Genomic DNA, 57,671 nt, shown 5'->3' with positions numbered 1-57,671 from the left:
CCATCCAGCGATCGTTGAAAAACTAAAGACACAAAAAAGTACCATGACTCCGATCAGGGTATACACCATGTGAGTTGCCAACCAATCGATAAAATGATCGAAACTATCGTCAGTTAGGACCAGACTCTTTTTGATGCTGGTTGAACCACTTTGCCGCTGTCGGCGTGAGCGTTCTCCTCGTACCTGTTCACGAACCGGTTCAGATGCAGCTGGTTGTTGTGACTGCTCACGACCAAAGTCCGTCTCGCCAGCAACCCGAGCATTGAAGATTGTCAAATCTGCGCCGCAATTCGGACAGAATTTGGTCCCAGCCGGTATTTTGAAACCGCAATTTGGACAATAACGCATCGTCTCTGCCAAGCTAGTTCCCTCCATTTTCATGCTATTAGATTCATCTTGCATGGTTCGCGGCTAATAGTAAAGTTTCGGCGAAGTTTTTTAACGAAAACTCACTTAGTTGTCAGTATTGGCCAACTTTTTAGCAAAGATGCGCGATTGGATCATGGAAAAAGCTGCAGACTAAAAGTTCTTTGTCGTCCCAAATGTCACAACCTCTGGTCAGAGAGGGCTGACGACGCGGGGCTAGCACGGTGCCGGTGCTTCGAGCCGCCTCATCTAGTCGTCGACTACTCTGCCTTGGCATTGTGATCTTTAAATCTCTCCAAAATATCCGCGAGAAAACAAAAGACGACTGATTTCCCTATGAATTGCGGAAAATCAGCCGTCCATATTGACAGCTGTCAATTAAATCGCAGCCTGTCCATTCAAGTCACTATTTAGAATCGATGGTCAAAGCCTCGTGGGCCGCCGCCGAAGCCACCTGGGTAGCCGCGACGTGGGCCATGCTCGTGATGACCGTGATGGAACCGTGCGGCCCATTCGCGCATGTCATCGAACTGTTTGCCTTCTGGCCAGCTAAGGTCATCCCTAGTTGCCAAATCGGCAGACAATTTTTCAATCAACGTCAGTAATTGCGCCTGCTCTTCTTCGGACAAACCACTGAAAATTTGATCAGGTAAATCCGTCTTCAGTTTACCCGTCGTTTCAATAAATTTTTTGCCGTCATCAGTGAGCGCAATTAGCTGAACGCGCTTATCGGTTTCGGACTCGCGGCGGCTGATCAACCCTAAATCCTCTAGTTTCTGAACTAAAGCGGAAACCGAACTTGGCCGAATGTCCAACGCCTCAACCAAATCTGAATTCGTCAGTTCACCTTTATTATCAAGCAGCCGCAAGAGTCTTAATTGATTGGGCTGGCGCTGTCGATCACCAAAACGCAAGCTGCTAGCCACGGCACCCATGAATGGACGCTTTTGAATTAAGCCGCCAAAGGCCTTCAATAAATCTTCTGATGTTTTTGTCATCGCTATTCTCCTTGTCTTTTAGTTAGTCTACTATCCCATGAACTAATAGCATGAGTATAATCCGTTAGTTAGTTTTTGCCAAGACTACCTACTTTTAACGTTTACGCGGCCTTTCCGAACTGATCTTTAACATACTCGCGATAAATTGGATGCGACTTGATCAGGTCCTCATGTGTGCCGCTTCCGCTCACCGTGCCATTTTCAATGAAGTAGATCCGATTAGCATTCATAATCGTGCTGAGTCGATGGGCAATCACAATCGTTGTACGACCATGCATTAATTTAGCTAATGCTTTTTGAACCATCATTTCTGATTCGGCATCAAGACTAGCAGTTGCTTCATCGAGCATTAAAATCTTGGGATCGCGAAGAAAGGCGCGGGCAATGGCGAGTCGCTGTCGCTGACCGCCGGAAACCTTGACACCACGTTCGCCGACTTCAGTATCGAGTCCCTGCGGCATGGCCTCAACAAAGGTTTTTGCGTACGCCATATCAAGCACATGCCATAACTCTTCATCTGTATAGTTGCGCGTTGCCCCATACGTCAAGTTATAACGAATGGTACCTGCCATAATTGTTGCATCTTGCCCAACCAGCCCAATCTGTTCACGCCAATCTTCAACATTCAGATTTGCGATGTCCTGATCCCCGATCAAAATGTGGCCGCTATCAGGCGAGTAGAAGCGTTCTAAAAGACTGATAATCGTTGACTTGCCACCACCAGACGGACCGGCAAAGGCAATGACCTGATTAGGTGCCGCTGTCACCGTGACATCTTTTAGCACCGGCGTTTCCTGATCATAACTAAAGCTGACATGCGACATTGTCAAAGCTTGACCACTGGCATCTTTTAGCGGGCGACCTGTACGACTTTCCTCAGGTTGTTGCAGTAACTCATCAATCCGCGCCGTTGACCCGCTCGCTTTTGCTGTCTCAGCAAAAAACTGTCCAAGCGTTGAAAAAGGCCCAATCAACTGGGTGAGATACATTAAGAAAGCAAACAAGGTCCCCATATTCATTGACCCACTTGCAACCCGACTGGCACCATATGCGAGCACGCCCACAATCATACCCATCATTAACGTCGTCATTACTGGCTGGGCAACCGCGTCATAAACTGCTTCCTTCAAGCCCAAGCGATACAAACGATCAATGCGGGCATCACCGGTTTTCTTTTCGACTGCTTCAGCATTGGAACTTTTGACCAAGCGCACAGCGCCCAACACATCCCCAGCCTCGCCACTAAAAGCTGCCAGATTCTCTTGTCGTGAAAAAGCAATCTTACGCGACTGAGTGGCAACTGGCAGGAAGATCAGAATAACAAGCGGCACAACGGCAAACATAATCGCCGTCATTTTCCAATCCATCATCAACATCAAAATCAGCGCACCGATCAGTTGCATCAAGGCTGTGACCATGCGCGGTACCGAGTTGGCGAGTAAATCCTTGACTTGAGTAGAATCATTCACCAGTCGCGACGTGATTTCGCCAGACTTGGTGGTGTCGAAATAACTGACTGGTAATACCAAAAGCTTGGCCCACAGCTTATTGCGTAATTTAGCAACGACATCTTCGCCAAAAAAGCCTAAAACGGCGCCTGAACCCGCGCTGATCAACGCTGAACCAATAAACAGCCCGACAACGCCAATCACCAAATTCATGTTGACCGCATGCCCCAACGCATTAATCAGCGACTTGGCAATGGTTGGCACAATTAATTGGCCGGCCGTCGCCACTAATCCCAAAAGCAGTCCAAGACCAAGCTGCCAATAATGTGGGTGAATGGTACTGATTAGTTTCATGAAACTACGGAAATCGAACTTTTTTGGTGTTGACTGCCTTTTTTCGGCTGCCAGCATCGTGGTTGAACGTTGCATATGCATGTGCCTCCAGTTATCAGCTATTTAAAATAGTTAGCTGCTTATATATCTAACTAACATTGTGCTAGCCTAATCCTTTTGTTAGTCTATGTCAACAACAACTAACAAAAAGAACTGAACAAATTTTGTCCAGTTCTTAAATCACCTTGAATTTCCATGTCCTCGGCTAGTGTGCTTGCTGCGTTTGCAGATATGCCTGAACGAAACTAATCATGTCGCGCGACTGTTGATTAAACAATGGCGGCAGTTGATCAAAGTCAAAGTATTGCAATGCCAACGTTTCTTTGGGATCCGCTTCAGCCAAACTGCCGCCGACTGGTTTGACGAGATAAAAACGGCAGATGATTTGGGCCTGATCACCATTGGGATAAGTTGTAAATCCTTGGTCGAAAGTATGCAGTGCCTTGACTGGTTCCACCAGTAAACCGGCATCCTCTTTCATCTCTCGTTGCAAGGTTTCGACAAAGGTCTCACCGTACTCCATCATCCCACCTGGCAAGCTCCAGTTACCGGCATCTGTCCGCTTTTGCAATAATATCTGCCCTTGCTCGTTCACCACCGCACCGGCAACGGCGTTTAAGAAAATCGGCATGTGTCCGACTTTGCTGCGAATCTCTTGAATATAATTTGCCACTTGACTACCTCTTTTCTCGAATCGGTTAATCTGATTATCAAGCAGTCAGTCAATTGGCGCAACTAGCTGCAAGACAATTCGAACACTTTGTCTAGACGCTGGTATGCTTAAAACAATAAGCTCACGGTAAATGGTCCAGTCAAACAACCCCAACCAAATTTGACCGCAAACAAATAGACGACCATCCTCGCAACTAAAAGTCGCAATGACAGCCGTCTTTTTCAATCACTTAAGCAATTGATTTTTGGATTAGTCCAGCTTGTTCTTGCTGTTGACGTTCAACTTTTCGTCGAAGTCATAAACAACAGGTTCGCCAGTCGCCATTTCCAAGTTCATGATGTCTGCATCGGAAATGTTTTCGATGTACTTGGTCAAGGCGCGCAGTGAGTTACCGTGGGCAGCGATGATAACATTCTTGCCAGCCAACAGATCCGGTGCAATATGATCTTCCCAGAATGGGATAACCCGTTCGAGGGTCACTTTCAGGTTTTCGCCGCCAGGAATGATCCGTGGGTCAAGATCAGCGTAACGACGATCCTTAGCAGCTGAACCTTCGTCAGTTGCCTTCAACAATGGTGGCAAAACGTCATACGAACGACGCCAGATGTGAACTTGATCGGCACCGTATTTATCAGCGGTTTCCTTCTTGTTCAAGCCTTGCAAAGCGCCATAGTGACGTTCGTTCAGGCGCCATGTCTTCATTTCTGGAATCCAAAGTTGATCGGATTCTTCCAAGACGTAATGCAGGGTCTTGATCGCGCGGGTCAAAACTGAGGTGTAAGCCTGATCGAATTCAAGACCAGCTTGCTTAACCAATTGGCCAGCATGCTTTGCTTCTTCGACACCCTTTTCACTCAGATCAACATCCACCCAGCCGGTAAATTGGTTGGACAAATTCCATTCACTTTGCCCGTGACGGATCAATACTAATTTCGCCATATCAGAGAATACCTCGCTTTTATGATTTGACAGTCTTCTGCCTGTTTACAGAATCTCATGTTACACCATTTTCAGTAAGTTCGCACCCGCTTTCTCTGGTATATTGGAAAGGGATTGTTGCCAAAAGAACATACGACGCAAATTAACTGCGGCTTGATTTGCTTTTGGCAACTTTTAGCACGCATCACAATCATAATTGTCACCTTTTACTGAAAATATTTCTGGAGGTTCATGTGAAAAAAATTTGGCTATCAATTGCTGGCGTTTGGCTCATCAGCGTCATTTACTTTATCGTCTATCTGACAGTTCCCGCCATGCAGGTTGCGGTTAATGCAAGCGGCCTGTTGTCATTGGTTCATGGTGTCATGGATCTAATCTTACTTGGCGGTGCGTTTGCCTTAATCGCAGGCGCGTTATATCGAATATTTCATCGTCGTTAATGATAAAGACAGTTTTTTGTTATACTCTTTTTGTACAACTTTAATTTCATTCTTTATATTCAGCACTCATACATATCTTTGGAGGGAACACTATGTTTAAGATTTGTCCAAATTGTGGTGCGCATAATACTGCCACCGCTAAATTTTGTACCCGATGCGGCACCAGTTTAGCCGGTGTCGTTGCAACAGCCGAAACGGCGGTTCAAAGTGCACAACCGACTTCTGAGAATGAAGCCTCAACCGCCAACACAGCAGCTGTTAGCGAACAATCTTCAGTGCCAAGCAGTCTAACTTCATCGTCAGCTCAGAATCAACCCGTAACGCCGCAACAAGCGCAAAGTCAGGTCACCCCGCCTGACAACAGTCAGCAGCAAGTGCCACCACAACCAGCTAGCACACAGACACAAAGTCAGCAAACGGCTCAAGGACCAGCACCGACAGCGCAGCCTTACCAGCAGGCTGATCAAACGCAGCAACAAGCACAAACACCGCCAGAGGAGCCGAATCCCACGGTGGAGGCTACCAAAAAGTATGCTGGCAGTTACTGGCGCTATCTGGTCGACAGCATTAAACATCCTGCGACTGTGACGCGACCATATCACCAGTATTTTGGACTAACCAGTTTAGCCATCACGATTGTTAGTTTGGCATTAACCATTGCCTTGATGACTGGTTCCGCAGTGTCGTCATTGCCAGGCGCAATTGCTAGTAATGTGTTGATAACCTTCCTAAAATTAGTCTTTCTAGTGGCGGTCCTGATGATTGCAGTGGTCGCCGTCTATTACTTAGTCGTCAACGGCATGCTTGGCGATCGGCGCCGATCTTTTCTGACATTTACCACCGAGTATGCCTTTCACTGCAACTGGATGGTCTTTTTCTCAGTGTTCACGCTGCTCATGCAAATGCTTGGTATGATTAACATCGGTTCAATCTTCCTGATTTGGTTGCTGCTATCGCTGGGCAGCGGGTTATTCGTCATCTCTGGCACGTATATGTTGTTCACCGCTCAGTCAACCAACCGTTTTGATAAAATCTACGCCTATCTAATCGTTGGTATTTTACTAGTCATCGTGTTCTTGATCATCATGACGTTCGGCCTTTCAAGTATTCTCGGCGGCATTGGTCAAGGTATCAATGATTTTGGCCGCAGCTTTAACTTTTAGACAAGTATCTACTGCTTAATCCAGCGGCTTTTTAGACAAAAATAGGCCTTAAGACCTGACACATGGGTAGTGTCGTGATCTTAAGGCCTATTTTTTTGGTCGTCACTCAATTGACCAATGCCTCTAGGTTCTGCGCAAGACTCACGGTATCAGTTGACATTGTATGATTGCCAAACAAGACCACACCGCTTTTCGCATCGGCTCGAAAATAGGCTAAGGTGCTGAAACTTTCCGGATTGTCGTTGTACATTCCCTGTAATAACCGCTGGTCGTCTAACCACATCACGCCACTGGCATATGGATTACCATCCCCATAATTGGCGTTAATCAGCTGATGATAGACTTTTAACGGCATGATTTTCCCAGTCTCTGCCGCAATGATGACTTTAGCCAAGTCCGTTGCGCTCATATACACACTGCCGCTGCCCAACAAAGTCGACAACAGGGCGTTGCTCAGCTCATCTGGTTGATAATCGTTATCACCGGCTGTTAAGTAGCCCTGCGCAACAGGCATCTGCGCCGTCAACGCCGTAAAGTTATGGGTGTGCGTCAGTTGTAGCGGGGTGATGATCGTTTGTTGTAAGACATTCGCAAAACTTTTACCCGTAACTTGACGCACAATCCCCGCTAGCACTGCATAGTTAGCATTAGCATAAATGAAGCTGTGGTCGCCAGTTGATCCCATCTGCTTGAATGTCCAGTCCAAAATAGCCTGCTCCGAGGTTAAGGTTTGATCAGGCGTTAGTTCGTCCATTTGAATACCAGAACGGTGATCTAATAACTGACGAATCGAGATGTCCTTACTATGATCAATTTTCGGGAAAAACTTGGCCAGTTTGGTATTAAATGACAGTTTGTGCTCGGCAATCAAATGACCGATCACCAGTGCCGTTAAGTATTTTTCAACCGACGCCAAAGGAAACATTGTCTCGCCGTTATTGGCTTCATGTTGACCATGATCCGCGTCACCGACGCCGCCAGTATAAACAATCTGACCGTTTTTAATCAAAGCCACACTACCCGTGAACGCCGTTTTCTTAATCAAGGCTTGGGCATGTTTGCCGACTTGCGCTTGCGGCACCGGACGCGCCACAATTTTACTAGCTTGGCGTTGATGATACACCCACGCCATCGTTAAGCCCGTTGCAGCCACCAACGCTACCGCCAATACAATCACAATCAGCCAACGGTGTTTATGCATCGTCATCGTGCTCCTTGGGCTGCGGCACACTCGCGTATGTTGATTGCTTGTGCGCCGTACCAGCAATTTTCTTGACGCCCAATACATCTAGGAAAAAGGTAAAGATCGGAATGCCGACAATCAATCCCCAAGTGCCAAATAACCGCTCTGCCACTAACAAAACGACAAAGGTAAAGAAAACTGGCAGCTGTGTCCGGCTGCTCATGAACTTCGGATTCAAGACATAAGCTTCTAGCACATGAATAGCTGCAATCATGATCAAAATGGTGAGAACATCTTGCCAACCGCCGACTGTATAACCAATAATCGTGAGCGGAATCAAGGAAATAATCGCTCCGGCAACTGGGATCAAGGAAAGTAAAAAGACCATAATCGCGAGACTAGGGGTGTTCGGCATTTTTAAGAATAGTAGCGTAATCGTTGTGATCACGGTATTCACAACTGCAATAAAAATTTGTGCTTCCATCACAACGCCAAAAGTATTGATAAACTTCATCGCGAAATATTGCAGATCTTTGAAATACCAGCCGAACGGTGAATCCAGAAACAGTTGGCCAAACGCAGGCAAGCTGTCAAGCTCAATCGTGAAAAAGAAACTAAGAATGAAAGAGACAAACAGCGTCAATCCCATGGCGCCGATATTGCCGGCGTATTGTAGCACCGTGGTCACGCCAGTCTTAAGTTGTTCCGTCAAGTTGAGACTCTTCGTGCTTTGCAGCACCCATTGCATGACCTGATTGTTGGCGAACGCCTCACTGTTATAAAAGTTTTGCACAGAATTAAACAAGCCAATCGTCTGATGAATAATCGCTGGCACGTAATGCACTGCAGCGTAGACTAGGCCTAGGATCACAAGTATGTAAACTGGCACCACAATCACAAATGGGCGAATATGAACATGCCGCTGAACAGCGTGGACTAAGCGGCTGACTAGGAACGCGAAAATGAAGGTCAACAAAATATCGCTCATAATGCTGCGAGCAAACCACAACAAGAGAAAGACTGAAAACAACACCACTGTGCGCCTAACCGGAAGATTATTGATGAACTTTTCGTAACCTGACATACTTTTCCCCACATTCTTAACGAGATACACTAAGCCTGCCGCAAAATCAAAAAAAGCGCAAGCATTCGCTCGCGCTTGCCGAAATTATAAGAAAACCTTCAAGTGTTGCTTCGTTGCCTTTTTAACTGACTGAAGCTGGCCTTGAATAATAATGCGATCCACTTCGCCTTCAGTTGGCGATGCACACGTCACCATTGTAATCAGTTTCTTACCGGCAACATCATCAATCCACTGAACTTGGGTTTCATTAACAACCTGTTTACTGGTCACTTTATACGAGTAAACTTTCTTCATATCGGTGATATAAATGATGTCGTCTTGCTTCACATTTTTGAGCGGTGAAAACAAAATACCTTGATTGGTCATGTAGTGACCAGCTAAAGCGTAATTACCTTCGCCCATTTTTTGATCGGCTTTCATCGTGCCTGCCCCTGCACTGAGATTCTCGTTTGATAACCCTTTAAAAATAGGCAATTTCAAACCGACACTGCGAATGGCAACTTTGCCAATAGGATGCAGGTCACGGTTAAGCGCGGCATTGCCAACTGTATTGATATCAAGCGCTTTGACCCCTTTGAAATCAAAGGTTGCTTTGCGTTTTTCATTTTTGTTGACATTGTCACGGTCAACTTGTGCCATCGTCCACTGGCTAAGATGATCGACCACAAATAATTTAATGGGTTCATTGAAGATCAGCGCTAATCCCAGAAGGATACCGAGCGTAAAAATGGTTCGCCAAAGCCAACGATGTTTACGCGGTGGCTGTTTTTTATTAGATTGTGTCATCGTCATCCTCCTCGGGGAAATCATACCTTGAAACGTTGTGAGATTCAAGCAAGGGTGCTTGGGTGAACGGATCAATTGCGGTTTGTTGTTTTGATAAATAAGTTGTTTTTCTGTTCTGCTGTCGTTGGGATGTTCGCTGTAGTCCGAGCTGGCTACGCGGCGATTCGGGGTGGCGACCGCGAAGCTAGAGTGGTGGGCACGACTTCGAGCCCACGCGCAAAACCCGCGCGCAGTCTCGAAGCTCGGCCTCCTTGTAGGCGGTAAACCGCCAACAAGGATTTCACCACTGAGCCCATCGCCGCTCCGCCAGCTCTCCAGATTCTATTTTAATTTTAAAACGGTATTCTGATCTACTCATGCAAGAACGACCCACAATGGCCCCACAATTGAAGTTCTACATGCCCCACCTGCCATGGTATACTATTGAAAGTTTGCATAGGAGGCGCCTGTTTTGAAGAAGCTTTTTCAACTCTATAAGCGTTATGAAATGATCATCAATTACCTGTTTATCGGCGGTTTGACCACGTTGATTAACTTTGTCACGTTCTTCGCCATGCGGTATTTTGGTATTGGCTTAGTTTTGACCAATACAACGGCGAATATCGTCAGTGTCATTTTTGCTTTTTTTGCCAACAAAAGTGTCGTTTTCCACAGTGACTACTCAAGTAAGAAAAAGTTCTGGTTCGAGTTAATCAGCTTTCTTGTGTTGCGTGGGGTCTCCTTGTTGCTGGATAACTTGATCATGATCATCGGGGTCGATTGGCTGCATGGTAATGAGATTCTCGTCAAAATTTTAGATCAGGTCATCATCGTGATCGCCAATTATCTCTTCTCAAAATTGATTTTCTTACGCAAAAAATAACTTCATGAAGTGTGCTGACCCTTGTCTTTGTTGCAGGCGGCTAGCACGCTTTTTTAAGTTGGCAGCAAAAATAGTTGCTTGGTTTGATGCAGTGTCACCTGAATCGGGGTTGAATATTCTTCGCCGTCAATTTGAATCGGTACAGTCGCTGACGTGGCGAATTCAAATGTCTGACCTTGTGCGTGGTGCATGGCGCGGTGAACGGAACGGCCGCTGAGAATGGCGAACAGCACCTGAAGCAAAATGCCCAATTTTTCGCGATGCACCTGGACAAAAGACAAGGTGCTGCGATTATCTGCTTTATTTGGGAACAGTCGCAACCCGCCACCCAAGAATGGATGATTGGTAAAAACATTGAGATAAGCGTTGTCGATCGCCATGCCTTGACCGTCTACCTGCCAAGTCGCGGGAAATCTTTTCTGTTGCCGAAGTGCTTTCAGAATGCTGGCGGCATACGAAAGATGACCAAGCTTTAGGGCATTTAATGCCGCCTTGTGATCGGAATGGTTTGTTTGATACACGATTTGTGCATCCATGCCAATACCAAAGTTATTAATAAAATACTGAGTCCCGTACTTGGCCGAGTCTGCCACCCCGATTTTCAAGGCATGCGGCATTGCCGTTGTCAAAGCCGCCGCAGCTTTTTTCGGGTCCAGAGGAATATGGTTGGCGCGGGCAAAATCATCACCTGTTCCGGTTGGCACATAGCCAATGGCGACTTCTGGATGACCTTGTCGCTGCAACCCATTCACAACATCGTGTAGCGTCCCATCACCACCAATCACGATCAGTTGAAGATCGTCCATCTTGTGTTGATAAGCCTTGATGAGTCGTTCGGTCACCAACCTGGCATCACCAGCCTTGCGCGTCTGACTAATATGCAGTGGCGCAAAGTGGGACTCAATGATTGCAACTAACTCAGGTAATTGCTTTTTCCAGCGGGCATTCCCCGCACTGGGATTCATAATCACTTCAGCAAAAGGCATTTTTCTTACTCCGTCTCATTAGATAATTGGTCAAAAAGCGATGATATTCTTTATCGGCGATGACCACTTTTATCATATGATACCTTTTTCAAGGCGGCTAAACACGTATTGCGCTTGCCAAACTGACTCACTTAGCTTACTAGTAGCATGGTGATTAAAAACAGCACGGCCAGCGCCGTACTGTTGTTTAATCCATTTTTTAATCACTAGTTAAGCCACAGGCACCTTGTGTGTCTTCAAGAATTCACTCAGCGGTACCAATCTTTCCGCGTAGTAACGCTTCTTGAACGCAGCAATCGTGTCTGCGTCAAACTGGTTAGGATCCAATTGCAGATGCTCAACTGGAATTGGCCGTTCGTTGGTGATTTTGGCATCAATCAAGGTTGGTTTGCCGGCAGCCCGGTTGGCTTCAGCTGTTTCAAAAGCCGCTGGCAATTCGTCAACTTGGGTGACAGTAATGCCGGTCATACCCATGCCTTTCGCAACCGTCGCAAAATCAATCGCTGGCATGTCGATCCCGAACCACTCGTGACCATCGTCCTCCTGCTCATCTTCAATGTACCCTAGTGCATTATTTGAAAAGACCACATTGATGATTGGCAAATGATAACGGACTTCGGTATCCAAGTCCTGCATCACCATCGCCGCGGCACCATCCCCAGCCAGGTTAAAGACCTGTCGCTTTGGGAAGCTCAATTGACCGGCTAATGCGGCCGGCAATCCAGCGCCCATCGTGGCAAACAACCCACTGGTGGTCCACGCTTGGCGCCCATTGACTTTCAGTAACCGGACAGCATTTTGGGTAACATCCCCGACATCAATCGCAAAAATGGCATCATCAGTAGCAATGCGGTTAATTTGGCCGAAAACTGGTTCGAAGCGCATTTTCCCGGTTGTCCGGGTCATCATATCGTCATTATACTGATGCCAATTTTTCACGTTGTCGACATTGGCTTGATACCAGCCGCTGCGTGGTGCATCGTCACTACGATCAATCATTTTCTTCAAGGTTGCCGGAGCATCCGCCAAAATGGCAACATCTGTGTGATGGCGCTTGCCCAATGTCTTCGAATCTGCCTCGACCTGAATAAACTTGGCGTTCGGTGAGAACATGACTTCAGCAAACGGGTAATTTGAACCGACAAACATGATCAAGTCAGCAACTCGCAACGCTTCATTCGCTGGTTTTGAAGCCACCCGAGCTGCAGAACCAAGCAGTGATTCAAATTCGTAAGGGATAATCGGCTTGCCAAGTGCTGTCGTAATGACTGGCATCTGTAGCTTTCTGGCCAGCGTCATCACCGTATCAGCAGCCCCACGGACGCCTTGGCCAACGTACATCACGGGCCGTTGCGCTGCGCCAATTAAGCGCAACGCCGCATCTACTTGCTCGTCGCTGCCAGCTGGTAAAACTGGGGTGGCGTGGGTAGCTGCTGCACTGTAGTAGCCATCGGCTGGAATTTCTTCGGCTGCCAAATCATTGGGAATCACAACAATCGCAGCTCCACGGCCGGCATAAGCACGGCGAATAGCCTCGTCAATAATATGCGGCAGACTAGCCGCCGTGGTAACCGTCCGCGCATACAAAGCGGCATCTTGAAACATCGGATCTTCATCCAGCTCTTGGAAGAAATCGTAATTCATGAAGCGTTGTTCAACTTGACCCACAAGAAATAACGTCGGCACCTTATCCATTTTAGCGTCATACGCCCCTTGAAATAGATGGGTTGCACCGGGTCCCGCTGATCCAAATGCCACGCCAATATGCCCAGTCAATTTACCATCCGCCACTGCAGCTAGCGCACCGACCTCTTCATGTCGGACGTGAATATACTTTAAATTGTCTTTCTCTTCATCCAGCGCATACATCATATTGTTAAAAGTACCGCCGGGGATTCCGTAAACATGTGTCACACCCCAGCTCTCAAGTGTCTTCAACGCGGCGACACCAGCCTTAATGGTCTTTACCATAAGAATCCCTCCCAAAAAGTGATCGCGAACAGGCACGCTTAGAAGTCGGCACATATGTGGGCTTCTGCGACGACGAGCGCGTTATTCAGTATCTCTCGCGGTTATACTAGATTTGTTTTAGGCATAAAGCAATTATTTTGTTCAGAGCACGAGGTGAGGTTGGGACATCATTCACAGCCAACAACAAGGCGACAATTTCCATACAAAGCTGAAATAGTTGGCCTTATTCTCATGGATCATTTTTATTGAGATTTAAAGATACCAGTGCCAAGGCGGAGCAATCGTAGGCCAGATGGGGCTCAGCCGTGCAAACAACACAGCGACCGGGTTTCGTCACTGATGTTGTTAGGCGACTTCGAGACCGGGCTTTGGGCTCGAAGCGCCGTCACGCTCTAGCTCCGCGTCGCAAGCCACATCTGGCCGGAGATTGCGGAGTTTGGCACGGCAAAGAATGTTAGTCTTAAGCTTCCGCTCGATTAGCCGTCATCATCTAAACCGCCCAATCGCATAACAAAAAAACGGCGAACCCCCCATATCAAGGAAAGCATTCGCCGTCATCAAACTTATTTCAAATCTTCAATACTATTAATATTCTTCATATACTTCGGCACTGCCAAGCCGACCTTTGCACCATCTAAGTTCACGCCAAGATCAACAACTTGATTCTTATAATCAGAATAAAGTTTTGCTGACGTATTCGGTAACCAAGCAGAAACCTGAGCATCGGCAGCTTTAGTTGCAACTGAAGCCCAAACTGGTTGTGGTTCCATTGCCCGAATCGTCACGTTATACCCTATTTGCCGCAAAACAGTTGCAACAACATTGGTGGATGCGATTTCCGAATCCCACGCAATATAGGTCATCGTCAGTTTAGGCTTGCCGCTAACATGCGTCACACCCTTGGTCCACTGTGCGATTTGTTCTGGGTGCTTCTTAACGAAAGCTTTGGCTGCCTCGGCAGGATCTTTGCCGCCGTTGACCGCCAGCATCACACTGGACATTTCTTCAGGCGTCCAGTGGAACTGATCTAATACCTGATAAGCTTGCGGTGCATCCTGCTTAAGGCCCTTCCGCACGATTGTATGAATCTGTTCGGTTTTGCCGTAAACATTTTTAGGATCCTTGAGAAACTTTAGTGGAAACTTGGTGAACATCCAGTGCGGCGTCCAGCCAGTGACCACAATCGGACGTTTGTCGGCAATCGCCTTTTGCAACGTACTGGTCATAGCGGCGGTGGAACTTGGTTGCAACTGCCACTTTTTATCCACAAGACCATAAGCTTTCAGCGCTTTGTCTGTACTGGTCATGACCCCAGCGCCAGCATCAATCCCAGTAATGGTGTAATTGATTTGCGGTCCCAGCGGCTCTTTAGCGTCATACTTAGGCTGCGTGCTGCTGCAGGCGGCAAGGGCACCGACAGTGATCAACACCGCTAGCGCCGCGGCAATCTTTTTCAAAAAAGTCAAACGGCCACCTCCTAACGACTTCGATTGAGACTTTGCGTGATCCGGTCAAGAATGATGGCCAAAATCACGATGGCAAGCCCGGCGACAAAACCGCCGCCAGCATCATTACGGCCGACTGCAAAGTAAACCTTCGTACCTAAGCCCATCGCACCAATCATCGAAGCAATAACAACCATTGACAGGGCCAACATCATACTTTGGTTGATCCCGGCCATAATGGTTCCGCGGGCAAACGGTAACTGCACCTTCAACAATTGTTGCCAACCAGTTGCCCCAAATGCGACCGCTGCTTCATTTAAATCAGCTGGTACTTGCGTAATGCCAAGCTGCGTCATACGAACTGTCGGTGGCATCGCGAAGATAACCGAAGCTACAACCCCGGGTACCATCCCGATACCAAAGAAAGCAACGGCTGGAATCAGGTAAACAAAGGCCGGCATCGTCTGCATGAAGTCCATCAATGGTTTCACCACTGCGGAAACTGACTTGCTTTCGGCCGCCCAAATTCCCAGCGGTACCCCGATGACAATCGCTAACAAACTTGCGGTCAACACTAAGGTTAACGTTTGGGTCATGTCACGCCAGAAACCAAGGTTCCAAATCAACAGTAAACCAAGCAATTCAAAAATCAGTAAGCTGCGATATTTCTGGTCGCGTTTTAGATACCAAGTTAACGCGAGTACCAGGATGATGAATAACCAGATGGGAATAAAATCAAAGACAGCTTGGAAAGCATTCACAATGCCGCCGATGAAGTTCGTTAAAACCCCGAAGAAGCCGGAAAACTGGGTTAACCACGCAACAAATGAATCGACCCAGTGGGCCAATGGTAATGTGGGAATGCTGATTAAAATGTTAGACATTGACATTGACCTCCTGTCCAGATAATGCACCTAAGACGGCACCGCGAATGATGATCCCGCGTAAGCGATCATGATCGTCTACCACTGCAAATGGTACCGGTGTGGTGGAAACGGCGTCTAGTAAGTCTGCCAACGGCGTATCCATTTTAGTCGTTGGCACATCGGACTTAACAATTGAGCGCAGATCCTTTTGACCGGCATCAATAGCTGACCGCACGTCGTCGGCGTCCAAAATGCCGACGAGTTTACGTTTAGTATCCACAACATACAAACTTGAAATTTCATTGTCCCGCATCCGCCGGGCAGCCAAACGAGGACCATCTCTATCAATATTGACTGTGTTGGCCCGAATCATCACATTGGCAGCCGTATAAACCTGGCTGCGATCAACACCTTCAATGAATTTCTCAACATAATCGTCAGCAGGCTGGCTCAAAATTTCTTCAGGCGTACCAATCTGAACGATTTCGCCATCTTTCATAATCATAATGTGATCGCCAATTCGGAGCGCTTCGTTGAGGTCATGCGAAATGAAGACAATGGTTTTTTGCATATCTTCTTGCAAGTCCAATAATTCATCTTGCATATCGCGACGATTCAGCGGATCAAGTGCTGAAAAAGCTTCGTCCATCAGCAGAATTTCGGCATCGCTAGCCAGCGCGCGGGCTAAACCAACACGTTGTTGCATGCCACCAGACAACTGATCTGGATATTGATCGGCAAAACCATTTAAGCCAACCAAATCGAGTGCTTTGTTGGCTTTCATCTCGCGTTCATCTTTCTCCATCCCTTGAATCTCAAGTCCAAAGGCAGCATTTTGCAGAACGGTCCGATTCGGCAGTAAGGCAAAGCCTTGGAAAACCATGCTGAGCTTTTGCCGTCTAACTTCACGCAATGCCTGCTTATCAAGTTTGGCAATGTCATCACCGTCAATCAGTACTTGCCCGTCTGTCGGTTCAATCAACCGGTTCAGCATCCGTAAGGTCGTTGATTTACCAGAACCGGAAAGTCCCATAATCACAAAAATCTCACCGGTTTTAATCGAAAAATCAGCACGATCAACACCAACCGTTGCGCCGGTTGCTTTTAAAATTTCAGGCTTGGTCTTGCCGGCCTTCAACATTTCTTTCGCGCGATTCACGCGCTTACCGAAAATCTTGGTTAGCCCGCGAACCTCAATTTTTGTCTCGGCATTACTTTCAACTTTGTGTTGCATCTACTCACTCCTTGTTTTGAAAAACGTTTGTCATCGAATTGAAACAATGCTATCCATTCTAGAGATAGTTTGTGTGTGATTCAAATCACGGAATCTCATTTTCATTTTCGCCGCCATTAAGCGCCACATGACGTTCTGCAATTGATGCGCACAAAAAAAGCCCGTATCCGCATGAGGTTATGGGCTAGGGACAATCAGCGACTCGAATTTTGAGAGCTTCTCTGAAAGTCAAGGATAGATGAAATTTAGATGGGATCTTTTTCATTATTCACAAGCTGTTAAGATTAATCTCTGAAAAAGGCAAGTGTTCGTCGAATGGTATTTCGTTGCCTAATGTGATTTGATCTGGGCCAGTCATGGTGTCATAAGCCAGCACGCGAACGCCATTTTGTTTAGCAGTCGTGATGGCAGTCACTAGTTCAGGAAAACGGTCCCGATAAATGGTCATTTGGCGAATATCCGGTAATTGCACGATGAACAATAAAAATGCCTGATACCCTTCTGCCTGCGCCATCGTCAGCGTATGAACATGCTTGACGGCGCGAGTTGTTGGCGCATCTGGGAAAGCTGCTAGGGTGCCATTAGCCAACGTGACGCCCTTCGTTTCAACAAACCACGACTGGCCATCAGCGGCTTTTCCAGCAAAGTCCAGTCGCGAATCGCGCCAAGTCGATTCTGGATGAACGGCGTATGGCAAAGCGAGTCCCGGCAATTTTAAGGTGCCAGCTTCTAAACATTCCTTGGCAACATGATTGGGTGCCAGACTGTCGATGTTGATCCAGCGATCTTGCCGTTGAACAGCCAGCAAGTCATAATGCGTTTTGCGATTTGGGTTATCAACATAGCGGACACTGGCTAATGATCCCGGAATCAAAATTTCTTTATTGCGTCCGGTATTATTCATGTGGACAGGTTCGACGGTGCCATTCAGGTCAATTTCAACGGTAAAGCGACTCACCCGTTTGATGAGCTGCCCGACGCTGACATTTTGGTAGTACATGCGTTACTTCCTCCCCTTGTTGGGTGTTGGCCGCCATGAAAATAGCAGTCGCAACGATCCATGAAGAATCGGTACGACTGCTCATTTTTGCTGCACTTGACCGAAATCAGCGAACGATAATCACCGAGACCGATGCATCGCGAGCAACTTCGCTCGCAACATGACCAAGACGTAACCGACCGCGGCGAACATGAGAACCCATAATCACCAAATCCGGTTTGAAGGCTGGGATCACTTCGTCAAGAATGGCAGCTGCTGGCCGCCCTTCTGCAACGATCGGTTGTGCGTTTTGAACGCCAAATGCCGTTGCTTTTTCGACGTAAGTGTTCAGATCCTTAGCCAGTGTTTCCCGGGCCGCATCAACATCATCAGGTGTCAATGATTGGAAAATATTGAGGTCGCCGGTTTCAAGTACCGACACGATCCCCAACGGAATGTCATAAATCTTGGCAACCGTGCAGGCGTAGTTCAATGCCTTGCGCGAGGAGTCGTCATCATCATCATCAACCGCCAATAACAACCGGTTATAATGCATGGATTCAATCGTCAAATCATCTTCAGTAACCAAAAGAAATGCCCCCTTGCAAGTTTAGGTATCCCTAACAATGCCATTTTATCACATGTCGCCCTTATTTTCCGCAAAATACTGCTTAAACCGACCAACATAATTATGGAACATATATTTCATCAATAACCAGCGCTTGAATGTCATGTCCGGTTTATAAAAGACCGTCGTACCATAGCGTTTCTCTTTAAGTAACTGCAAGGCTTCCTTTTTAGCTTCGTTATCTGCAGAATACTGCTTGAAAACACGCTCTGGAACCCCTAGCCACAATTTATACTTGCTGTGGTCATCATTACCATAAACCGTTGGCGCGTCCTTCAAATCTCCCACGATGTAATCGCGAACAGGCCAGCTGGCAAGATTATACCCATTTAAAGTGACGAAAAAGCTACTCCGGCCTTGACGAATATTAATTTCAAACAGCTTGAACGTCTTGTCACGATGATCATACTTCATATCAAAGTTAGCAAAACCGGTGAACTTAATTGCTTCGAGGAATGTTTTGATCTGATCGTACAAATCCTGATCGAAAGCTGGCATGATCGCGACATAGTTACCGATTGAAGAAGGCGTAGGATCCTCAAGTAGCGGATGACCTAAGCACATCATTTTAACGTGATGATATTGATCAACATAACAGTTCAAAGTCCGCATGTTACTGTCATCACCTGGTACAAAGTCCTGCAAGATGAGATCAGACGTATAGCCGTTATCATAGATTTTGGCAATCGTATTCGTCAGTTCAACTTGCGAGTGAATCGTAAACGCCTTTTTGCGGCCTTCAAAGCGAATGTTCAACCATTCAACGGAATCAGTCGGCTTGAGTGCTACTGGAAATTCAAACGGTGCCGTGATGGTTGCGTTGCTTTCATACATCGACTTGGTGACGATTTTGGTTGCCGGATATGGCAAATGATACTCTTCGCAAACTTGATAGAAGCTCTCCTTACTATTCAGGCGCTTCAACAATTCATAATCAACATATGGGCAGATGAACCACTGGCTCAACTCATCCTTATGCTTGGAAACAAGTTGGGCATAGGTGTCCCCGCAAGCGATTAACAACAGTTTGCCTGGAGCATCTGCATGTACCTTGGCTACCTGCCGCATATTTTCAATAAAAGTCGGATCGGAATCAAAATGCTCGATCAGATGGACATTCACGATCCGCGAAAAACGCGTTGGAGCAAGTTGTTCGCGCGCATAAACATCAATCGCCCCACCGATCATCTCGTGGAACGAACGCGCCATACCATACACATTCATGTCACTGCCAAGCAGGATGGGGGTAAAACTGGGTGCATCTTTCATCTGAATGATAATCTCCTCGTTCAATAAGACGCGAATTCGGTCAACTGTGCGTCTTGAAATTTTCATTTTAAAACCTTGTCTGCCGATTCAATTATTGACAGCAGTCATCGTTAGACTCGTTTTGTAAGACGCGAAGTTGATTTTATCAATCAGCTTCCGTCCTTTGCCCCCGAATTATACCATAATGCCCCACCACGTTCACTTGCGTCAGGATACCATAACACTTTTTCAATAATCATGAATCAAAAAATACTAGGTCATGGCTACCTAGTATTTTCTGAAACTCACTCAAACTGTTCAACTTGTACGCCTTGTTGACTTGGCGCCACCACCTGTACTTGCCACTTTTTCCAACTTTCTTGAGCTTGCGCTTGTATCTGTGCGGCTGCCGCAGATGAGGCTGTGATCGCTAGCATGGTCGAACCAGAACCAGAAATCAAAAGAACACCACCGGCCGTCTGCACCACTTGATGAGCCGCTGAATAGTCTGGTATTAATTCCGCGCGGTAAGGCTCCTGCATCCGATCAGTCGCAACTTGGCGTAATAACAACATGTCGCCATCAGCCAGTGCCCGGGTCATCAAGGTACAACGGCCCATTTGATAGGTAGCATCTGCATAAGTCATGGTTCGCGGTAAAATTCGGCGGGCATCAGCGGTACTGACAGCATAGTCAGGGATCAAGGTCACAAAATGCAACTTTGAGCTGACGGTATACTGCCGAACGACTGGTTCATTTTGCGCCATGATCGTGGCACATAGCTGCCCGTAAATCGCTGGTGCCGCATTATCTGGATGGCCTTCCATCTCAGTAGCAAATCGCAACAGCGCCGTATCATCCCAACCGGCTTGATACCACGCATTAGCTGCGGCGATACCACCAACCACACATATTGCTGAACTGCCCAAACCGCGGGCACTCGGCACCGCTGAATCAACCACAATCCGCAGATTAGGAACAGGCTGATCAATCGCCTCGGCAAATTTGCTAAACGCCTGATAAATCAAGTTCTCATTGTTGGCGAAAGCTGGGTCATCGCCAATGATCTCAAGCTTTTGGGTGCTCATTTCAAACGTAAAATGAGCTTTGAGATCTAAGGCAAGTCCCAGCACATCAAAGCCAACCGCTAAGTTAGCGCTCGTTGCCGGAACGGACACGCTGATCATCGTTGAATACCTCCTTCGCCGCCCCAATAATAGCTTGGCCCATATCGGTTGGTGCCACAACAACCTTTTCCTGCGGTCTTAGCTGTTGAAGGTGAGCAAGATTCGGCGGAATCGGCACACCGCTAACCTGTTGCAACATTTGCATCGCAGCAAAGTCATCATCCGGTACGTGCGATTGTAGTGCCTTTGCCACCACGCGTGGAAATTTATAAGGGCTTGCGGTGGCTAAAAGCACATTCGGGGTGTTATCCCCAGACGCCGCCCGGTACTGCTGTTGAACCGCATAACCAACAGCAGTGTGCGGATCCAGCAAATACCCATCCCGATGCCAAACCTCGCGAATGGCATCTGCCACCTCTTCATCAACAGCAAAACCGCCAGCAAAGTCCGCTTGAATCGCGGTCAACACATCCGGCCGAACTTGATAGCGACCAGTCGTCTCAAGTTCCTGCATTAAATGCGCAACATACGCGCTATCTTCGCCACTCTTATAATACAACAGGCGTTCCAGATTACTGGAAATTTGAATATCCATGCTAGGTGCCACTGTTTTCAAAAACGGTCGGTTGCGATCATACACACCGGTTGCCAGAAAATCAGCCAATTCGTTGTTGGCATTGGCGGCCGCGATTAGTTTATGAACAGGCAAGCCTAGACTCTTAGCATAGTAGCCCGCCAACACATCGCCAAAATTCCCGGTTGGAACAGTGAAATTAACCTCATCTCCCATTGAAATGGCCTGTGTTTTAACCAGTTGGCTATACGCTGCAAAATAATACACAACTTGCGGAATCAGTCGGCCAATGTTGATGGAATTGGCTGCTGACAGGGTTACTTGCTCTGCCTGCAACCGAGCAGCAAAGCTAGTGTCAGTGAACAGGGTTTTCACTGCGCTTTGGGCCTGATCAAAATTGCCAGCGATTGGGAAAACTCGTGTATTGTCACTGCCCACGGTCAACATTTGGCGCTCCTGAATTGGACTGACACCATGATTAGGATAGAAAACCGTGATCCCAGTCTGCGCGACATCTTTAAACCCTTGCAGAGCCGCCGTTCCCGTATCACCGCTGGTTGCCGCTAAAATCATGACCCGATCATCAGGATCAAGTGCCAACTGCATCAAGCGCGGAAGCAACTGCAAGCCGACATCCTTAAAGGCACTGGTTGGTCCATGAAATAACTCTAAGACATGAAAATCCCCGACAGAACGAACTGGCGTGATGCGATCATCGGAAAAATGCTGATGATAGGCAAAATGAATCGCTTTTTTTAGTGAGTCGGTGTTAAAATCAGGCAACAGGATCATGAGAACTCGCTGAGCAATCGTTTCATAATCTAAATCTAACAGTTCATGAATGTTCAGCGTCTGATCGGCCAAATGCGGCAGGACAAACAAACCGCCTTCTTCAGAAATACCTTGTTTGATTGCCTCTTTGCTGGTTTTGCTAACCTGATGATCCCGTGTGCTCGTATATCGCATTTGAAGAACTCCTATCTCATTCGGCTTGAATTAACGATATGGATATGATAATCTGTTCGCATTAGAAAAACAAGTGTCTATATTTTATAAACAAGGAGCTGAGAATTTATGAAAATTGCCATCTTAGGTTTTGGGACTGTCGGCAGCGGCGTTTACGATATTATTGCAAATGGTGATACCCGAATGCGCGTCACCGCTATTTTCATTCGGCCAACGCACCCTGCGACCATGCCTGAGATGACAACAGACCTTGACGCCATCTTAAACGATCCTACTATTGATGTGATCGTTGAAACAATGGGCGGTCTTCATCCAGCACATGATTATATTTTACAGGCTTTGCAGCACGGTAAGCACGTGGTTACCGCTAATAAAGCCGTTGTCGCTAAATATTTGCCGGAGTTTATCGCTGTTGCTGCCCAGCATCACGTGCAATTTTACTTCGAAGCCACTACTGGCGGCGGCATCCCGTGGATTCGCAACCTTGAACGCGCCGCACGCATTGATCAGATCGATACCATCGAAGGCATTTTTAATGGCACTAGCAATTATATTCTCGATCAGATGCAACGCGCCCACCTCGATTTTGACCCCGTGCTCCTAGCCGCTAAAGATATGGGCTATGCCGAAGCCGATCCCAGTGCTGATATTGATGGCGAGGATGTGGTCAACAAGCTGAAAATTTCGGCAGCACTTGCCTACAACATGGCCCCACCACGTGATGTCCCAACTTTTGGTATTCGCAACGTCAGCAAAGCCGACATTGACTTTTTCGCAAGTCAACATCAGGTTTTACGGTTGATTGGTAAAAGTAAACGTGACGGTGACCACTATAGTATGGTCGTGGAACCGCGCTTGTATTCAGAAACCGCCTTGGCGGCCAATACATTTGAAAACTTCAATCTAATTCGCCTGCATGGACAAACGATTGGCGACCTGCAATTTTATGGCCAAGGCGCCGGAAAATACCCGACAGCCAACGCTATCGTGCAAGATCTGTACGATATCCTTGAAAATGCCCCGCATCTGGACCGTAGCTTCGATCAGCCGCTGCATTTTGACGCCAACCTGAATGTCACCGATTACGTTTTGCGCGCCGATCCCATGACCTTCGCGATGTTCAATGATCGCGAAACCGAGATCGTCAATGACCGGCTGGTGATCAAGCAAATACCAACTGGCGACATGCACAAACTCATGCGCGGCGTTTTGGCCATTGATGCCGATGCTTTTATGGCAGCAATCGGAGACAGTGAGTTGGCTGCTAAGGACGTCCTTCACCAGCAAGATCAGGAGGTGATCGGATGAAGGTCGTCAAATTTGGCGGTAGTTCCGTGGCCGATGCCGGTCAATTCCAGAAAGTTAAAGCCATAATCGATCAGGATGTGAATCGGCAAATCGTCGTGATTAGCGCAGCTGGAAAATATGGTAATGCTACCCGAAAATTAACTGATACGCTCTATTTAATTGCTGACGGCATGGAAGCCGGTCGAGATGTCGAACCGCTGTTTAATCAGGTCTTGGCTCGGCTAGAGGCCATCAACATTGCGCTGCAGCTCAATGTGCCGCTCATCAAACTGTTGCATACAATTCGCCATCATCTGGCCATTCGCTATTCTCGAGACTATCTGGTCTCTCGCGGTGAGTTCTTGACAGCCCACTTAATGGCAGCCTACTTAGGCTATACTTTTGTGGACGCCGCCAATCTTTTGTTTTTCAATAAAGCAGGCGCCATTGATGAAGCCAAAACTCAGACTGCTTATCAACAACTAGCCAGCCATCATGGTATCGTCGTTCCCGGTTTTTATGGTCGCGACGCAGATGGACATGTCAAGCTGATGCCGCGCGGCGGTTCTGACATTTCTGGTGCATGGCTAGCACGCTTGGCCCACGCTGATCTCTATGAAAATTGGACCGATGTTTCAGGCATTAAAATGGCCGATCCGCGTATCATTAAAGATGCCGACAGTATTGATGTGATGAGTTACGACGAATTACGCGAACTCACCTACATGGGATTTAGTGTTTTCCAAGAAGAAGCGGTGCAACCGGTCCGTGAATGTGGCATCCCGACGCGTATTTTGAACACCAATGCGCCAGAAGACCCAGGCACGCTGATCATTCATGATGATGACCCCGCCAATGATCTCAAAACAATCACTGGTATTGCTGGCCGTAAACATTATTTGGTCATCACGGTCCGCAAGTACCAGCTGGCCTTGCACTTAGAAGTCATTCAACATGCGCTCGGGGTAGTTGCAGCGCACCATCTCGTTGTCGATTATCTGCCCACGGGCATTGACAGTTTCAGTCTGCTCATTCGTGAACCGCGTCGTCAAGTCTCGGTACAGGAGCTGACCGCTGAAATCGCCGCTGCCTGTCAACCAGACAAAATGGAAGTCACCGAAAATGTTGCGTTAATCGCCATGGTTTCTCGTAAACTTCGACAACGACCAGCCATTGCCGGAAAAGTCCTCGCTTATCTGGATGATAACCTGCTCAACGTACAACTCGTTAGTCAGACCAATGACGATATCAATTTGCTAATCGGCGTACATGATCTTGATTACGACAAAGCTGTTCGGGTCATTTATAGCAGTATTCATCAAAACTTTCAGCGTCCGGCGCCTTATATTGAGGGGATTGCCTAGCACGTTACAAGCCTTGAATCGCATTTAATAAAAAAGCATCCTTTCCGCAAAAATTTACCGGAAAGGATGCTTTTTTGTTAATCCAACCTTTTGTCACTAGCAAGTTAACAACTTATAGGTTACTTATTCTTTTCTGCCATCCGCGATGGTGTCGGTTTTGGGTCATCATCAGTGGTTCCCTTTTTAGGGGCCATTGTTGCTTCTGCTGGCGGCTTCGGTGCAGCTGCATGTTGATCCTTGATGGCATCGACAACGGGTTGATTTCCAGCTTGATGCATCAAGGCGCCGTTCAGCATCCCGCGAATATCAATTCCGGCAACTTCTTGCAACATGTCCAATTGTTTGACCAGACTGCCGCTGGTTTGACCGGTCAGATCACCGTCACCATAAAGCTTGATCGAATCGACATTGGCATATGGACTCATCGCGGCTTCGATAATCTTTGGCATTGCCTCAATGGTCATCTTAAACCGACCGGATTCGTCTAACTGACGGGCTGCTTCTGCTTGCTTGGCAATGGCTTCCGCTTGCGCCAGCCCAATTGCCCGCGTTTTGCCAGCTTCTGCTTCCCCGATGGCCTTAGTGGCATTAGCGTTGGCTTCAGCGGCTAATTCTACCTGCTTGGCTGATGCCTCAGCTGCCGCAATCTGCGTAGCTTTTTGCGCTTCAGCTGCGCGCTGCGCCTTATACAGATCGGCGTCGGCTTGCTTACGCACGCTGGCATTCAATTCTTGCTCTTGTAATTCAGCGTCTTTTTGGGCAAGTTCAATATCTTTTTCTTTTTGAACTTGCTTGGCCTTCATTTGCTCAACAATAGCAGCCTGATCTGCCTGCGCTTGGGCGATTTCTTGCTGTTTCTTGAAATCAGCCATTTTGACTTGCTGTTCGCGTTCGGCATCAGCCACCTGTGTCTGCCGCTCAATTTCTTGTTGCTTAGCTTCTTGATCCGCCTGCGCTTGCTGAATCCGGGTGTCACGACTGGCCGCCGCTTCAGCCACTGCTGCATTTTTCTTAACTTCAGCGATTTGCTTTTTACCCAGCGAATCCAGATAACCGTTTTTATCGGCAATATCCTTGATCGTGAATGAGATGATCTGCAAACCCATTTTTGCCAAGTCTGAACTAGCTACATCCTGAACCTTCTCCGCAAAGGCATCACGATTCTGGTACGTGTCTTCCACGGTTAAGGTGCCCAAAATAGCGCGCAGATGGCCTTCAAGGATTTCGGTTGCTTCCGAATTGATTTGTTCGTCATTCTTGCCCAGAAATTGTTCTGCCGCCGTCGCGACCTCTTCTTGACTGGAACCAATTTTCAAAATAACGGTTCCGTTGACGATGATTGGCACCCCTTGTTGTGTATACACTTCTGGGGTTGCGACTTCAATCGTGCGTGTATTCAGACTCAAAACATCCCAGCGCTGCAAGATTGGCAGAATGAACGAACCGCCATTCGTAATCAGCTTAACTCGATTGCCGTTAACATCTCTAAAACTGTGCTTGCCCGAAATCATGGCTCCAGAGATAATTAACACTTCGTTGGGCAGTGCGGTTTTGCGATGGGTCGCCAAGAAAATAAAAATCAAAATCAAGACGATGGCCGCAATGATCCACGGCATATAATCAGTGAGAATTTCCATAAGTCCCCTCCTCTAAATGTGATGGCTAACTACGCTAGTTCACGCTCTCCTAAATGCATCAACATATGCGATGCCTTGCTTGAGTTCGATGATGACGACCTTGGTGCCTTGAGCCAGTGTTTGATGCGTGCCGGACCACAATTTGGCGGGATAGGTTTGCCGCGCCAAACCACCGCCAGTCACCATCACTTCACCAGTGTGACCATCAGAAACGGCTAATGTAACAGTCCCCAACAAATAATCGCGATCACTGACGGATGTCGTGTTCTCAACGGGTGCCAGTAATCGTTGCAAGAACGCGATCAGCGGCAGTAAGACTAAAGAAAAAAGCATCCACAATAAGCCAATCGCCAAAAGCATGGCACCAATGATCACAAGAATTTGTAACCAAAAAACTTGTTGGGTCAGCCATGACACCATCGTCATCACCTCACTTTTTAATCACATTAAATCCCTTTCATTTTATCATGCAAGCCGTCCATAACCTATACCATTATCGACACAACGTGCGTTTTTTATTTTAACTTGGCGAATTCTTCATCCCGAACCAATTTAGTTATCAAAAAATAAATTTTCGCAAAAAATGTGCTTTTAGACGTTACAAATTTTACTGATAGCATTGAGCCGTTAAACCTACAGAACTTCTTTTGTTGATCCAAGATTATGTGCATTCACAACCAGGCTTTAGGCGGGATTGATAGAAACCTATCAGTTGTAATTCAAAGCATAGTCTTCAGGGTCTTGATAATGCAGCGTCTTGGTGAACAAGACATGACTCGCATAGGCCAACGCAATCGGCAAGATAAAGAATAACAAGGTCAATTCAAGGACATTGCCAACTGTGACACTGCCCATAGCATCAAGCGCTGCCAAGGGGCCGACTAAGCCAGAAAATCCAAAACCGGCACTGGCCGGGGTGCCTTGAATGTTCAACGCCGCCCCAATACCGCCTAGAATGCCAGCATTAATCGCCATCGGCAAAAAGAGCTTTGGCCGAGAAAGAATGTTAGCCATCTGCATTTTTGGCGAACCGAGGAAGTGAGCCAGCGACGTGCCAAAAGAGTTTGCCTTCCAGCCATAGGTCGCCAAGGCAAAACCTGCCCCCACAATCCCGAGGTTAGCAGAACCCGCACCGATACCGGTCAACGAGATTGCCGTGGCAATACCGACCGTACTGATCGGGCTCACAATCAACACGGCGAAAATGATCCCCATGAGCACACCCATCACGATTGGCTGCAAGGCCGTCACATCATGGACAACGACACCAATATACTTCGTGATGCTTGAAACCGGCCCAAGCGTTAACATGCCAATCCCGCCGGCAATGACCAGCACCAGTGATGGAATGAGCAAAATCGTATAAGCTTTCAAGGCGTCACCAAGCAGCACTATCAACAAATAACCAATGGCTAAGGTGATCGCAAGGTTAATGACATCGCCAGTACCAGCAACCGTCAATCCTGTTTTAGTCAGATGGTAGTTGCCCGCCCCAACGATCGCGGCCAAAGCTAACGAACTGGTTTGAATCGGCGTAAATTTGGCCAACATGCCGACACAGACAGCCGACAGTGCCGGCAACAAAGTCATTGCAGCCCCTGTCATGTAGGTAACCACCGCCAATTGCGGAAAGCTTGGCAGCAACAGTTTGACAATTGCGTTCAAAATAGCGCCGGGTACCAAGGCGACAATAATTCCCACGGATAATCCGTTCAAAATGTTCATAGTAATGGTTTTAGCATCTTGTTTCATTGACTTGTCCTCCAAGTTAGTTGACTTGATGCGCTGACTTGCCGCCTTCAAGAATGGTTTTAACATCGTCCAGTGAAATATCAATCATATTTTTGACCGCCGCATCCGTATAAAAACCGATATGTGGTGAAATTTCAACATTCGGCATAGCCTTCAAAGTTTCAAGTGCCTGATTATCAACGAACGTTTGACTGCGGTCTTCTCCGAAAATACCGGCTTCGCCTTCAATCGTATCCAAGGCTGCTCCGGCAATCGTGTGATCATTAAGTGCTTTTATCAGCGCTTCCGTATCCACAATTGGCCCGCGGGCCGCATTGATCAGATATGCGGTCGATTTCATTTTACGTAACGCATCCGCATCAATGAGATGGGTGGTCAAGCCGTCCAACGGTGTATGGACCGTCACGACATCAGATGTGGTGAGTAAGGTGTTTAGATCCACATAACTGACCGTATCCGCCAATTCAGGCCGCTTCACTGGATCACTGACGATCACAGTCGCTCCCAATGCCCGAAAAATACGGGTCACAGCACTGCCGATTTTACCAGCACCAATAATACCAACCGTCAAGTTATGAATTTCAGATGCTTCAAGGCCGGCCCAACTATAATCATCCTTCGCTTCGCGGGCGCTTGCTTCCCCTAAATGCCGAATCAACCGCATGACTTGGGCTAAAACCAGTTCGGAAACCGATCGTGGCGAATAGGCCGGTACATTGGTCACAACTAATCCGTTTGCAGTGGCGGCAGCAAGGTTCACAATATCGTAGCCGGTAATGCGCAATGTCAGCTGTTTGATGCCAAATGCCTTCAGTTTTTGGTAAACCATTTCGTCAGGAATCGCACCATGCTGTTGAATCACGACACCGTCATACCCCTTGGCTAAATCAACGGTGTCCGGTCCAAATTCAACCGTGTTGGTATCAACTTGAATATCATTAGCAGCGACCCAAGCATCAATCGCAGCCCGCTCATCAGGTCGGACGGTATACATTAGAATTTTTGTCATATTTGCCTCCAGATTGTTAGCCCAGCATTTTTCAATCGGCTCATTAATGCGTTGCCATATACTTGGCGATGCGCTCGGCCGCCAACTTGAGATCCGCCATTGAAGCTGCATAAGAAATCCGCACGTACCCTTCACCGCCGGGGCCAAAACTAGCGCCAGGAATTACCGCGACCTTCGCCTCTCGCGCCAAGGCATAGACGAACTTCCAACTATCATGCATTCGCTCCGGCAGCTTGGCAAAAATGTAGAAAGCCCCATCTGGGTTCGGCACAGTCAACCCTGCGGCAGTTAAGGCTTTGATCAAGAAGTCACGGCGTTTCATATAAGCTTCCTTCATTGGCTGCGTATCATCCATGCCGTTTTTCAAGGCTTCTTCAGCGGCGCGCTGCGCATTGGTGGTGACACTCGTGATCGTGAATTCACTTACTTTGCCAATCTGCTGAATCACATCAGCTGGTCCTGCGGTGATTCCGACCCGCCAACCGGTCATGGCATGGGACTTTGAGACCCCATTCAATACAACCGCTTGATCAGGTAAAATTTCACCCATCGACACATGTTTGCCTGTATACGTCAGCTCGGAGTATATTTCATCACTCAATACGAAGATTTCGTATTGCTTGATCACCGCTGCCAAGGCTTCCAAATCCGCGCGATCGTATGTCACACCTGTCGGATTCGTCGGATAGTTCAAAACAACGGCTTTTACCGTGTCTTTGTTTGCCTCAATTGCCTTCTGCAACTTCTCCGGTTTCAAAATGAAACCATCTTCTGACGTATCAATAAAAATCGGCTTGGCACCATTCAACAACACAATTGGAATATACAACGGAAAAATTGGCGTCGGGATAATGACGGTATCGCCTTTATTCAGCATTGCCGTCAAACTCGAATAGATGCCGCCTGTCGCGCCGGCAGTGATCAAAATTTGGCTTTCCGGGTCATATTTGGTGTTGTATTTCGTCGCCAGATAATGGCTGGCAGCAGCCCGCAATCCTGGAAGTCCTTTGCTTTGCGTGTAATGACTCTCATTGTTTTCAATCGATGCAATACCGGCCGCCTTCACATGTTCAGGTGTCGGAAAATCCGGCTCGCCAAGTGTCAGCTTGACAATACCTTCAATCCCGCTGATCGCAGCATTAAATTGCAAAATATCGCTGGGCTTGAGCTGCTTAACTTCCTGATTCATCCGATCAACTAATGCCATATTATTTTCCTCCAATATTTTTCCTTATAGTTCTATCATAACGTGTTTCATGGGGAAGACCTAGGCGTCCGAACTTTGCCGCCACGGTCAATTGTCCCCTTCTCGAGACCATTTTGATTAGCGAGTCACTCGTTCTGCTGCTTGAAATCAAACAAAACCCCACAGTCACAAGCCGACTGTGGGGTAAGATAATGGGAATGATTCTCCTGATCTCAGCCACACAGTCAATTGCTTGATCTGTGTGACCGCTCACTCAAAGGTAACTGGTCTCACAGATCGTGTCTGAAAAACCAGAAATAAAAGGACTGTTCGCTTTGAGTCAGCTTGTTGGTCATTATGAGAACCTCCTAAGAATTAGATTAGTTACAGGTTACTGGGTTGTGAAGCATTTGTCAAATGATTTATGAGGTATCATTAGCAATTCAGTTTTTTTTAACGACTTTTTGAGATCACTTTAAAAAAGGTTTATCCCAGAAAGTGCTAAGCCAGGCTGGAAATTTCGTTCAATGTCTAGTGCCTGACCTTCCATATCAAGAAGAACAGTTTGTTGCTCTGCCGTGAGTTGATAGTGATGTTCACGCATCTCATCTCTAATAAAGTAGCCGATCGACCGCACTTGCAGACCAATGTTCATCCCTTGTGTTCGTTTACTTGCTAGTTTATCAATTGCCTGTTTTATTTTTAAGACAATCGTTTGGGCGGTGACATCTGTTTGTTTTCCGAAAAGATGTTGTAGTTCTAACATCTTAACCATGATTGCTTGCTTTTCATCCATTCAGAATCGCTCCTTCATTCGGGCAACGAGTTGTTAAATCTTAACGATATACAAAATTTGCCTTTTAATTGCTTGCCGTCTTATTATCGCAGTATCCCTTCCAACATCTGCAAACTGCCAATTTTGGTTATCTTATCCAAAATATACGCCTGAGGAACAGTTCGGGATTCATTTAAATTTAAACGTCGGTATTTTCAGGTTTTTCGTCGTTCTTTCCTTTAATTCGTATAAGGACACCACGGAAAATGCAGTTTTGCCAAACGACAACAACCAACACTGACCCTTCAGAATAGGCTACAATGACCTTAATTAAGAGAGGAGCATTTAGTCATGAATTATTCAATCACACCCAACAGCACCTTCCCTGTTGTCAACATTACGATGGGCCAAGATGAAACGATTCAAATTGAATCCGGGTCCATGATTTATCACAATGGCATGGTCGAACTCAGCGGTCATATGAATAGTAATGGTAAGAAGGGCCTTGGCGGTATCATGAGTGCTATCGGCCGCTCAGTCACCAGCGGCGAACGTTTTTTCATCACAACCGCCACTGGCACTGCCCCGGATGCTGAATTGGCCATCGCCCCCGGTAATCCTGGCGTTATCAAAGAGTTAACTCTTGACGACACCCATCAGTATCGTTTGAATACGGGTGCTTTTCTGGCCATGGACACCAGCGCCAGCTATCACATGGTGAGTCAAAAAGTCAGCGGTGCTTTGTTTGGCGGGACTGGCGGGTTCTTCATTATGGAAACTGCCGGAACTGGGACAATGCTCGTATCTGCTTATGGCGACATCATTCCGATCACCTTGGATGGCAGTCATGAATATGTGATTGATAACAGTCACGTTGTTGCATGGGACAGCCAACTAAATTACAACATTCAACCTGCCAGCGGTATCATTGGCTTCACAACTGGCGAAGGTTTGGTCAACCGCTTTAGTGGCTCTGGTACTGTGTATATTCAAACGCGGAACATTGAAGCTTTGGCAAATCTGGTTCAGCCATTTTTGCCAAGTAGCAAAGACTGATTGCATTGCCCTGATTTAAGGCAAGCCAATGCACATCAAAAACCCGTCAATTTTTGGCGGGTTTTTGATGTATGCAAGGAATATCAAGCAAAAATTGACGCCACTCGTGTCTTATTTGCCGAAAATACATGATTTGACTGTCTACATCTAAATTAGGCAAATTCTTGGCCATTCGGTAGCATTTTCCGAATACCGCCAGCAGGATTAGGATCATCCCCACGGTATCGCGGGATCAAATGCAGGTGGCAATGCATCACTGTTTGACCGCCATACAGGCCGACATTAGCGCCAACATTATAACCATCAGGATGATATTGCTGGTCAATCAACGTTTTGCCTGCATGAATGAGACGATTGATGGCTAACAGCTCCTCCTCGCTTAGGTCGAAGAAGTTGCTTCGATGCGTCCGCGGAATCACAAGCAAGTGACCCTGGCTCACAGGATGAATATCCCAAAAGGCCACTGCGAGATCATTTTCAAGAATGATACTGGCTTGAGGAAGATGGCAAAAGATACAGTCGGCTTGTGACATCATGGTGTCCTTTCTGATTAAGTCTCAAATCAAAAATAAGCACAAGGCGCTTGCAGCTCTGAACTGCTGCATTTGCCTTGTGCTTATTATTCAATACGATGGATTATGCTTCAAGTTTCTCTTTACTTGAATCTGCAATATAATGCGGCACTTCATCATCGATGAAATAGACCTTGTACCAAACAAGGAAGGTGTAAATCGTCCAAACTTTCCGACGATCATCGCTTTCCTGCCGATACGTACGATCCAAGATATCGAGAATGGCATCCTGATCGAAGAATTCCTTGACCCAGTCTTGTTCAAACATTTTGCGGACCGTCTTGTAGAACGGTTCGTCTTCCAACCACTGCTTGACCGGCACTGGGAAACCGAGCTTTTCACGACTCGCCCATTCTTCCGGTAAGTGACGGTTAGCAGCTTCACGCAATGCATACTTCGAGTTGTGCGAATTGATCAGATACTTGGTTGGGATACCAGCCGCGACCTTAGCCACTTCCTTATCAAGGAACGGTACCCGCAATTCCATCGAGTTGGCCATCGACAACTTGTCAGCTTTCAAAAGAATATCTTTTGGCATGAACTGGTGGATGTCGAGATACTGCATCTTCTTAACTTCATCATCGTAATGACGTACCTTTTTGTACGAAGCGGTCACGATGTCACGAACACTCTCACTTTGCCGAAATTCCGGTTGTAAGATCTTGTCAGCCTGGCCCTCATGAAAAACCAGTGCTTCGCCGATGAAGAATTCTTCGGCAGGGGCTGTTGATTCATAAAGATGCAAGCGGCCATGGAAATTCGGCATCTTTTTCAGGCCATGGGCGATCGTATACTTAACACCTTTTGGCAACTTGCGTAAACCGTCCGCAAAGACTCGAATGGCGTGGCTGCGCGTATGGAAGCCATAGTTCGCATAACCAGCAAAGAGTTCATCAGCACCTTCCCCAGACAAAATAACGGTCACGTCTTTGTGTGCCAGTTTCGTTAGGAAGTATAGCGGTACACAGGAAGGATTGGAATCTGGTTCATCCAAATGATATTGAATCAATGGGAAGTTATCTAACGCTTCTTTTTCAGTAACAATATCACTAGTGTTATCCAAACCGAGTTTGTCACTGAGTTCCTTAGCGGCAACGCCTTCGTGATACTTTTTGTTGTCAAAACCAATTGAGAAGGTATGCTCTGGCCGCAACAAGGCGGTGATATAAGAGGAATCGACCCCTGATGAAAGTAAAGACCCGACTTCGACATCGGAAATCCGGTGAGCATCAACTGACTCAGAAACACTCTTGTCAATAGCTGCAACAGTATCTTCAAAGCTCAAATTGTTCGCCTTGAAATCCATGTCCCAATACTTCTTAATGGTTAACTTGTTATCCTTCAAGGTAAAATAGTGCCCTTCAGGAATCCGGTAAACCCCTTTAAAGAAAGTCTCATCCAAAGCCGAATATTGGAAAGTCAAATAAGGCTTCAGTGCTTCCTTGTTCAATTGTTTCTTAAACTTAGGATGTTTCAAAAATGCTTTGATTTCACTACCCACAATAAAGGTATCGCCATCGTGATAGTAATACATCGGCTTGATCCCAAAGAAATCACGCGCGCCAAACATTTCCTTCTTATTATCATCCCAGATAAGGAAGGCGAACATCCCGCGAATCTTCTTGAGAAGTTCGTCCATCCCATATTCCTCATAACCGTGAAGCAGAACCTCGGTATCGGAATGGGTCTTGAACACATGCCCAGCAGCAATCAAATCCTTGCGAATGCTCTGGAAGTTATAAATTTCCCCATTAAAGATGATCGCAACTGTGCCATCCTCATTCAGGATCGGCTGCGAACCACCTTTTAAGTCAATGATCGACAACCGGCGGAATCCGAGGGCAACGTTATCATTGATATATTCGCCGCTGGAATTGGGACCCCGGTGTTTGATCATGTCCATCATGTTATTAATAACTGGCTTTTTATTTAAAATTGTCTTGTCCGCAAACGCGATGATTCCGCACATACAGTTAACCCCTTTTCGCGTGAATGACGATCATTACTTGTTTCAGTATAAAGATTTAGCGTCGCAAGTCAATTCAAGAGCGTGAGCCACCCCGGTTAGAAACCGGAGTGTAAGTGGCCTTGGCCGTGATGGCCTGGGTTTGGCTATTGCGGTCAAGGTCCTTACACGCAGGTTTCTGGGGTGGCGATCGCGTTTAAATCAGAGCGTGAGCAGGCCCGGTTAGAAACCGGAGCATAAGTGGCCTCGGGCATAAATGGCTGGGCTTTGGCCATTTATGTCCGAGGTCCTTATGTGCAGGTTTCTGGGCCTGCGAGCGCGTTTCGGAAAACAGCCGGAATCAGTGGTTCAGTTTGGCTGTATCACAGCCGCGATGATCATTCACCCTCCTACTTTCCAAAAAAACGCAAAAAAACAGAGATCCAAGTTCCTACAGGTGAACTTGGATCTCCTAAGTTAAGGATTTGACCGATGCAATAATCTCAAAACTTTTCTTGGTACTAATTGTAAAACCTTCTTCGATAACCTTAATACTGCGACACCTTCTAAAAAATACTTATTCACTTGTACGGAACGACGAGTGTTGAAATGATGTTGCCCTATAACTAGGCGTTGTTTGGTGGTCCTATTGACACACCCTATTGAACATCTATGGGAAGCTCATTGCCCCGCTTGGATTACTGAGTCTTTTTATTAGCCTCGTACCTCCATGTGTGTTCATCTTTGGTCAGTTGGAACATGAATCGTACGACTGGTGGCGCAGATACTTACTGCACCAACGCTCTATTTGTCTATTCGTGCTTTGCGACACACACATCACTTTCGAGCTGGTTCGTCTTGGTAATGCTAGACAAGGATCGTAATGCTCGGTTCCTGCATCGACCTTTTGGTTCTTCCTTAACTTCAATTAAAGTGTATCATGTAAGCGCTAACTTTGCAAGCTAATCACGTCATTTATTTAAAAAAATCGTTCCATCCGCGCTCAATACTGAAAACGCCGAACACGGCTCGCAGCACCATAGCCATATAAGCTAAGCAGCCGCTGTTGCGTATCCACACTCACCACATAACCGGCATATTCGCTCGGCAAACCAAAACGTCGATCATACCGGCGATTAAACTTGGTTGTTAGACCGTGATGACGGCCCATCAACGCGCTTGTATTCTGCAGGCTGTAATGAATGCCATTAACAATGTAATCTGCTTCTAAATGATAGTGCCCAGCTAAATAACCAACCACTCGGCCGCTTGACTGCCTAAAGTCAAACCGCAGACGACCGCCAAACGCTGGTGCCTCGCCAGTATGCAACACCCCGCTCGCGTGGAAGTTAAAGGCTCGCAATAACTCATGGACAGCGCGGCCATTAAATTTCAGTGCCGGCTGGCCATTTTCCTTCAGGGCTGGGGCATGGCTCAACAACAAGACATCTCGCTTACCAGCACCTTTTAATGCCAATGCAAAATTCCGGAGCTGAGCGAATGAGACCGCAAGTGTTTTCTTGACATCAAAAGCCTTGTGACCATCAATCAAAGGGACATCTGCCGTATTCAAAACAATGATCCGCAAGTTAGGAAAGTCTTGAACCATTAGCCCTTCTTGCGAAACAGCCACCCCTATCTGCTCAGCATTTGGTCTAAAAATCATCGTCTGGTTCACTTCTGGCAAAAAGCTGCCGCGATGCCCTGCCCGCTTTTCGGCAAACTTGTCATTATCGTCATGATTGCCTTTTGTCACCAGAAACGGGACAGAACCGCTTTGATAATCAGCCATGATGTTCCGTAATCGCAGTCGAGTCAGCCATGGTGCCTCGGACCCATCCACCAAGTCGCCAAGATGGACCCGGAGTGCCAGTGGTAATTGGTCACTTAACCATTGCTGTTCGCGTACATGCCAGTATCCAGTAGGTCCATAATAAGTGGTGGCAAATTTTGCCTTATCGTGGGTATCCGTGATCAACGCAAAGTTTACGGCTGAAGGCGACAGCAATGGCGAGATTGCGGAAACAAATCTGGTCAGATCTTTTTTGACAAATGGTCGGATTGCAATGCTCATGAAAACCTCCATCGTGATATTCGGGTCAGATATTCAAGAAGACGCCTAATGCGAGAAAGACAACCTGGGCCAACGTCGTGATAAAAAGATTCTTGATGGCATTCGGAAAAGTCAGTTTTTTAACCGGATTGGCGGCAAAACCGCGCGCGTTCTTCACCACAATGGGCACGGTAATCAGCGTTAGCAAGGTTAATTTTGGCAGTAACCCCAGCACAACCGCGGCAATCAGCATCAAAAAGCCAACCGTATATAATCCATAGAAGAAGATGATGCTACGCGACCGACCCAGATAATGCACAATCGTTCGGCGCTTGAGTGTTTCGTCCTCTTCTTGATCGGCAATATTATTGGCCAGCAACAAGGCCGCAATCGTACATTGTGCCAATCCGCTGGCAAGATAAACCGCTCCGATCAACGGCCATGAAAAGGCGGTAACATTGAAGACGTTGACATAAACGGCAATTAGGAAAATCACGAAACCCATCGTAAATCCTGAGAAAAATTCCCCATACGGCGTGGCCGAAATTGGTCGCGGACCGCCAGCATAACCATAGCCGACTGCAAAGCTAAACAATCCCATCACCAGCAAGGGCCACCCCGTGCGGCTCACCATCCAGAGGCCCAACACACCGCTGGTTACCATCATACCAACAACCATCCACCCAATCATGCTCGGGTTGAGATGATGAACCCCAATAATGTTAGTCTTCTCGCGAAAACGCAACGCTTCTGTGCGCTCTGATCGTTTGTAATCTTGATAATTATCGTTCGCGTCCACCGCCATGTTAAACAGCAACATGGCCACAAAGAAAACCAGTAATTCAGCGATATGTAACGTATGATAATGATACCAGGCAAACAATGTGCCTAATAAAAACGGAAAAACTGAAGCCGTTTTGGCCTTGATCTCAACCAACTCAAGAAAAACAGATAAAGACATGACAACCTCCAACAATTGACTTTTAAGAATCACATACAGTAGAGTGAATATGTCTATAGGAAAGAGAGAAAATGCATGATTCATCCACTGTGGCACCGATTCCCCATGGTCTATCAACAACTCGAACAGATTCAGCAACGGCTTGAACACGTCGCTGTTTTGCGTGAGCCGCAAGTCCACGCATTGATCCAGCAACAGATCAACGCTGGCGGCAAAATGCTGCGCAGCGGGCTAATGCTTATGCTAGCGCGTTTAGGCAACCCTGACAACGACGATCTCATAACCGCCGGCGCTGCGATTGAGGCCTTACATCTCGCGACCTTGGTTCACGATGATGTACTTGACCACGCCGACCTGCGCCGCGGTTCCGATACCGTCTCAGCTAAATCAGGCAATCGTGAGGCAATCTATGCTGGCGATTTCCTCTTTGCCATCTATTTTCAATTATTAAGCGAACAAAATCCAGCAACAACCGATTTAGCGACCAATGCGCGCGTCATGAAGCACATCTTTATGGGAGAAGTTGACCAAAATGGTCCCAGCGCGCCACTCATTCCAAGTGTTTCCGAATACTTGAAAGCCATCGCCGGCAAAACGGCAGCACTTTTTGCTTTGGCAACTTACACTGGTGCGACAATCGGTCAACTAGACTTTACCGAAAAAAAAGCCGCGTATCGTTTTGGCCGCCAACTAGGCATGGCCTTTCAGATGATTGATGACTTGTTGGATTACACCCAAACAACTGATACGCTGAATAAACCGGTGCTCGAAGATTTACATAATGGCATTGTCACACTTCCGTTAATTTATGCCTATCAAAACGTCCCCGAACAACTCGCCCCACTGGTCGGGACCGCAGCAAAAATCGCTGCCAATAGCGACCGAATTGCGGCAATTGTCAGTGAACACGGCTTGCCCCAAGCCCGTCAACTCGCCACTCGCTACACTGATAAGGCTATCAACGCCCTCGCGCCATTGCCTGATGCGCGCATTAAGCAAGAGCTACGCAAGCTCACTCAGCAATTATTGCGACGAGATCATTGATCGTCTGGACTTCATATATGCCTATCCTTTTTGATAGAAAAGTAAGTACCGGCGGATAAAGTTCAGCTAACAATAGAACCAGCAAATCTAGACTCAGTCGGCTTTCTTTGTGATCTTCCTAACGAAAAATTAAGTATTAAATAGCCCGCCACACTTGTTACATCCGGATTCTGCATCATACCAACTTTTTAAAAATTGAAATTGTAATATTTCAGCCCGACGTTTTCACAAACATTGGGCTTTTTCAGTGGTATGATGTATGTAAAGCAAAAGTGAAAGAGTGATCAAACATGGCAAAAGTTCTCTCCATCAACGCTGGCAGCTCCTCACTCAAATGGAAGCTGTTCGAGATGCCAAGTGAGCGCCAGCTTGCAGAAGGCGCGACTGACATCCTGAAACAATCAACCGTCAAGATCAAGTATGGTACTGATCAAGCTTACGAAAGCGCTACCCCAATTTGCAATTATCGTGACGCTGTTGCCAACCTGCTCTCTAACCTGCAAACACTCGGACTCGTACAAAATTTGGATGAAATTACCGGCATTGGCCATCGCGTGGTAGCTGGCGGGGAATTATTTTCCGCCCCAATTGTCATTGATGATCGTGTTCTGGCGCAGATTCGTGCTCTGCGTGATTATGCTCCGCTCCACAATCCGGTTGAAGCCGACTGTATCGCCATCTTTCGCAAAATGATGCCTTGGGCACTTGAAGTCGCAGTATTTGATACCGCATTTCATCAAACCATGAAACCAGTCAATTATCTTTACAGTATTCCGTATGAGTATTATCAAAAGTATGGTGTCCGTAAATACGGTGCGCATGGAACCAGCGTTCGCTATGTGAGTGCTCACGCCGCCAAAATGCTTCGCAAACCATTGGCACAAATGCGAATGATTGTGATGCATCTTGGGGCGGGGTCAAGCATCACGGCCATCCAAAACGGGCAATCGGTTGACACATCGATGGGCTTTACCCCTTTGTCCGGTGTCACGATGGGCACGCGTTCAGGCGATGTTGATGTGTCACTCATCGGCTATCTGATGAAGAAACTTGCCATCACCGATGTCGATCAAATGATTGATATCTTAAACACAGAGTCAGGCTTACGCGGGATCTCCGGCATTAGTCATGATGTTCGCGACCTTGAAGCCGCTGCGCCGACTAACCCGCGAGCCAAACTGGCGCTTGATATCTTTGTGAACCGCATTGTTAAATATGTCGGTGCTTATGCCGCCTTGATGGACGGTGTCGATGTCCTAGTCTTCACAGCTGGCATCGGCGAACACAGCAGTGACATTCGGGCACGCGTCATGCAATCTTTAGATTATCTCGGCGCGCGGATTGATGCGAGCTTAAACACTCAAATCCACGATAACGCAGGTGACATTACTGCAGCTGATTCAAAGGTCAAAACACTGGTCATCCCCACAAATGAAGAATTGATGATCGTCCGCGACGTCATGTCCTTAAGCCAAGCAGTGGCGCAAGCGGAATAGTGGTAGGCGTTCGCTAGCCCAGAAACAGAACTGGCGAACGCGCTACGATCGAGCATGAGCAAGCCCGGTTAGAAATCGACGCGTTATAGGCTTCCCTGCTGGCGCCAACAGCAGGAACAGGTGAGAACATCATTCACAGTCGTCAAATAAAGCGAACAGTTTTCCTGCACAAGGGAAACTGTTCGTTTTTTTATCATGGATAATTTTTATTGGGATTTAAAGATCCTAGTGCCAAGGCGGAGCAATCATAGGCCAGATGGGGCTCAGCCGTGCAAACAACACAGCGACCGGGCTTTGTCGCTGATGTTGTTAGGCGACTTCGAGACCGCGGGCTTTGCGGTCTCGAAGCGCCGTCTCCGCTCTAGCTCCGCGTCGCCACCCCATCTGGCCGGAGATTGCGGAGTTTGGCATGGCAAGAAAGTTTTAGCCTGAATTCATTCCTACGATTATTTGGCACTAAACAAATCATAAGTCCCAGGAGGAAATTGGGTTTTTTCCTCAAAAATAACCGACATCAACTACTTGCCTTTTCTTCATCCGCTGTCTATACTGTGTATATATTACATATACAGTATAGACACATCAAAGGAGATGTTCGCCATGCTCACTGTCACAGGCTTAACGAAACGATTTGGTTCAGCAACTGCTGTTCACGATGTTTCCTTCACGATCCAACCCGGTGAAATTCTTGGCTTGATCGGTCAAAACGGCGCTGGTAAAACGACCACTTTTCGCATGCTACTCAATTTGCTTCAAGCTGATCACGGTAATATGACTTGGAACGATCAACCGCTATCTTTGCTCAGCCGTGAGACGATTGGTTATCTCCCCGAAGAACGTGGTCTTTATCCCAAAATGACCGTTGTTGATCAGATTTGTTTTTTCGGAGAATTACATGGCATGAAACGCGCTGCGGTGATGGCTGTTCTGGATCAATGGCTAGATCAATTTCAGGTCAAAGGTAAGCCAACCGATTTGGTCAAAGATCTCTCTAAAGGTAATCAGCAAAAAGTTCAACTCATTGCGGCCATGATTCACAACCCGCAGTTCATCATTTTAGATGAGCCCTTTTCCGGCTTAGATCCGGTGAATGCTGGCTTGCTTGAAGCTGGTATTCGGCGGTTGCGGGATGCTGGAAGTGCCATTATTTATTCTAGCCACGACATGGGCAATGTTGAGGCCATTTCCGATAAATTGGTGATGTTGAAAAATGGCGAAGTCGTTTTATCAGGTGCTCTCAATGATATTCGCGATCAATTCGGCCAAACTCGCCTCTACATTCAATCTCCTCTCACCCAAGAACAATTGCTATCCTTCCCCGGCGTGGTCGGTGTCGCCCAACGCTCCCGAGGGTTTCTCGTTAAATTGGCTGAGCCACAAGCCGGTCATGACATTTTCACAGCGGCCACCCAACAAGGTTATATTCCTGAATTCAGTCAGCAAGCACCTTCCCTAGATGAAATCTTCCGAATGAAAGTTGAGGCCTAGTCATGAAAAAAATGGATGTGATTTTCCGCCAAGTCTTCTTCAAGAATCTTAAAAGTAAAACCTGGTTGTGGATCGTGATCGGTCCGTTGGTGCTGGCCGCTGTTTTCGGCGGGGTTTTTTGGCTGATGAATCAAACTAATCAAACTAGCAAAATCGGTGTCGTGACGTCCAGCCCAGCATTGACCAGCACGCTGAAAGCAAGCAGTGATGATGATCAACGCTACATCAGCTATTCGTCAACGGCAGCGGCCAAGCGCGCGATGGCTGACGAAGATCTTGATGGGGTCTTGACCATCAGTACGCAACCAACCACCCATGCCAGCCTCATTGAACGAACTGATGGCAATGGTATCAACCAAACCCAGCTGCAAAGCGTCTTAGCACAGGCACATACTAAAGAAGTTGCGGCTCAGTTGAAATTATCGACCACGCAACTGCAAAGTCTTTTCGCGACACCCCAGCTGGCCACCAGCAGTGTCTCCGTTGATAAAGGAAAACTTGTCAGCCGGTCTGCCAAGACTCAAAAATCAGGCGCTATGGTCGGGTTTATTCTCGGCATGCTGATATATACCTTTGTCATTAGCTACGCTTCCATGATGGCACAGGAAATCGGCACTGAAAAAGGCTCCCGCATTGAGGAATCCATCCTCACTGCCATCACGCCGCAAGCACAGTTTTTTGGTAAACTGCTGGGTATTTTAGCCTTGATGGCCGTCCAAATGGCGATCTACGGCGTTGTGACGCTTGCCGGTGGTCTCTTACTGCAACGTTTACCGAAGAATCCGCTATCCAGTTTGATGACGAACATTGATCTCAGCGGTATCAGCTTAAATATGCTGATTTTCAGTCTCGCTTTCTTTTTTGTCGGCACGCTCACTTACACCGTTTTAGCTGCTTTAACTGGCTCACTGGTTGCTAATCAAGAACAAATCGGCCAAGCCACGACCCCAATCGTTATGCTGGGAATGCTAGGCTATTTCGGCGCTTTGATTGTTGCTGGCGGAACCTCACCGATCCTTAACATCGCCAGCTACATCCCCTTCCTATCGACCATGATGATGCCGGTTCGCCTAGGCGCAGGACAGGTCACTGCTGTTGCCGGGTGGTCAGCATTAGGCATCAATCTCGTTTTCCTAATCTTATTCACTTGGCTCACCGTCAAATTTTACCAGACCAATGTGTTAAGCTATTCAGATGGCGGCATGTTGAAAGCTTTCAAACGCTCATGGCAACTACAACGCGCCGCCCGCAAACCTAAACCTGTTAAATCATGAAACGAGGTTAACCATGCGGATCGTTATTTCGAATCAATCCGGCAAACCGATTTATGAGCAAATTGAAGACCAGATCAAGACTGCAATTCTTTCTGGTCAATTAAAGGTGAATGAACAACTGCCATCAATTCGCAGTCTGGCAAAAGATTTACGGATCAGTGTGATCACCACCACCCGCGCTTATCACGAACTCGAAGCAGCTGGATTCATTACGAATGTGCAAGGCAAAGGCGCCTATGTTTTGGGTCAAGACAGTGCACTTGTGAAGGAAAACGCTTTGCGTGAAATTGAGACCTATCTGAATCAAGCCATCGATACTGCCAAAATGGCGCGCATTGCACCTGAAGAACTACACACGATGTTGGATACATTGATGCACACGGAGGGAGACACTGACAATGACAACTGATCTGCTAACCGTTACGAACTTGACCAAACGCTATGCCGATTATCAACTTGCTAATGTCAGTTTTAGTTTACCCGCTGGCTACATCATGGGCTTCATTGGTCCCAATGGTGCAGGCAAAACGACCACAATCAAAGCCATTTTGGATATGATCAAACCAGACTCAGGTAACATTTCGGTACTTGGTCAAACGACGCCACAAGCCCGCGAAGCGATTCGCGATCAACTTGGGATTGTTTTAGATGGCGCGGTTTATCCTGACTCATGGCCAGCAGAAGCTGTCAATCGTTATGTTGGACCGTTTTTTCCTAATTGGGACACGGCTTATTTCCAGCAACTGCTGCGTGACTTTGATATTCCAACCAAGCCTAAGTATCACGATTTGTCGATGGGCACCAAAATCAAGTTACAGTTAGCGGCCGCTTTGGCACATCATCCTAAGCTCTTGATCCTAGATGAACCCACTTCTGGCTTAGATCCGATTGCGCGTGATGAATTGATTGCCATTCTGCAAGATTTTATTCGCGATGAGCAACACAGCGTTCTTATTTCGACACACAGCATCATGGAGCTCGCTAAAGTGGCGGATTATGTCACTTATCTGTTGGCTGGTAAAATCACGTTCACTGGTCCACTCAGCGATCTCCTTGACCGCTATCTTTTGATTAAAGGCGGACCGAACGATTTGACTGCTGCAATCAAAGCCACCTTAATTGGGTTGCAGGAAAGTCCGGTCGGTTTCTCCGGTGTATGGCCAGCTGACCAAGCAGCAATGTTGCCCGACAACATGATTCAGGAACCTGTCGATTTAGAAACATTGATGATCGCGTTTGGTAAAGGAGGGCATCCCCATGCGTAATGTTACCAAACTTGTCGCCTTAGACATGGGTGCGCTTTACTCCGGCACGCATAAATACCGCTGGTGGTCATATCTGGTTGCTTTTCTGATCGTGCTCATTGCCTTCTTGAATGGTGATGCCGCCACACCACTTGCTGGCGCTATCACCGGTACTAGCGTTGGTATCTTGATGATGCCGTTTGCCAGTGTTGATCGACATGGCTTGGAACAGTTGTACACGATGCTGCCTATCCGCCGCCGAGAGATTGTCGCCAGTCACTACCTATTTGGCTTGCTCGTCATGCTGATGATTGATCTTTATGCCGCATTCATCGTTGCAGTCGGCATGATCGCTCGTTTCAACCCGATACATGACTACCATGCCATTATCTGGATGCTATTTTTCGCAACCGGCCTTGTCTTATTACAAATGACATTGTCGTTTCCTCTAATGATTGGGCTTGGCTTCCAACGTGCCCCGTTAGCTGCTTATTTACCGATTGGCATTGTGTTACTCGCCGTTTTTATTGAAGCCGGCTTAGACCTTGACTTAGCAGTCTTGCGGCCCTGGCTCACGGCGTTCTCCATACTTTTGATCGTCGCCTTTGCGTTTTCTTGGTGGCTGAGTACCTATCTATATAAAAGGCGAGAATTTTAACCTTTAAAAACCAAAAAGCCGTCACCTTGCTGCTTAGAGCAAGATGACGGCTTTTTGGTTGCTTTATTCAGTTGGCAAACAAGCAAGGCTCGTGCATGAATCACGCCTCAACCTTGACCATCTTTAAATGCCGGATATAAAGTCATCCCGCCATCAATGAATAAGGTAATGCCAGTCACATAACTGGATTCGCTGGATGCCAGCCATGCTGCACCAGCTGACACATCTTCAGGTTTGCCAATTCGATTCATCGGTACCATTGAAACTGTCTGGTCATACTGCGCCTTGTCAGCAAATTTCTCGGCGTTAATCGGCGTTTCAATCGCACCAGGGCCAATTGCATTGACCCGAATCCCTTGCTTAGCATATTCCATCGCAATCGTCTGGGTAAAAAGTTTGACTGCACCTTTGGCCGCCGCATAACTCGCGAAGGTTGGCCACGGAATTTGTTCATGCACCGAAGTGATATTAATAATGTTGCCTGCCTGATGGTGTTCAAGAAAATAGTTCAGTGCGGCCCGCGCTCCTAAAAAGACGCCGGTTTGATTAATGGCAATGACTTTGTTCCAGTCCTCCAAAGAGACTTGATGCGTTGGTTCCTTGATTTCCATGCCAGCGTTATTCACCCAGACATCAAGTCCGCCAAAATGCGCCGTTGCTGTTTCAACTAAGCTAGCAATGCCATCTTCTGTAGAAACATCAGCATGGATGCTCACCGCCTGCCCGCCGTTTTTGATCACGGTGTCGGCGACTTGCTTTGCACCTTCATGATCACCTAAATAATTGATCACGACTGACATGTGCTCTTTGCCAAATCGTTCTGCAATGGCAGCGCCGATGCCTTTTGAACCACCCGTCACAATTGCAATCTTTCCGTTCAAGTCTTGATACATGCTCGCTCTTCCTCTCATGCGTGTGGTCACGCAGCGGTCACCTAGAAGGTAGGCCCTAAATTCAGTGTAGGGGTATGGTATTAGATTGTAAAACATTGTGCTGCACTAGGATGCCTTTTCAAAAGAAATCTCAAATTCCGTCTAAAAAAACCAAAAAAAAGCCAAAATAAATCAAAAACGATTTATGAGAATCATCCATCATTTGTAAACACGTGTCTTTTAGGCATTTGGGATTAAATACGCGCAAATATTATTTAGAAACAATAAAAAAGGCTCTGTATCTTTCTCTTCTCAAAAAAACCTTATCAAGACCGATTAAAGTTCCCCCGAATTATTGAGATTTTAGTACTTAGAATTAAAGAGTTCTAAAATCATTATCCAAAGTTCACTTGGTCACAAGTCTTTTATGCCTCTTTTGCGTCAACAATATTTGATATTTAAGACCAATATTCTTCTTTATACATGTTCTTTAACTGCCGGCGTATAGAGTATGAATTAAGTATCCGGTGAGAAATAATCGGTAAAACTGTAAGCGGGTACATTTTATATGTGAGAAATATCACACAGTTGTTGTGCTACTTGTTGTGAAGGCCTTAACATTGCTGGTGGAAAGAAAGGACTGATTGTTGTGAAAGTTGGCGTTGTGAAAGAGCAAAAAGCTGGCGAAGGTCGTGTGGCTGTCACACCAGAAAATGTTAAAAAGCTGGTTGATGCAGGAGCGACTGTTTTGGTTGAAGAATCAGCTGGAGTCGGTGCAGGTTTTCCTGATGCAGATTACGCTGCGGCTGGCGGCACTATCGTCAGTCACGCTCAGAGTTGGGATAGTGATCTCGTTGTCAAAGTCAAAGAACCTGACGAGGAAGAATATCAGTATTTCAAACCAGGTCAGGTCGTTTGGGGATTCCAACATTTGGCCTCCTCACCTGCCACTGTGAAAGCCATGCAAGCTGCCGGCACGACAGCTATCGGCGGTGAAACCATCGTTGAAAATGGCGAGTTGGCATTGCTAAAACCGATGAGCGCTATCGCAGGTCGCCGGTCCGTCATCATGGGCGCTTATTATCTTGAAGCACAGCATGGCGGTGAAGGCATTTTATTGCCAGGCACACCGGAAGTTGCTTCAGGCACGGTGATTATTTTCGGTGGTGGGAACGCTGCTTTTAACGCCGCCAGTTTGGCATTAGCCATGGGCTGTCGCGTCACAATCATCGAACTTAAAAAAGACCGCCGTGACTGGTTAGCGAAGCAATTTACAGGTGAAGCCTTGACGCTGCTGCCATCGACGCCAGAGAATCTCGCCGCGGCTATCAAGACCGCCGATGTCTTCATCTCAACCATTCTGATTCCGGGCGCAAAGCCGCCGAAGTTAGTCACAACAGCGATGGTGCAGTCGATGAAACCGGGCAGTGTCCTTGTAGATGTAGCCATTGATCAAGGCGGCACGGTTGAAACTATTGATGCACCAACCTCTATTGATGATCCCGTTTTCACCAAATACGGCGTCATCCATTACGCCGTGCCAAATCAACCAGGCGCGGTACCGCGCACAGCGACGATGGCACTGGCAGTTGGCAACATCAAATATCTTTTGGCAATCGCAAAATCTGGGATTGATGGCGCCATTAAAAATAATCCTGCGCTGGCTTCTGGCGTCAATCTTTATCACGGCCAAGTTACCAACAAAGGCCTTGCCGAATCTTTAAACTTGCCGGTTGTTTCATTAGAAGCAGCTCTTAAGCCGCAACATTAGGAGGTGGCCAATATGATGACCGCAACGCAAACCGTGAGCATAAAAGATGTTCAAGAGGCCAGCCATCTCATTCATGAGGTTGGCCGCGTCACCCCGCTCATTCAATCCATGTTTCTTAGCCGCACCGTTACTCACGGCGATGTGTATCTCAAACTGGAAAACATGCAGCTCACCGGTTCATTTAAGTTTCGCGGTGCTTATAACAAAATCCGCCATCTCAGTGACACCGAAAAAGCTCGTGGTGTCATCACGGCCAGTGCTGGCAATCATGCCCAAGGCGTTGCATTGACAGCTCACTTACTCAACATTGATGCGACAGTTGTGATGCCTAAAACAGCGCCATTAGCCAAACAACAAGCCACGAGCGGCTATGGTGCAAAAGTTGTCCTTGCTGGTGATACTTTTGACGAATCGCGCGCCTTCATGGAACAAAAAGCCAAGGAAGATGGCTTAACCATCGTTGACCCCTACAATGATCCATTGGTCATTGCCGGACAAGGCTCCATCGGCTTGGAGATTTTAGATCAGCTGTGGGATGTTGATACCGTCATCGTACCAGTTGGCGGTGGCGGCCTGATTACGGGGATTGCCACGGTTTTGAAGCATTTTGATCCCTATATTCACATCGTTGGCGTCCAATCAGAAAATGTCCACGGCATGACGGCTTCCTTGCAAGCAGGCAAGTTGACGCGGCAATGTACTGGTCCAACCCTAGCTGACGGCACAGCGGTCGCCATGCCCGGCAATATCACCTTTGGCCTAGCTGAGGAATTAGTCGATGAGATGGTACTCGTCTCAGAAGAAGAAATTGCTGAAGCGATGAAAGACCTTCTCCAACGCACCAAAACCGTGGCAGAAGGCGCCGGTGCATTACCAACAGCAGCCCTCGAGGCTCACAAAATCGCACCGCAATGGCTAGCAGGCAAGAAAGTCGTTGCCCTTGTCTCTGGTGGCAACGTCGATTTGGAACGGGTAGCGGATAACATTGATCATTTCTTTAAAAGTGATCCGACTGGGCACTTCATCGGATAAAAACAGAGCGTGAGCTAGCGCGGTTTCTGGGCTAGCTCATGCTCTCACCATAACGCGATAACGCGCTCGCCAGCGCTGGCTCGCGCTCACTTTCAAAAGGGGGGAAGCACCATGGAAAAGACGTTTTCGAAGCATACCATTGCCAAGACACATTATGTGCCATACGCAACGGATGGTGCCAAGGAAAATAGCGGCGGCAGCACAGCGATCATGATCATGGGCGCCATTTTGGCAACGATCTTCGCAGCATCTACCGCCTATTCAGGCATGAAAGCCGGCCTAACTGTTGCTGCTGGGATTCCCGGTTCGATTATCGGTTCCGGCATGGTCGGTGTCTTTGCCAAAAAGAAAGGTATTTTTGGCAAAAATCTTTTGCAAGGCATGAGCTCAGGTGGTGAATCCATCGCCAGCGGCATGATCTATGTCTTGCCAGCCATTATCATTATTGGCGGAAAAGTCAACTTCTTCGCAGGCATCGCAGTTGGCGCTTTGGCCGTATTGTTTGCTGTCGGTGTTGCGAGTTTAGTTGAAAACTACTTACTTGTCGAAGAAAACGGCAAGCTGATGTACCCAGAATCGACGGCTATCTCCGAAGCCTTAGATGCCAGTGAAGCAGGCGGCGATTCGCTTAAACATATGGGCATCGGCTTTGGCATCGGCGGTATCATCACTTTGCTGACCACTCAGGTTTTCGGCTGGGTGAACAGTGTGATGACCTTCGTCGGCAACTCGTCGTATCGCTGGAAAATTTCAACTGAGGTCAATCCCATGCTAGCCGGCATCGGCTTTGTCGTTGGCTTGGATGTTTCGCTCACCATGTTCGCCGGCTCCATTTTAGCGAACTTCGGGATCACTCCGCTCATCGCTTATTTCACTCAAATGGCTGGTGGCGGTGCCCATGTTTGGAATGACACCCATATGTTGATGTCTCAAATGAACATCGACATGGTCGCTGGCTCCTATACCAAGTACATCGGCGCCGGCATGATGCTCTGCGGTGGGATCATTGGCGCCATTAAATTGATTCCCGTCATTGTCACTTCCATTAAAAAAACATTGAATGCACGCAATGATGTCGGCGAAGAAAAGAATTCGCTCGGTGTGGTTTCCCTACTTGTTGCTGCCATCGCAATCTTCATCGTCGGTGCTTTCTTAGCTGGCAACATCGTGATCGCTATCATCGCCGGTATTTTGTCACTCGTTTTAGCTTTGCTGTTTGTCATCGTTTCGGCGCGACTGGCTGGCACAATTGGTTGTTCCAATGCACCTGTATCGGGGATGACCATTGCAAGTCTCGTGGTCATGACCCTCGTGTTTGCCTTAATGGGCTGGACCGCCAACGCGCATAATGAAATCCTTTTGCTCTTTGGTGTCTTCATTGTCACCGCCATTTCAGTCGGCGGGGCCTATACCCAAACGCAAAAAGTTAATTATTTGGTCGGTGGCCGCCGCTCCGAAATGATGAAGTATTTCATGATTGCTGCCTTGATCGGTGTTGTTGTTGTCGTTGGTACAACCGTCATCCTCGCACCGCAACTGGCCATTAAGAGTGCTAACCCGCCATTCGGTTTACCACAAGCTAACCTGATTGCGACCCTAACCACTGGGATTCTCTCCGGTAATCTACCGTGGATCATGATCATCGTCGGTATCATCATTGCGATTGTCTGCTGGATGCTTGGTCTCTCCATCATGACCGTTGCCTTAGGTTTCTACCTGCCAATCTCCACGACATCCATTATCCTCGTGGGGGCCTTGCTCAAATTATTGATCGAAAAACTGACGAAAGACAAGGCCTTACGCGAAACCCGGTTATCCTCCGGTGTCTCGCTTTCCAGCGGTTTAATCGCGGGCGGTTCCATCATTGGTCTGATCGGGATTATCCTACATGTCACTGGTGTGTTATCCAATCGTGTTCCTGCAGGCTTTGCTGGCAGTAATGGCATGGCTGTCATCTTGCTCATCATCATGGCGGCAACCATCGTCATCCCACTGATGCGAATCAAACAACCAGCTCGCAAGGCTCAAAAACAATAAAGAGGTGTGACACATGACTGCGACTGACACATTACAACATTTGATTTATGAAAAAAATCCAGCAATTCAGTACACTAAAAAAGGCGGAAAAATCACGATCATCCGTCCGCAGAATCACCCAATCCAAAAATTCTGTCGGCATTATCTGCACATGAAGATTCCTGCCGTCAGTTACCTACACTTAGATGCATACGGTAGTTTTGTATTCAGCAAGATCAATGGTCATCGCAGCGCCGCCGTTATTGGCAAAGAACTAGCCAAGAAATTCCCCGAAGCAGACGATCACCGCGATGACCGCCTGATGATCTATTTGAACCAAATTGCCAAAAATGACCACCTTATTCAGCGTCTCAACGCAAATACACGATAACGCGCTCGCAGTCGCAGAAACCTATGCATAAGGAACTTGAATCCAATAACCAAGTTTAGGCCATTTGGATTCAAGCCCGCTTATGCTCCGGTTTCTAAACGCTCCTGCTCGCGCTCAACTATTGGAGGAAATCAACATGATTGATCGTATTGAAATTTCAGCTTGCACATCCATGATGGTCGGTAAAAAAGCATCCCTTGACGGCGCGACCTACATCTCCCGCAACGAGGATCGCTTAGTCGCAATCTATCCAAAACGTTTTGTGGTTCAACCAGCTGTGACTGGCCGCAAGGAAACTTATGTATCGCCATATAACAACCTGACTGTGCCACTCCCCGAATCCGGGTATCGTTACACATCCACGCCCGATGCTGACCAAAGCGCAGGGCCAAATGAAGAAGACGGTTTTAATGAAAAGAATGTCGGCGAAAGTGCTACCGAAAGTGTTTATGCCAACGAACGGGTACTTGCTTATGATCCCTTCATCAAAAATGGACTCGCGGAAGACTCCATGACAACTTTAGTGTTACCGTTTATCAACAGTGCCCGCGATGGCGTCCGGTATCTCGGCGAACTGGTCAAAAAGTACGGTTCAGCTGAAGGCAATGGTGTCCAATTTAACGATCAAGACGAAGTTTGGTATATGGAAATTGTCACCGGTCATCAATGGGTTGCGGTTCGCATTCCTGACGATTGTTACGCAGTTGCTGCCAACCAAATCGCGATTCAGGACATTGATTTCAATGATCCGGACAACTATATGTGGGCAGATGGCATTCAAGATTTCGTCAAAGATCACAACTTGAATCCTGACGCCGATCACTGGAACTTCCGGCACATTTTTGGCACCGACACTGAAAAGGATCACCACTACAATACACCACGGGTTTGGTTCGCCCAACGCTACCTTAATCCAGAAATTGAGCAGGATCCGGAATCAGCTGAATTGCCGTTCATTCGCAAGGCCAACCGCAAAATTTCTGTTGAAGATATTCAGTACATTATGAAATCCCACTTCAATGAAACCAAGTTTGATCCGTTGGGTCACGGCAATGAACACGACCGCAAGACTTATCGCGCTATCTCACTTTCGCGCACGGCCAACTCGCATATTCTGCAAATGCGTGATGCCAATCAAAATGGCGCAGCCGGCGTCCAATGGGTCGGCTTCGGTATCCCGGCCTTTTGCCCGCACGTACCGTTTTTCACCAATGCAACCGATACGGATAAGAGTTATAGCGAGTTCCCAAAGAAGATGGATCTGAGCTCAGCTTATTGGCTCTATGAAGCGCTCGCGATGGTTGTCGAATCGCATTATGCTGAGTTCATCGAAGACGACTTAGCTTATCAAAAAGATCTCAATGAATGGGCACGTCGTAAAATTGCTGAAGTTGATCAAGCTGCCGCCGGGATGAGTGGCGATGACTTAACCACGTATCTGACTGAACAAAATCATGCCATTGCCAAGCACTACAATGACACAACCCGTGATTTCCTGTTCAAGCTCATCACAATGGGCACTAACTTATCGAAGCTCACCTTCAAGATGGATCCAAATCTATAGTCAAATTTACCAACATTCAAAAAGACATCGCCGCAGCAGTTCCTGCTAAAGCGATGTCTTTTTGAATGCCGCTTATTTGTTAAAAAATTGCCGCTACAGCCTCACCGAATTTTATGCCAAGCCGCAGCACTTTCAGAAGGGAAAATATGGGCCATTTGCCACATTTGTTGCTTACTGAAGTGGAAGACAATTGCTGGTAATAAGGTGTTGATCGCATCTTCCGCTTGGGCACTGAATTCAGTTGCGCCAACCAAATGATGATCCCGATCAAAGATGAGGATGCTATCCCCCATCGTTTCCTGATCGGTTTGATGGTACCAGTCATCGGGAATATGATTGCGAACAACTTGGTAATCGCCATCAGCAGCTTCTTCTGGCGTCACGCCAACTTTCGCAATTCGCGGAGTTGTGTACACAGTCGATGGTATCGCTGGATAGTCAATGGGGTCGGTTGTCTGGCCGCTGAGCAACTGAAACAAGTAATAGGATTCGAAAGTGGCCGTTGGGGTCAACTTGGGTTGCGGCTTGTCGAGCACATCCCCGGACGCGAAAATGTTCGGCACATTCGTCCGCAAATGATCGTCAACCGCGATGCCGCGTTGACTAAAGGTGACACCTGCAGCTTCTAACCCAATTTGATCATCATTAGGAATTCGACCAGTTGCATCTAACACCCAGTCAACTTGTTGTTCCTGATGATCGCCATATTGGATCGCAATGCCTTGCGCCGTCTGTTTCAATGCCTGCACGTCTGCACTGGGGATAAACTTGACGCCTCTTTTGGTCATGTCTGCCATCACCGCTTTAACAAATGGCTGGTGAAATTCGCGCAACGCTTTGTCTGCATGCATGAAGACGCTGACTTCAGCTCCGGCAGCATTGGCAATCGTCGCAAATTCCATACTGATGTAACCTGATCCCAAAATGCCGATTCGTTTTGGCAATGTTTTCAAGTCCATGAACGCGCGGCTATCATGTGCTAATTCAGTTCCGGGGATGTCGAGGTGATGCGGACGGCGCCCAGTAGCGATGACCATGTTTTCGGCCGTATAAGTTTTGCCAGCAACTGTGATGCTATGCGGATCAATGAATTTCCCATGCCCGTGAATGATCGTCACGCCGGTTTGTTTGAGGTTACTGCCGATATTTGTCGGCAGCGGTTTGATCACTGCTTGTTTATGTGCCACTAGCTCCGACCAGTTGATCGTGATGCTGCCGGACACGATGCCTTGCATGCGTTCGGCCATACGTTGCAACACGACTGGTGTATCCAGCGTGATTTTTGCGTTACACCCATAATTAGGGCAAGTGCCGCCAATCATGTCGCTTTCAATCACGCCAACTTTCTTTCCTGAAGCCGCTAACGGTCCAGCACCATCGAACGCGCCGTGACCACTACCTAAGTACAAGACATCAAAATCGTATTCACTCATATTGATCCTCCTTGTGCAGTGCGTCTGTGACAACGGCTTAAGCATAACAGATTGACGACGACTCGGTCACGGACAATGAATTTTATTTTCCGATAAACTGCTCCTAGCTCATAAACCAAAAAGACCAACAATTTTCCGCTGTACAGGGAAATTATTGGCTTGGTTGATGGCTATTAATGAAGTCCCGTTCTGTTTCTGATACTAATTAAAGGTCGCGACTTGCCTGTGGTTTTTTGACTTGGAAGGCAACGATGAGTCCGATAATGGCTAGGATCAAGACGAACATAAAGCCAAAATGCGAACCAATTGTCAGGCCAGTTTGTCCAGCGGCTTTGGCCGAACCGAGCGCGAGCATACTTGTGGCAACAGCAGTTGAAACGGCGCCGACAATTTGCTGCAGTGTGTTCAGCAAGGCACTGCCGTCTGCGCTTTCGGCACCGCTCAAACTATTCAGCCCATATGTCTGGGCAGGTGACATCGCTAACGGCGCGCCGATCATTAAGACAACATGCCCTAAAATAATCCACCATAACGGACTTTGTGCACCACTGTTAAGCAATATCAGCACGCCTAGGATAGCAATGACAAAACCACCGCGGGATAACCATTTAGCACCGTGGCTGTCATACATCCGACCTGCAATCGCAGAAACAGCAGCGTTCACAATCCCGCCTGGTAACATGACAAGTCCGGTCATGGCAACTGGCAGGCCCATCACCCGTTGCAGATACATCGGCAGTAAATACATCGAGGCCAGAATCACCCCAAAATCAAGCATGACGAGTAACGTTCCGACAGTAAACTGTTTATTAGCAAAAACGCGTAAATTCAGCATCGGGTTTGTTAACGATAATTGCCGCCGGGCATAAAGAACTAAACCGATAACCCCAACGAGCAAAGCAAGTCCGACTTCCAGCGAAAGCCAGCCAGCATCACTCGCCATCGTTGTTCCAACCACAATCCCAGCAAAGCCAATCGACGATTCAACAATTGACAACCAGTCGACTGGTGTTTGCGTTTGATGATAAACATTTTCCATCGAAGTTAATGTGAAAATGAAAGCCAAAACCAAGAATGGCACGAATAGCCAAAAAATGTAGTGCCAAGTGAATTTGGCAAGCACCAGCCCGGTAATCGTTGGGCCAATAGCAGGCGCAAACATAATCACCAAAGCAGCCATCCCCATGACTGTCCCTAATTTATATGGCGGGAAAATCTGCATAGCGACTGAAAACATCAGCGGCAAAATCAGCCCCGTGCCAATGCCTTGAATCAATCGCCCAATAAGCACAACCGGAAAAACTGCGCCCATCGCAGACACAACCGAGCCCAGAATAAAGGCGCCAAGTGCAAAAAGAATGATCTTTTTAGTGTTATACCATTTTGATAAAAGGCTGGATAACGGCATGCAGATCCCGATAACCAACATATAACCTGTGACTAGCCACTGAATAGTGCCCTGTGACACATTCAACGCCGTCATTAAACTAGGCAACGCAATATTAAGCGACGTCTCTGAAAACATACCGACAAACGCCCCAATCATCAAGCCGATCATGGCCATTGCTGGATGGGCAACGTGAACGCGAGCTTGCGGCATTTCTTTTGTTTGTGATAATTGCATGATAACTTCCTTTTTAGTGAGCGCGAGCAGGAGCGTTTAGAAACCGGAGCATAAGCGGGCTTAAGATTAACTGGCTGGTCTTTGGCCAGTTAATCTTAAGGTCCTTATGTGTAGGTTTCTGCGACTGCGAGCGCGTTATAGTGAGCGCGAGCCAGCGCGGTTAGCAACCGGAGTGTAAGTGGCCTTGGGCGTGATGGTCGTACTTTGACCATTGCGACCAAGGTCCTTACATGCAGGTTGCTGCGCTGGCGAACGCGTTAAATGATAAAAACAAACAACTGGCATTGGCTTTATGCGGCCAATGCCAGCTTGATCAAGCGGGTCAGTTGATCCGCGGTCTGTCGCAACAAGTCAGGATTGTCTTTGGTTGCGGCAAGAATAATGGCGCCCTCAATGCTGGCTTGAATAAATTGGCCAAGTGGCTGGGCACGGTCAGGCGGAATACCGGCTGACGTGAGCTTTTTGATGTACAGCGTTTCTAACTGGGTAAAAACAGCGCTGCAAGCGGCCTGCAACTCAGGATCATCGCCTGTTTCTAAGGCTATCAAGCTAATTGAATTGCCACCAAGATGCCCCTTTTCCTGCATTTCGGTCGCCATACTTTCTAGTTGTCCAGCCAGCGCAGCGTCAGGCGCCTTGTACCGATCAAGGTCCCGTTGCACATGCTCAAGAATGTGCTGGCCAGCATAAGTAATCGCGGCTTCAATCAATTGCGCTTTACCGTTTGGAAAATAATAATAAAGTGAGCCCTTTGGTGTACCACTGACCGTTAAAATCTGCGTCAAACCAGTAGCTCTGACCCCTTCTTTTTGAAAGAGACTGGCAGCCGTTGCCACCAGTTTTTCGCGTGTATCGATTTGCTACCTCCACTATTATAACAACCGGTCTATATAATACTGCTTATTTTCTGAAAATGTCAATTTTATTTTTTTATGCATGAAAAAATGACCTTCTCATCCGAAGGTCACTTTGCAAAACGATTATTAACCTAAATCCGTTCCATTGGAAGCAATCACCCGCTGATACCAGTTAAACGATTGCTTTTTGTAACGGTTTAAACTGCCTTGCCCAGCATCGTCCAGATCGACATAGATGAAGCCGTAACGTTTCGACATTTGGCCTGAAGAAGCACTGACCAGATCAATGCAGCCCCATGGCGTATAGCCCATCAGATCCACGCCATCATGAATGGCCGCACCCATTTGTTCAATATGCTGCTTCAAGTAATCAATCCGATAATCATCCTTGATTTTGCCATCAGCATCCGGTTTGTCAACGGCGCCAAGTCCATTTTCAACAATGAAAAGTGGTTTACGGTAACGTTCATATAATTGATTTAACGCGATGCGCAGGCCAATCGGATCAATCTGCCAGCCCCATTCACTCGCCCTCAAAAACGGATTTTTGATGCCACTAAGCAGGTTGCCCCCGACTTCAGCATGTTCTTTTTCAACTGTTTCGACTACGGCGGACATATAGTAGCTAAAACCAATGTAGTCAACCGGATGATTTTTCAGCAGTGTTAATTCCTCGGCTGAAAAATCAAGATCTGTGAATTTAAACCCGTTGTCCGCCATCAACGCGTCGGTATAGGCTGGGTACTCGCCGCGAACCTGCACATCGCCGCAAAAGAAATTAAATGCCTGATTTTGCTGCAAGGTCGCCAATTGATTCACTGGGTTGGCATCATAGCTGTAAGTGGTGGCATAAAGCAACATGCAGCCAACTTGAAGTTTAGGATCAAGCGCATGTCCGATTTTCACGGCCCAAGCGCTGGCAACAAACTGATTGTGCCATGCTTGAAAAAT

Annotated in this window: 51 protein-coding genes and 1 pseudogene (2 of these 52 cut by a window edge); 19 read left to right on the top strand and 33 right to left on the bottom strand. The window is 47.3% G+C overall.

Features of this window, described 5'->3' with window-relative positions:
- From ACWPAB_RS07375 to ACWPAB_RS07355, 5 genes are all read right to left on the bottom strand, one after another.
- Positions 1 to 360, bottom strand: partial view of a zinc ribbon domain-containing protein gene (locus ACWPAB_RS07375; RefSeq protein WP_003580377.1) — the 5' end (the start) only. Its footprint begins 738 nt before the window's first position; only the first 360 of its 1,098 coding nucleotides appear in the window; the start codon lies at positions 358 to 360; the stop codon falls past the left edge of the window.
- 416 nt (positions 361 to 776) lie between these two features.
- The gene (locus ACWPAB_RS07370) at positions 777 to 1,364 is read right to left on the bottom strand and encodes a MarR family winged helix-turn-helix transcriptional regulator (protein ID WP_003566788.1); all 588 of its coding nucleotides are present in this window, start codon (positions 1,362 to 1,364) and stop codon (positions 777 to 779) included.
- 101 nt (positions 1,365 to 1,465) lie between these two features.
- Positions 1,466 to 3,241 carry an ABC transporter ATP-binding protein gene (locus ACWPAB_RS07365; RefSeq protein ID WP_003580380.1) on the bottom strand — a complete coding sequence of 592 codons (1,776 nt, stop codon included), beginning with the start codon at positions 3,239 to 3,241 and terminating at the stop codon, positions 1,466 to 1,468.
- A 169-nt stretch (positions 3,242 to 3,410) separates the two neighbouring features.
- Entirely contained in the window at positions 3,411 to 3,878 is a 468-nt protein-coding gene (locus ACWPAB_RS07360) for an NUDIX hydrolase (protein ID WP_003585393.1), read from the bottom strand.
- Between the two features lie 249 nt (positions 3,879 to 4,127).
- Positions 4,128 to 4,817, bottom strand: a complete 690-nt coding sequence (locus tag ACWPAB_RS07355; RefSeq protein ID WP_003566791.1) for a 2,3-diphosphoglycerate-dependent phosphoglycerate mutase — start codon at positions 4,815 to 4,817, stop codon at positions 4,128 to 4,130.
- Between the two features lie 233 nt (positions 4,818 to 5,050).
- Here ACWPAB_RS07355 and ACWPAB_RS07350 point away from each other — a divergent pair, with 233 nt between their 5' ends.
- The gene (locus tag ACWPAB_RS07350; protein WP_003566793.1) at positions 5,051 to 5,257 is read left to right on the top strand and encodes a hypothetical protein; all 207 of its coding nucleotides are present in this window, start codon (positions 5,051 to 5,053) and stop codon (positions 5,255 to 5,257) included.
- A 92-nt stretch (positions 5,258 to 5,349) separates the two neighbouring features.
- The gene (locus ACWPAB_RS07345) at positions 5,350 to 6,420 is read left to right on the top strand and encodes a zinc ribbon domain-containing protein (RefSeq protein ID WP_003575963.1); all 1,071 of its coding nucleotides are present in this window, start codon (positions 5,350 to 5,352) and stop codon (positions 6,418 to 6,420) included.
- 106 nt (positions 6,421 to 6,526) lie between these two features.
- On the opposite strand, the gene ACWPAB_RS07340 is transcribed toward ACWPAB_RS07345, so the two are convergent.
- The 3 genes from ACWPAB_RS07340 to ACWPAB_RS07330 all read right to left on the bottom strand — a co-directional run bounded on the left by ACWPAB_RS07340 (position 6,527) and on the right by ACWPAB_RS07330 (position 9,473).
- Positions 6,527 to 7,621, bottom strand: coding sequence for a serine hydrolase domain-containing protein (locus ACWPAB_RS07340; RefSeq protein ID WP_003580388.1), 1,095 nt, complete (start codon positions 7,619 to 7,621; stop codon positions 6,527 to 6,529).
- Positions 7,614 to 8,687 (bottom strand): AI-2E family transporter, encoded by a 1,074-nt coding sequence (locus tag ACWPAB_RS07335; protein WP_003571106.1) that lies wholly within the window; start codon positions 8,685 to 8,687, stop codon positions 7,614 to 7,616. The genes ACWPAB_RS07340 and ACWPAB_RS07335 overlap by 8 nt, the downstream gene beginning before the upstream one ends.
- Before the next feature lie 84 nt (positions 8,688 to 8,771).
- The gene (locus tag ACWPAB_RS07330; RefSeq protein WP_003566834.1) at positions 8,772 to 9,473 is read right to left on the bottom strand and encodes a class A sortase; all 702 of its coding nucleotides are present in this window, start codon (positions 9,471 to 9,473) and stop codon (positions 8,772 to 8,774) included.
- 451 nt (positions 9,474 to 9,924) lie between these two features.
- Between ACWPAB_RS07330 and ACWPAB_RS07325 the strand changes: the two genes are divergently transcribed.
- On the top strand, positions 9,925 to 10,335 hold the full coding sequence (locus ACWPAB_RS07325) for a GtrA family protein (protein ID WP_003566836.1): 411 nt from the start codon (positions 9,925 to 9,927) through the stop codon (positions 10,333 to 10,335).
- A 53-nt stretch (positions 10,336 to 10,388) separates the two neighbouring features.
- On the opposite strand, the gene ACWPAB_RS07320 is transcribed toward ACWPAB_RS07325, so the two are convergent.
- The 10 genes from ACWPAB_RS07320 to thrC form a co-directional block, all read right to left on the bottom strand.
- Positions 10,389 to 11,321 (bottom strand): diacylglycerol/lipid kinase family protein, encoded by a 933-nt coding sequence (locus ACWPAB_RS07320; protein WP_003571110.1) that lies wholly within the window; start codon positions 11,319 to 11,321, stop codon positions 10,389 to 10,391.
- 210 nt (positions 11,322 to 11,531) lie between these two features.
- Positions 11,532 to 13,292 carry a pyruvate oxidase gene (gene spxB, locus ACWPAB_RS07315; protein ID WP_003580404.1) on the bottom strand — a complete coding sequence of 587 codons (1,761 nt, stop codon included), beginning with the start codon at positions 13,290 to 13,292 and terminating at the stop codon, positions 11,532 to 11,534.
- Between the two features lie 563 nt (positions 13,293 to 13,855).
- Complete coding sequence (locus ACWPAB_RS07310; RefSeq protein WP_003566843.1) at positions 13,856 to 14,758, bottom strand: glycine betaine ABC transporter substrate-binding protein; 903 nt, start codon at positions 14,756 to 14,758, stop codon at positions 13,856 to 13,858.
- Positions 14,759 to 14,769: 11 nt separating this feature from the next.
- Entirely contained in the window at positions 14,770 to 15,621 is an 852-nt protein-coding gene (locus tag ACWPAB_RS07305) for an ABC transporter permease (protein ID WP_003566845.1), read from the bottom strand.
- Complete coding sequence (locus ACWPAB_RS07300) at positions 15,614 to 16,837, bottom strand: quaternary amine ABC transporter ATP-binding protein (protein ID WP_003571116.1); 1,224 nt, start codon at positions 16,835 to 16,837, stop codon at positions 15,614 to 15,616. The genes ACWPAB_RS07305 and ACWPAB_RS07300 overlap by 8 nt, the downstream gene beginning before the upstream one ends.
- A gap of 268 nt (positions 16,838 to 17,105) precedes the next feature.
- Positions 17,106 to 17,837: a DNA/RNA nuclease SfsA gene (gene sfsA, locus ACWPAB_RS07295; protein ID WP_003580410.1), complete on the bottom strand. Its 732-nt coding sequence runs from the start codon at positions 17,835 to 17,837 to the stop codon at positions 17,106 to 17,108.
- Positions 17,838 to 17,943: 106 nt separating this feature from the next.
- The gene (locus ACWPAB_RS07290; protein WP_003566853.1) at positions 17,944 to 18,405 is read right to left on the bottom strand and encodes a universal stress protein; all 462 of its coding nucleotides are present in this window, start codon (positions 18,403 to 18,405) and stop codon (positions 17,944 to 17,946) included.
- A 48-nt stretch (positions 18,406 to 18,453) separates the two neighbouring features.
- Positions 18,454 to 19,713, bottom strand: coding sequence for a carboxylate--amine ligase (locus ACWPAB_RS07285; RefSeq protein WP_003580413.1), 1,260 nt, complete (start codon positions 19,711 to 19,713; stop codon positions 18,454 to 18,456).
- A 284-nt stretch (positions 19,714 to 19,997) separates the two neighbouring features.
- Positions 19,998 to 20,879, bottom strand: coding sequence for a homoserine kinase (thrB, locus tag ACWPAB_RS07280; protein ID WP_003585404.1), 882 nt, complete (start codon positions 20,877 to 20,879; stop codon positions 19,998 to 20,000).
- Positions 20,845 to 22,359, bottom strand: coding sequence for a threonine synthase (gene thrC / locus ACWPAB_RS07275; RefSeq protein ID WP_003585406.1), 1,515 nt, complete (start codon positions 22,357 to 22,359; stop codon positions 20,845 to 20,847). Before thrC ends, thrB begins: the two co-directional genes overlap by 35 nt.
- Before the next feature lie 108 nt (positions 22,360 to 22,467).
- Between thrC and ACWPAB_RS07270 the strand changes: the two genes are divergently transcribed.
- Positions 22,468 to 23,667 carry a homoserine dehydrogenase gene (locus ACWPAB_RS07270; RefSeq protein ID WP_003580423.1) on the top strand — a complete coding sequence of 400 codons (1,200 nt, stop codon included), beginning with the start codon at positions 22,468 to 22,470 and terminating at the stop codon, positions 23,665 to 23,667.
- Positions 23,664 to 25,010, top strand: a complete 1,347-nt coding sequence (locus tag ACWPAB_RS07265; RefSeq protein ID WP_003566864.1) for an aspartate kinase — start codon at positions 23,664 to 23,666, stop codon at positions 25,008 to 25,010. Before ACWPAB_RS07270 ends, ACWPAB_RS07265 begins: the two co-directional genes overlap by 4 nt.
- Before the next feature lie 119 nt (positions 25,011 to 25,129).
- Here ACWPAB_RS07265 and ACWPAB_RS07260 read toward each other — a convergent pair whose 3' ends face one another.
- The 6 genes from ACWPAB_RS07260 to ACWPAB_RS07235 all read right to left on the bottom strand — a co-directional run bounded on the left by ACWPAB_RS07260 (position 25,130) and on the right by ACWPAB_RS07235 (position 31,390).
- Positions 25,130 to 26,647 (bottom strand): flotillin family protein, encoded by a 1,518-nt coding sequence (locus ACWPAB_RS07260; RefSeq protein ID WP_016381906.1) that lies wholly within the window; start codon positions 26,645 to 26,647, stop codon positions 25,130 to 25,132.
- A 39-nt stretch (positions 26,648 to 26,686) separates the two neighbouring features.
- Positions 26,687 to 27,067, bottom strand: coding sequence for a hypothetical protein (locus ACWPAB_RS07255; RefSeq protein ID WP_003566868.1), 381 nt, complete (start codon positions 27,065 to 27,067; stop codon positions 26,687 to 26,689).
- A gap of 288 nt (positions 27,068 to 27,355) precedes the next feature.
- Positions 27,356 to 28,399 carry a PTS transporter subunit IIC gene (locus ACWPAB_RS07250; protein ID WP_003576070.1) on the bottom strand — a complete coding sequence of 348 codons (1,044 nt, stop codon included), beginning with the start codon at positions 28,397 to 28,399 and terminating at the stop codon, positions 27,356 to 27,358.
- A gap of 16 nt (positions 28,400 to 28,415) precedes the next feature.
- Complete coding sequence (locus ACWPAB_RS07245) at positions 28,416 to 29,408, bottom strand: D-2-hydroxyacid dehydrogenase (RefSeq protein WP_003580431.1); 993 nt, start codon at positions 29,406 to 29,408, stop codon at positions 28,416 to 28,418.
- A 43-nt stretch (positions 29,409 to 29,451) separates the two neighbouring features.
- Positions 29,452 to 30,615 (bottom strand): aminotransferase class I/II-fold pyridoxal phosphate-dependent enzyme, encoded by a 1,164-nt coding sequence (locus ACWPAB_RS07240; RefSeq protein ID WP_003571143.1) that lies wholly within the window; start codon positions 30,613 to 30,615, stop codon positions 29,452 to 29,454.
- A gap of 454 nt (positions 30,616 to 31,069) precedes the next feature.
- A complete protein-coding gene (locus tag ACWPAB_RS07235) occupies positions 31,070 to 31,390 on the bottom strand; it encodes a hypothetical protein (protein ID WP_003580436.1) in 321 nt (106 codons plus the stop codon).
- 330 nt (positions 31,391 to 31,720) lie between these two features.
- Here ACWPAB_RS07235 and ACWPAB_RS07230 point away from each other — a divergent pair, with 330 nt between their 5' ends.
- The gene (locus tag ACWPAB_RS07230) at positions 31,721 to 32,425 is read left to right on the top strand and encodes a TIGR00266 family protein (RefSeq protein ID WP_016381905.1); all 705 of its coding nucleotides are present in this window, start codon (positions 31,721 to 31,723) and stop codon (positions 32,423 to 32,425) included.
- Between the two features lie 152 nt (positions 32,426 to 32,577).
- Here the strand turns inward: ACWPAB_RS07230 and ACWPAB_RS07225 are convergent, their stop codons facing one another.
- The 4 genes from ACWPAB_RS07225 to ACWPAB_RS07210 form a co-directional block, all read right to left on the bottom strand.
- A complete protein-coding gene (locus tag ACWPAB_RS07225) occupies positions 32,578 to 32,958 on the bottom strand; it encodes an HIT family protein (RefSeq protein ID WP_003580439.1) in 381 nt (126 codons plus the stop codon).
- A gap of 103 nt (positions 32,959 to 33,061) precedes the next feature.
- Positions 33,062 to 34,966, bottom strand: coding sequence for an asparagine synthase (glutamine-hydrolyzing) (gene asnB, locus ACWPAB_RS07220; RefSeq protein WP_003566883.1), 1,905 nt, complete (start codon positions 34,964 to 34,966; stop codon positions 33,062 to 33,064).
- 979 nt (positions 34,967 to 35,945) lie between these two features.
- Complete coding sequence (locus tag ACWPAB_RS07215) at positions 35,946 to 37,016, bottom strand: metallophosphoesterase family protein (protein ID WP_003585415.1); 1,071 nt, start codon at positions 37,014 to 37,016, stop codon at positions 35,946 to 35,948.
- A gap of 25 nt (positions 37,017 to 37,041) precedes the next feature.
- Positions 37,042 to 37,956, bottom strand: a complete 915-nt coding sequence (locus ACWPAB_RS07210; RefSeq protein ID WP_003580444.1) for a 1,4-dihydroxy-2-naphthoate polyprenyltransferase — start codon at positions 37,954 to 37,956, stop codon at positions 37,042 to 37,044.
- Positions 37,957 to 38,031: 75 nt separating this feature from the next.
- Here ACWPAB_RS07210 and ACWPAB_RS07205 point away from each other — a divergent pair, with 75 nt between their 5' ends.
- The 8 genes and pseudogenes from ACWPAB_RS07205 (at position 38,032) to ACWPAB_RS07170 (ending at position 45,160) form a co-directional block, all read left to right on the top strand.
- On the top strand, positions 38,032 to 39,000 hold the full coding sequence (locus ACWPAB_RS07205; RefSeq protein WP_016367266.1) for a polyprenyl synthetase family protein: 969 nt from the start codon (positions 38,032 to 38,034) through the stop codon (positions 38,998 to 39,000).
- Positions 39,001 to 39,290: 290 nt separating this feature from the next.
- Positions 39,291 to 40,496 carry an acetate kinase gene (locus ACWPAB_RS07200; RefSeq protein WP_003566891.1) on the top strand — a complete coding sequence of 402 codons (1,206 nt, stop codon included), beginning with the start codon at positions 39,291 to 39,293 and terminating at the stop codon, positions 40,494 to 40,496.
- 228 nt (positions 40,497 to 40,724) lie between these two features.
- Positions 40,725 to 40,923: pseudogene (locus ACWPAB_RS07195) on the top strand (hypothetical protein).
- 173 nt (positions 40,924 to 41,096) lie between these two features.
- Positions 41,097 to 41,984: an ABC transporter ATP-binding protein gene (locus ACWPAB_RS07190; RefSeq protein WP_003566893.1), complete on the top strand. Its 888-nt coding sequence runs from the start codon at positions 41,097 to 41,099 to the stop codon at positions 41,982 to 41,984.
- A 2-nt stretch (positions 41,985 to 41,986) separates the two neighbouring features.
- Entirely contained in the window at positions 41,987 to 43,258 is a 1,272-nt protein-coding gene (locus tag ACWPAB_RS07185; RefSeq protein WP_003580446.1) for an ABC transporter permease, read from the top strand.
- A gap of 13 nt (positions 43,259 to 43,271) precedes the next feature.
- Positions 43,272 to 43,667, top strand: a complete 396-nt coding sequence (locus tag ACWPAB_RS07180) for a GntR family transcriptional regulator (RefSeq protein WP_003566897.1) — start codon at positions 43,272 to 43,274, stop codon at positions 43,665 to 43,667.
- Positions 43,657 to 44,523 (top strand): ABC transporter ATP-binding protein, encoded by an 867-nt coding sequence (locus tag ACWPAB_RS07175; RefSeq protein WP_003576081.1) that lies wholly within the window; start codon positions 43,657 to 43,659, stop codon positions 44,521 to 44,523. The genes ACWPAB_RS07180 and ACWPAB_RS07175 overlap by 11 nt, the downstream gene beginning before the upstream one ends.
- The gene (locus ACWPAB_RS07170; protein WP_003580448.1) at positions 44,516 to 45,160 is read left to right on the top strand and encodes an ABC-2 transporter permease; all 645 of its coding nucleotides are present in this window, start codon (positions 44,516 to 44,518) and stop codon (positions 45,158 to 45,160) included. The genes ACWPAB_RS07175 and ACWPAB_RS07170 overlap by 8 nt, the downstream gene beginning before the upstream one ends.
- Before the next feature lie 107 nt (positions 45,161 to 45,267).
- On the opposite strand, the gene ACWPAB_RS07165 is transcribed toward ACWPAB_RS07170, so the two are convergent.
- Positions 45,268 to 46,053, bottom strand: a complete 786-nt coding sequence (locus ACWPAB_RS07165; protein ID WP_003571168.1) for an SDR family oxidoreductase — start codon at positions 46,051 to 46,053, stop codon at positions 45,268 to 45,270.
- 628 nt (positions 46,054 to 46,681) lie between these two features.
- Here ACWPAB_RS07165 and ACWPAB_RS07160 point away from each other — a divergent pair.
- The 5 genes from ACWPAB_RS07160 to ACWPAB_RS07140 all read left to right on the top strand — a co-directional run bounded on the left by ACWPAB_RS07160 (position 46,682) and on the right by ACWPAB_RS07140 (position 52,806).
- Entirely contained in the window at positions 46,682 to 47,803 is a 1,122-nt protein-coding gene (locus ACWPAB_RS07160; protein WP_003580461.1) for an alanine dehydrogenase, read from the top strand.
- Positions 47,804 to 47,815: 12 nt separating this feature from the next.
- Entirely contained in the window at positions 47,816 to 48,835 is a 1,020-nt protein-coding gene (tdcB, locus tag ACWPAB_RS07155; RefSeq protein ID WP_003580463.1) for a bifunctional threonine ammonia-lyase/L-serine ammonia-lyase TdcB, read from the top strand.
- Positions 48,836 to 48,946: 111 nt separating this feature from the next.
- Complete coding sequence (locus tag ACWPAB_RS07150) at positions 48,947 to 50,872, top strand: OPT/YSL family transporter (protein ID WP_016382147.1); 1,926 nt, start codon at positions 48,947 to 48,949, stop codon at positions 50,870 to 50,872.
- Between the two features lie 13 nt (positions 50,873 to 50,885).
- The gene (locus tag ACWPAB_RS07145) at positions 50,886 to 51,242 is read left to right on the top strand and encodes a hypothetical protein (protein ID WP_003566913.1); all 357 of its coding nucleotides are present in this window, start codon (positions 50,886 to 50,888) and stop codon (positions 51,240 to 51,242) included.
- A gap of 136 nt (positions 51,243 to 51,378) precedes the next feature.
- Positions 51,379 to 52,806 (top strand): C69 family dipeptidase, encoded by a 1,428-nt coding sequence (locus ACWPAB_RS07140; protein WP_003585427.1) that lies wholly within the window; start codon positions 51,379 to 51,381, stop codon positions 52,804 to 52,806.
- Positions 52,807 to 52,907: 101 nt separating this feature from the next.
- Here the strand turns inward: ACWPAB_RS07140 and ACWPAB_RS07135 are convergent, their stop codons facing one another.
- The 4 genes from ACWPAB_RS07135 to ACWPAB_RS07120 all read right to left on the bottom strand — a co-directional run.
- Positions 52,908 to 54,239 carry a dihydrolipoyl dehydrogenase family protein gene (locus ACWPAB_RS07135; protein WP_003580470.1) on the bottom strand — a complete coding sequence of 444 codons (1,332 nt, stop codon included), beginning with the start codon at positions 54,237 to 54,239 and terminating at the stop codon, positions 52,908 to 52,910.
- Between the two features lie 205 nt (positions 54,240 to 54,444).
- Positions 54,445 to 55,863, bottom strand: a complete 1,419-nt coding sequence (locus ACWPAB_RS07130) for a DHA2 family efflux MFS transporter permease subunit (RefSeq protein WP_003580472.1) — start codon at positions 55,861 to 55,863, stop codon at positions 54,445 to 54,447.
- 290 nt (positions 55,864 to 56,153) lie between these two features.
- Complete coding sequence (locus ACWPAB_RS07125) at positions 56,154 to 56,720, bottom strand: TetR/AcrR family transcriptional regulator (RefSeq protein WP_003580474.1); 567 nt, start codon at positions 56,718 to 56,720, stop codon at positions 56,154 to 56,156.
- A gap of 126 nt (positions 56,721 to 56,846) precedes the next feature.
- Positions 56,847 to 57,671: the 3' portion of a glycoside hydrolase family 1 protein gene (locus tag ACWPAB_RS07120; protein ID WP_003580476.1), read on the bottom strand. It continues 624 nt past the right edge of the window; only the last 825 of its 1,449 coding nucleotides appear in the window; its start codon lies off the right edge, out of view; it ends in the stop codon at positions 56,847 to 56,849.

This window comes from Lacticaseibacillus sp. 30 (assembly GCF_053819265.1).
The sequence above is the reverse complement of the archived record's forward strand: the minus strand, read 5'-3'. Positions and strand labels throughout refer to the sequence as shown.

Bases quoted from the DNA above. Each gene is read 5' to 3' on its own strand.
- ACWPAB_RS07170 (WP_003580448.1), top strand. From the start codon at position 44,516: ATGCGTAATGTTACCAAACTTGTCGCCTTAGACATGGGTGCGCTTTAC.
- ACWPAB_RS07320 (WP_003571110.1), bottom strand. From the start codon at position 11,321: ATGCCTTTTGCTGAAGTGATTATGAATCCCAGTGCGGGGAATGCCCGC.
- thrC (WP_003585406.1), bottom strand. From the start codon at position 22,359: ATGCGATATACGAGCACACGGGATCATCAGGTTAGCAAAACCAGCAAA.
- spxB (WP_003580404.1), bottom strand. From the start codon at position 13,292: ATGGTAAAGACCATTAAGGCTGGTGTCGCCGCGTTGAAGACACTTGAG.
- ACWPAB_RS07285 (WP_003580413.1), bottom strand. From the start codon at position 19,713: ATGAAAGATGCACCCAGTTTTACCCCCATCCTGCTTGGCAGTGACATG.
- ACWPAB_RS07130 (WP_003580472.1), bottom strand. From the start codon at position 55,863: ATGCAATTATCACAAACAAAAGAAATGCCGCAAGCTCGCGTTCACGTT.
- ACWPAB_RS07330 (WP_003566834.1), bottom strand. From the start codon at position 9,473: ATGACACAATCTAATAAAAAACAGCCACCGCGTAAACATCGTTGGCTT.
- ACWPAB_RS07190 (WP_003566893.1), top strand. From the start codon at position 41,097: ATGCTCACTGTCACAGGCTTAACGAAACGATTTGGTTCAGCAACTGCT.
- ACWPAB_RS07135 (WP_003580470.1), bottom strand. From the start codon at position 54,239: ATGAGTGAATACGATTTTGATGTCTTGTACTTAGGTAGTGGTCACGGC.
- ACWPAB_RS07200 (WP_003566891.1), top strand. From the start codon at position 39,291: ATGGCAAAAGTTCTCTCCATCAACGCTGGCAGCTCCTCACTCAAATGG.
- ACWPAB_RS07180 (WP_003566897.1), top strand. From the start codon at position 43,272: ATGCGGATCGTTATTTCGAATCAATCCGGCAAACCGATTTATGAGCAA.
- ACWPAB_RS07345 (WP_003575963.1), top strand. From the start codon at position 5,350: ATGTTTAAGATTTGTCCAAATTGTGGTGCGCATAATACTGCCACCGCT.
- ACWPAB_RS07255 (WP_003566868.1), bottom strand. From the start codon at position 27,067: ATGGTGTCATGGCTGACCCAACAAGTTTTTTGGTTACAAATTCTTGTG.
- ACWPAB_RS07230 (WP_016381905.1), top strand. From the start codon at position 31,721: ATGAATTATTCAATCACACCCAACAGCACCTTCCCTGTTGTCAACATT.
- ACWPAB_RS07335 (WP_003571106.1), bottom strand. From the start codon at position 8,687: ATGTCAGGTTACGAAAAGTTCATCAATAATCTTCCGGTTAGGCGCACA.
- ACWPAB_RS07245 (WP_003580431.1), bottom strand. From the start codon at position 29,408: ATGACAAAAATTCTAATGTATACCGTCCGACCTGATGAGCGGGCTGCG.
- thrB (WP_003585404.1), bottom strand. From the start codon at position 20,879: ATGATCAGCGTGTCCGTTCCGGCAACGAGCGCTAACTTAGCGGTTGGC.
- ACWPAB_RS07260 (WP_016381906.1), bottom strand. From the start codon at position 26,647: ATGGAAATTCTCACTGATTATATGCCGTGGATCATTGCGGCCATCGTC.
- ACWPAB_RS07205 (WP_016367266.1), top strand. From the start codon at position 38,032: ATGATTCATCCACTGTGGCACCGATTCCCCATGGTCTATCAACAACTC.
- ACWPAB_RS07250 (WP_003576070.1), bottom strand. From the start codon at position 28,399: ATGAAACAAGATGCTAAAACCATTACTATGAACATTTTGAACGGATTA.
- tdcB (WP_003580463.1), top strand. From the start codon at position 47,816: ATGATGACCGCAACGCAAACCGTGAGCATAAAAGATGTTCAAGAGGCC.
- ACWPAB_RS07365 (WP_003580380.1), bottom strand. From the start codon at position 3,241: ATGCAACGTTCAACCACGATGCTGGCAGCCGAAAAAAGGCAGTCAACA.
- ACWPAB_RS07300 (WP_003571116.1), bottom strand. From the start codon at position 16,837: ATGCAACACAAAGTTGAAAGTAATGCCGAGACAAAAATTGAGGTTCGC.
- ACWPAB_RS07140 (WP_003585427.1), top strand. From the start codon at position 51,379: ATGATTGATCGTATTGAAATTTCAGCTTGCACATCCATGATGGTCGGT.
- ACWPAB_RS07370 (WP_003566788.1), bottom strand. From the start codon at position 1,364: ATGACAAAAACATCAGAAGATTTATTGAAGGCCTTTGGCGGCTTAATT.
- ACWPAB_RS07225 (WP_003580439.1), bottom strand. From the start codon at position 32,958: ATGTCACAAGCCGACTGTATCTTTTGCCATCTTCCTCAAGCCAGTATC.
- asnB (WP_003566883.1), bottom strand. From the start codon at position 34,966: ATGTGCGGAATCATCGCGTTTGCGGACAAGACAATTTTAAATAAAAAG.
- ACWPAB_RS07215 (WP_003585415.1), bottom strand. From the start codon at position 37,016: ATGAGCATTGCAATCCGACCATTTGTCAAAAAAGATCTGACCAGATTT.
- ACWPAB_RS07145 (WP_003566913.1), top strand. From the start codon at position 50,886: ATGACTGCGACTGACACATTACAACATTTGATTTATGAAAAAAATCCA.
- ACWPAB_RS07235 (WP_003580436.1), bottom strand. From the start codon at position 31,390: ATGGATGAAAAGCAAGCAATCATGGTTAAGATGTTAGAACTACAACAT.
- ACWPAB_RS07265 (WP_003566864.1), top strand. From the start codon at position 23,664: ATGAAGGTCGTCAAATTTGGCGGTAGTTCCGTGGCCGATGCCGGTCAA.
- ACWPAB_RS07165 (WP_003571168.1), bottom strand. From the start codon at position 46,053: ATGTATCAAGACTTGAACGGAAAGATTGCAATTGTGACGGGTGGTTCA.
- ACWPAB_RS07210 (WP_003580444.1), bottom strand. From the start codon at position 37,956: ATGTCTTTATCTGTTTTTCTTGAGTTGGTTGAGATCAAGGCCAAAACG.
- ACWPAB_RS07340 (WP_003580388.1), bottom strand. From the start codon at position 7,621: ATGCATAAACACCGTTGGCTGATTGTGATTGTATTGGCGGTAGCGTTG.
- ACWPAB_RS07175 (WP_003576081.1), top strand. From the start codon at position 43,657: ATGACAACTGATCTGCTAACCGTTACGAACTTGACCAAACGCTATGCC.
- sfsA (WP_003580410.1), bottom strand. From the start codon at position 17,837: ATGTACTACCAAAATGTCAGCGTCGGGCAGCTCATCAAACGGGTGAGT.
- ACWPAB_RS07270 (WP_003580423.1), top strand. From the start codon at position 22,468: ATGAAAATTGCCATCTTAGGTTTTGGGACTGTCGGCAGCGGCGTTTAC.
- ACWPAB_RS07185 (WP_003580446.1), top strand. From the start codon at position 41,987: ATGAAAAAAATGGATGTGATTTTCCGCCAAGTCTTCTTCAAGAATCTT.
- ACWPAB_RS07355 (WP_003566791.1), bottom strand. From the start codon at position 4,817: ATGGCGAAATTAGTATTGATCCGTCACGGGCAAAGTGAATGGAATTTG.
- ACWPAB_RS07150 (WP_016382147.1), top strand. From the start codon at position 48,947: ATGGAAAAGACGTTTTCGAAGCATACCATTGCCAAGACACATTATGTG.
- ACWPAB_RS07305 (WP_003566845.1), bottom strand. From the start codon at position 15,621: ATGTCTAACATTTTAATCAGCATTCCCACATTACCATTGGCCCACTGG.
- ACWPAB_RS07240 (WP_003571143.1), bottom strand. From the start codon at position 30,615: ATGGCATTAGTTGATCGGATGAATCAGGAAGTTAAGCAGCTCAAGCCC.